We start from the raw sequence: 54,599 nt of genomic DNA, 5'->3' as shown, positions 1-54,599 counted from the left end.
TGAAGTCGATCGCGAGTTCCGCACGAGCCGGAGAGCACTTAATGTGCTCTCCGTGCGAGTCAGGACTGTCCGAGCAGGCGACTTCATATGCCGCCGGGCGACCGGGGCGAACCCCTCCAAAGATTTTCAAAAAAGTTGTTGACGCGCGCGTAACGACTCGTCTAATATATCCCTTGCGCGATGGACCTGTAGCTCAGTTGGTTAGAGCGTCCGGCTGATAACCGGGAGGTCACAAGTTCGAATCTTGTCAGGTCCACCACTTTCTTTCGCAATAAACACCCCAGCGAGAGCCGAGTCGCCGCTGGGGTGTTTATTACTGTCTCCGTGGGGGTTTAGCTCAGCTGGGAGAGCGCGGGCTTTGCAAGCCTGAGGTCAGGGGTTCGATCCCCCTAACCTCCACCATGATGGACCTGTAGCTCAGTTGGTTAGAGCGTCCGGCTGATAACCGGGAGGTCACAAGTTCGAATCTTGTCAGGTCCACCATCAAAACTGTGAAGAGCCCTGGGGCGTTGCCTCGGGGCTTTTTTCTTACCTACTGAAAGTAGTCAAAAAAGCCCCGTCCCAAATTAACTACTTTGATTTTGTGTGCTGTGCGAAAGATTGGGTAGTATAGCTATTCAATGCGGCGGGCTGCCGCGTGTTAACCGCTACGTACCGGAGGTGTTCCATGGTTCGTGTCGACATAGAGACCATCGTCATGGCCGCCGGTCCCGTGCCATCGCTTATCGTGCTTCGTGAGCGCAGCAGCAAATCGGACTCGCCCGCGCCGCTGCGTTCCCTTTCCATTCAGACTGGTTCGTTTGAAGCTGCTGCCATCAGCCGCGGCATCGATAGCGGCCGCGCCGAGCGCCCGATCACCCATGACCTGTTGCTCGATACCGTTGACGCCCTGGGCGCCAAGCTCGAGCGCATCGAGATCGTTCGCGCCGAGCCGCCGGTGTTCTACGCGACGATCGTCGTACTGGCCGATGGCGAGGAGCGCAAGATCGACGCTCGTCCCAGTGATGCCATTGCCCTTGCCGTGCGCAGCAATGCTCCCATGTTTGTGGAGGACGACATCATGAATCGCCTGGGCACTGTTTCCACCCACGCCGAGGATGTCGACGACGAGCAGGAGTTCGAGAAGTTCGACGAGTTCGTCCATACGCTCTCCCCCGATGACTTCTAAATGCGGGGCGGCAGGGTTGCGGAGTGTTCGCTGATGGCCAGCGGTATGTCGGCTGAGGCGGCGGCCATTGCGCGCGAGGCCCAGATGCGCTCGGAGGCTTCTGAGGCGGCTCGCATTGCCTATGTGACGCAGGCCCGCACGCTTCGCGAGCGCCGCGGCTCGTTTATCAAGATGGTTGTCGTCTCCGCCCTTGTCGCGGCAATCTGCTCGCGCCTTCGTGGTACAGTTGGTGCGCTTGGGTTTTCGATTTCAACAGGCTTGGTAATCTGGGGCGTGGTCGATGCGGTCATGCTGACCAACCAGATCAAGGTACTCGACAAGCGCGCGATGGATATGATGCGCGCCCGTGACGCTGCCGCCAAGATCGCTGCCGAGGCACAGGAACTGTAACGACGCCAGACTCGATGGGAAGGTCTAAAGATGGCACAGGATATGCAGGACGCCGGTAACGTCTCCGCCGAGCTCGACGCCATGGTGTGCGATCTGATCGGCGCGTTCTTGGACGACCTTGCCGCCGGCGAGAATCCGGGCGTAGTTGTGGCGATCGAGGACGCTGCTTCCAACCGATATCTGGCGGCGCTCGACGAAGATGGCGAGGAGGCATGCCTCGAGGCTGCCACCAACTTTATCTCCGAGCACAAGATGGGTCTTAAGGACGAGGGGCTGGGCCGCATCGCCCGCTATGCCATCGGCTACACCGGTTGTGTCGAAATTGACGGCGGCTATCACGACGCCCTGCTCGTGAGTTTCTTCGAAACCACGCTCGAGAGCGGTTTTTCGGCATACGTGCTGTATGAGGGCATGGGTGCCGGCGATGGTTTTATGTGGAGCGACCCTGAACCTGCAGGTGAGGAAACCCCTCTCATCTAAAATCGCTAAAATAAACGAGTTTTCGGTAAAAGGCTCAATATTCCCGCCGAGCGTTGCATTGCTGGGTGGGTCGCATACGCGTGCCGCTTGTATATGGATAGAAGATAGGGGAACTACATGCGCGTAGACAATCTGAGGAACATCGCCATCATCGCCCACGTCGACCACGGCAAGACGACGATGGTTGACAAACTCCTGCGTGCCACGGACGCCTTCCGTGCCAACCAGCAGGTCGAGGATCGCGTCCTGGACTCTAACGACCAGGAGCGCGAGCGCGGCATCACGATTCTCGCCAAGAACATCTCTATCGAGTACAAGGACGTCAAGATCAACGTCATCGACACCCCGGGCCACGCCGACTTTGGCGGCGAGGTCGAGCGCGTGCTGCGTATGGCCGACGGCGCCCTGCTGCTGGTCGACGCCTTTGAGGGCCCCATGCCCCAGACCCGTTTCGTGCTGCGTCACGCTATCGACACCGGCCTCAAGATCATGATCGTCATCAACAAGATCGATCGTCCGGGCGCCAACCCCGAGAAGGCCTACAACGACTGCCTGGACCTCATGGCCGACTTGGGTGCCACCGACGACCAGCTCGAGTTCGCCATGGAGCACGTGGTCTACGCCAGCGCCATGAATGGCTTTGCCCGCCTTGACCCCAACAACGGCAACATGGACATGTACCCGCTGCTCGACATGATCATCGACGACATGCCCGCACCCGAGGTTGACGAGAACGCCCCGCTCGCCATGCAGTGCGTGACCATCGACCACTCCAACTTCGTCGGCCGTATCGGCATCGGCCGCGTGTACTCCGGCACCATCCACCAGGGCGACCAGATCCTGGTTGTCAAGAACGACGGCTCCAGCGCCACCGCTACCGTCAAACAGCTCTTTACCTTCGACTACCTGGGCCGCACCGAGTGCCAGGAAGTCGGCGCCGGCGACATCGCTGCCGTCGTGGGCATCGACCGCACCGATATCGGCGATGTCTACACCGATCCCGAGAACCCCGTCGAGCTCGAGCCCATCGAGATCGACCCGCCGACCCTGTCCATCGTCTTTGAGGCTTCGACCTCCCCGCTCGTCGGTCGCGACGGCGACATCGTGGGCGCCCGTCAGCTCAAGGAGCGCCTGTTCAACGAGGCCGAGAACAACGTAACCATGAAGATCGAGGAGCTCGAGGACAAGAGCGGCGTCGAGGTCTCGGGTCGCGGCATCCTGCACCTGTCCGTTCTGATGGAGTCCATGCGTCGCGAGGGCTTTGAGTTCCAGGTTGGCCGTCCTCGCGTTCTGTTTAAGAAGGACGAGAACGGCAACAAGATGGAGCCCGTCGAGCAGGCCGTCGTCGAGTGCCCGGACGAGTACTCGGGCAAGGTCGTTGAGGTCTTCGGTACCTCCGGCGGCATCATGACGAGCATGGATACCTCGGGCATCGTGACGCACCTTGAGTTTAAGATCCCGACCCGCGGCATCATGGGTCTTAAGAACCGCATCATGAACGTCACCCACGGCGAGGGCGTGTTCTACCACACCTTCCTGGAGTATGGTCCCTACGCCGGCGAGATCGGCAACCGTCAGAACGGCGCCATGATCTCCATGACCACCGAGAAGGCCGTTGCCTACGCCCTGGGCACGCTGCAGGAGCGCGGCCAGCTGTTTGTTGAGCCGGGCACCGAGTGCTACGAGGGCATGATCGTGGGCGAGCGCAGCAAGGCCGGCGACATGGTCGTCAACATCGCCCGTACCAAGAACCTGGGCAACCAGCGTTCCTCGACCTCCGATATCTCCGTTCAGCTGGTGCCGCCCCGCACCTTCTCGCTGGAGGAGGCGCTGGAGTACATCGCCGACGACGAGCTGGTCGAGATCACTCCTAAGAACATTCGCCTGCGCAAGCGTCTGCTCAACGCCACCGACCGCAAGAAGGCTGCCGTCCGCGCCGGTCAGGTCAACAAATAAGTGCTGGGTTTTATAGCTTTAATGAGAAAGGGCGTCGACCGCAATGGTCGGCGCCCTTTTTGGTGCATGGGGATTGAGGCGGCCTACGCCACCACAAAGGTGCCTGTCCCCTTTGTGGTGGTTGGTGGTTAGGCGGTGGGAAGGCCTGGCGTGTTAGCCGGCTGCTGCGGCTTGAGGTGGGCGTTGTGCCAAATGATTTGGATGACGTAGCCGAGCGTGAAGACGAAGGCTACGCCGCTGACAAAGCTGCCCATAAGAGGAAGTGCCGTGAGCGCGCCCGCGACGATACCGCCCGCGGCGGCCATGGCGAAGCGGTTTTGGTTGTGTCCGACCATGCGTGCGATCGCGGTACCCGTAAATGCCGCCGAGACCAAAGCGATGCCGATGATGCTGCACATGAGGGCTCCGGCGAGCGACAGGCCTGCAATCGAGATGATAAGCAGCAGGACGGCGGGAGCGATGGCGACCGTGCCCAGAAGGCCACTTACCCACAGTGGCATGGGATGCTGATGGAGCATGCCGGCGGCGCTGGCGGTTGCGCGCGGAAAGACAAGCTCAAGCAGGATAGCGACAAAGCAGGTGGAAAGCGCTGCGGCAACGATGCCGCCGATCATGTCGTTGACCGTAGAGGTGTTCTCGTTCTCGGTCCGGTCGATCTTGAGGGCTCCAACCTGGGCGCCCTCGGCCCGCTCGGGGTCCTGTGAGACGTGGGCGTTCACCGTGCCGGTGATGCGGGCGTTTTTACCCAGGATGAGCTTGTCGGCCCAGACTTCAACATTGCCATCGACGGTGCCGTCGATGGTAACGGTGTCGCCGGCAAGCGCCGCCGATTTGGCGGAGCCGCGCAGGGCGACCGTTTCGCCCGCCGCGTAAAAACAGTTGGCGGTGCTGCCGGTGTTGAGCACGACGTGCTGGCCGGCCACCGTGACGCTGCCATCGATTGCGGTTTTGGCGATATCGATGGTGCGTGCCGCCAGACGAACGGCGCCGCCTACGGTGCAATCGCGAATCGACAGGTTCTCACCAGCCGCGATAATATCGCGGCCGATGGAGGCGTCGTCTAGGTTGAGACTTTGGCCGGCCCAGTACAGGTCGCCTTCGATACCGGACGGAGTTGAGTCAACTTCGGTTGCGAGCATGTTTCCCGCGGTGTCGGTGCCGGCGAACGACACCGTGGGAAGTGCGGTGAGCGCGAGCGCAATCAGCGCGAATAGGATGGTGATGCGGGCCTGCGCTTTGTGGCGCCGGATCGACGGTACTTGGTTGCAAGGCATAGTGAATCCTTCGTTAGATACTCGACAGGTATCTAACAGGGTACCCACCGCGCGGGCGCTCTAAAAGAATCTCTCGGTTGCATTTCGAGGGGTTGTGCTGTGCTACCTACTTTTTACGGTGCAAAAAGCGCGCGATGTCTTCCTCGGTAGGGCTTTTAATGTCAAAGCGCAGTGATAGCCAGCGCAGCCCCATGGTCACCACAACGCATACGACCAGCGCGGCAACATTGCTCATGAGGCCGCTCATGACGAGGGCTACATAGCTTGCCGATCCGGCGATGGCCGCGATGGCATAGAAGTTGGTGCGTTGGAAAATGCCCGGGACCACGCCCATAAAGCCGTCGCGCAGCATGCCGCCGCCCACGGCGGTAAAGAAGCCCATCATGATACATACGGCGGGCGCAAATCCGTACACCAACGCCTTGTCCGCGCCGGTTGCTGCATAGATGCCGACCGAGATGATGTCGAGCAGGGGAATGAGTTTTTCGGGCTTATCGACGATTGCCGGGAAGATATAGATGATGGCGGCTGTGGCGATGGAAAGCGGTAGTGCCATGGGCTGGTTGAGGATGTAGACGTTGCCGACCTGGAGCGTCATATCGCGCAAAAGACCGCCGCCCAGACCGCAGACCACCGCGAGCGCGACCGCGCCCACCAGGTCGAGCTTGTGCTCGCGCGCAACCAGCACACCCGAGATCGATGCAGCGACAACAGCGAACATCTCGAGCCAAAATGGGATAGCGACCATGGCATCCGAGGCATGTGAGGTAACGGTTAAAGCGGCGACGACGGGCAAGATGGGGTCCTTTGAGTTGTAGGTTTGAACAATGCCCGTACATAGTACATGGTTGACGGGTCTGGCGACCCTATTGCTCGGCAAACGGTAGGGACTGGGCGCGGGCGTGGCGTTGCTGGAATGCCAGGGGTCCAAAACATGTACGTCAGCCTCCAAAGATGTTGAAAAATGTCGGTTTTGGAGGGTGATGTACATGTTTTGGCGCGGGGTGTGCGGGTCGACGTTACTCGGAGGGCGTCTCAATGTCCTTCATGCCCTTCCAGTTGCGGATAAGCGTCTTGCGCAGTTCGTTTTGCTTTCGCTGATACTCGGCATCAGTGCAGCGAGGCATACCGAGGGCTTCGCGAATGCTATTCATGGCACGGTGAAAGGCGAGCTGGTTCGCAAACTGTGCCGAGGTGAGCGTAACGATTCGATATCCCATTTGGGCGAGCGCGGCCTCTCGTTCCGCGTCCGCTCCCTTGCGTTCGACCTCGTCGTGGAAGCCGCCCTTATATTCGATGCCGAGTTCCTTGCGCTTATAGGTAATGAGGGCATCGATTTTGAGTGTTCGGGCTTTTGTGCAATGCCAGAGACGTTGAGGGATCTCGAGTGGTTGGTTGAGCTCGATACCTCGAATGCCAACGCCGCCTTCGCTCGCTGGGAGCGAAAGGGCAATTGCCGATGCAGTCTCCATGGGCGAGGCCGAGTGGTCGTAGATGTGTCTGAGCGCGAGACGTGCGCGCGTGGCGCCGGGTTTGCCAGGGTGCCGATCGAGTAGCTCGACAATTTCGTCCTTGGAGGTGGTTGCTGGTTGCTCGGTATAAGGGTCAGAGGGATTGGGGCCCATGCGATAGTTGCCGCAAACTTCGTAGCCATACTCGAGGTATTCGATCCTATCCATCCACTCGGCAGCGAGCACGAAGGTGAAGGCTTCATCGATGATAAAGATGCCGGGCGTAAGCTCGTCAATGTGGTTGTAGGGTAGGTTTTGGCCGAGAACATGGCAAGTGACACCGTTGGTGCGAATTCGCTCGAAAGCAAATACTACGGAGATGTCGATAGTCTTGAGCATATCGGGCGGAATGCCGCAGTCGGTGAGGGCCTGTCGTATGCGAGCGATGCGTTGCTGGGTGGAGAGGCCCCGCGCACCTATCTGGTAGTCGCGTTGTGCGACGGCTTGCACCAAGTCCCACGGAGCATGATGGACAAGCCACGCAGTTTTATGCGAAACGAGAACAGGGGTATCCATTGGGGGCCTCTCACTCTGAGTCGATACCCAACTCTTATGTCCGTTGAAGTGGGAAAATATACCGGATGCGAGTAAGTCGACTCGTGCACAGTGTGGGTCATATGCAAACGTGTACATCACCCTCCAAAAACGACATTTTTTGACATCTTTGGAGGGTGGTGTACACGTTTGAGATTTGGGCTGGAATCGACCGCGATGGGGACGTGGCTGAATAGGAGGGATGTCCAAATTTTGAGCTTTGCTCAAAATTTATCCGGTCGGCTTGCGCCGACCGCGCTGCGCTAAAAACGCGCCACTGGCGCGTTTTCTTTACGCTCCGCGCCCTGCCGGGTTCGAATCCCTCCTCCTGCGCGTAATTGAAATGTGCCCAAAAAGAAAAAAGCCCCATTGCTGGGGCTCATACCATCTAATGGCGGAGGAGGAGGGATTCGAACCCTCGTGACCTTATACAGGCCAAACGGTTTTCGAGACCGCCGCATTCAACCACTCTGCCACCCCTCCGCGTGGGGTAAAAACAAAGCAGGCTCGAAGGCCTGCTTTGGAATTAACTGGCGGAGAGTCAGGGATTTGAACCCTGGAGACGCTTTTGACGCCTACACGATTTCCAATCGTGCTCCTTCGGCCACTCGGACAACTCTCCGTTAAATGCGAAAGTCAGTATACACGAGGAATCGCAAAGTGCAAACAGAAAAGTTGGCATTTTTTAAAACGCCTTGGCCGCACTTGGCGCTGCAGCGGGGTTTGAGGTGCCGAAAACCGGCTCCCGACCAGCGTGGTTGATCAACTCAATTGTTCAAAAGGGGTATTCATGAGCGACTTGGCAATGAATTTAAAAATCTTTGGGTGGCGCTGTGGACCACTGGTATGCATTTCGCGACCGCAACCATGCGCCCACTGACCTGCGGCTTAACCTAGTTTGTCCCCACGGCACCGTATCTTGTCCACAGGTCCGTCAAGCATTTGGTCAGCATTTGGTTGGAAGACGCATGAAATGCCGTGTGAGTATGGGCATATGTGGAGGTCATGAGGTTGTAGCTGCATATTCTTGCGGCCTGGGAGGTTGAAAGATATTATTACCAAGTCTTTTCCTGCTTCAGGCGCACCTTCACGACCTGAAGCCACATTTGCCCAGAGGAGGTGACAATATGAAGGCTTATGAACTGCTGTTCTTTGTTGACCCGTCGCTCGACCCCGAGACTCGTCTCGCTGTTATGAAGCGTATCGATACCACGATCGCTGAGGGCGCTGGCAAGGTCGACTCCGTTGACGAGTGGGGCAAGCGCAAGCTCGCCTACGAGATCAACGACCTCACCGATGGTGACTACACCCTCATCAACTTCCACGCAGATCCTACCCAGATCGCCGAGCTTGATCGCGTCCTGCGCATCACCGACGCTGTGGTCCGCCACATGATCGTCCGTCGCGACGACCAGGAGTAAGACTGTCGTTTTGGACTGGGCTTGTGCCCCAAGAGGAAGTAGTGAGTTATGAGCATCAATCGAGTGAACATCACCGGTAACCTCACCCGCGATCCCGAGCTGCGCGCCACCGCCGGCGGAACCCAGGTTCTGTCCTTTGGCGTCGCCGTGAACGATCGTCGCCGCAACGCGCAGACTGGCGAGTGGGAGGACTATCCCAACTTTGTCGACTGCACCATGTTCGGCACCCGCGCCGAGGCCGTGAGCCGTTTCCTGGCAAAGGGAAACAAGGTCGCGATCGAGGGCAAGCTGCGCTACAGCTCTTGGGAGCGCGACGGCCAGCGCCGGAGCAAGCTTGAGGTCATCGTCGATGAGATCGAGTTTATGAGCTCCCGTGGTGGCCAGGGTGGCTACGACCAGGGCGGTTACGCCCCCGCAGCTCCCGCGCCCGCAGCACGTCCTGCCGCACCGGTGGCTACGCCGCCCGCGGTCGACGTCTACGATGAGGACATCCCGTTCTAAGGGTTGTTCACCTATTTTTGAGTGAGAGGCGGCTTCGGTTCGCCGAAGTTGCCAAACGAAAGGTATTTTGACATGGCTAATGATTTTTCTGCACGTCAGCCGCGTCGTAAGTACTGCCAGTTCTGCAAGGAGAACACTGAGTTCATCGACTATAAGGACACTCAGCTTCTCCGTAAGTACATGACCGACCGTGGCAAGATTAAGCCCCGTCGCGTCACTGGCGCTTGCACGCAGCATCAGCATGACATCGCCAACGCCATCAAGCGCGCCCGCGAGATGGCTCTCCTGCCGTACACCGTCCCCGTGGTTTCCTCTCGTGGCAACCGCGACCGCGGCTAAGAAGGGAGACGCATCATGAAGGTTATTCTTCTCGATGAGATCAAGGGCAAGGGCGGCGAGGGTGACGTCGTAGAGGTCGCTCAGGGTTACGCTGAGAACTTCCTGTTCCCCAAGAAGCTCGCTGTTGCCGCCACCAAGGGCAACCTCAAGCAGCTTGACGAGCGTCGCAACAACATCGCCAAGCGCGAGGCCGTCCGTCTGGCTACCGCCAACGAGACCAAGGCTGCCTTCGAGGGCAAGACGGTCACCGTTGACGTCAAGGTCGGCGACGAGGGCATCCTCTTTGGCTCCGTTACCGCCGCTATGATCGCTGACGCCATCAAGGCTCAGCTCGGTATGGACATCGATCGCAAGCGCGTCGAGCTCGGTAAGCCCATCAAGGTTGCCGGTGCCCACACCGTTGCCATCTCGCTGTACCGCGAGATCAAGGCCGAGGTTGTCGTTCTCGTCGGCGTTACCGCCGAGGAGCTCGCTGCCGAGGCTGAGGTCGAGGAGGCCGCTGAGGTCGCCGAGGCCGAGACCGCCGAGGTCGAGACTGAGGCTGCTGCCGAGTAGCATTTGCTGCAACGCAACAATCTTGTTCTAAGAAGGGCGCTCTGGGAAACCAGGGCGCCCTTTTGTTTTTTGCGCTGAGTGAGTGTCATGGTGAACGTTGCGTCGAAGTCCTATATACAGGACCGTTCATCCGTTTGGTTCGGTGATGATTGGCGGCGCGCGGCGCGTTTTGGGACCGTGGCTGATACTATGGATGCTCGCAAGCGATATGAATGAGGATGCTCATGGCATATGACGATAGGGAGACCGGGCTGACGGTTGAGGACCGCGGCTCCAAGTTGGGTCTTCCCCAAAACCAAGATGCAGAGGCCAATGTACTGGCCGCTATGCTGCTATCGCCCGAGGTGGTCGAAGAGGCCCAGGTCGAGCTGCAGCCCGATGACTTCTACCGGCCCATTCATAAGACCATCTATACCGCGATGGTCGATATGTACAACAGCCGCATTCCCATCGACTCCATCTCGCTGATCGATTACCTGCGAAGCATCAACAAGCTTGATGCCGTGGGCGGCGAGGCCTACATTTTGGAGTTGATGGGTCAGACCCTGTCGCTCGTCAACTGGCAGCACCATGCCGCTATCGTTCGCCGCGATTCGATGCTGCGTGAGCTGATCGGCGCCACCAACGAGATCAACGCGCTGGCCTATAACGCTCCCACCGATACCAAAGAGGTCGTGGAGCTGGCCGAGAGCAAGTTGCTCAAGGTCACGGCGCGCGAGGTCAAGTCGAGCTACAAGACGCTGACCGAGTTTATGGTCGAGGCCTATAACGAGGCCGAGGAAGTGTGCCAGGCAGGCGGCCAGGCTGCGGGCGTGCCCACGGGCTTCCCGTCGCTCGACCGCATGCTCATGGGTTTTCGCGAGGGCCAGCTCATCATCATCGGCGCCCGCCCTGCTGTGGGTAAGACGTCGTTCGCCCTGAATCTGGCGCTCAACGCTGCCGCGGCCGGTTATACCGTCGGCTTCTTCTCGCTGGAGATGTCGGGCAAGGAAATTGCCCAGCGTCTGATTTGCGCCTACGCCATGATTTCGATCAGTGACTTCCGCATGGGCCGCATTAGCCCCGAGCAGTGGGCCAATATCAACGAGGCCACGCAGACCTTGTCCAAGCTCGATATTCTGATTGACGATACGCCCGGCACCACAGTGACCGAGATTCGCGCCAAGAGCCGCCGCATGCTCCACAACAAGGAGAAGGCCATCATCATCCTGGACTACCTGCAGCTGGTGAGTCCTCCGCCGGGACGCCGCTCCGAGAGCCGTACCGTCGAGGTCTCCGAGATGTCGCGTGGTCTGAAGATCATGGCCAAGGAACTCAAGATCCCGCTCATCGCGCTGTCGCAGCTCTCGCGTCAGGTCGAATCCCGTACCGGCAAGCGCCCGCAGCTTTCCGACCTTCGTGAATCGGGCTCCATCGAGCAGGACGCCGATATCGTTATGTTCTTGGACCGCTCCGCCGACGAGGCCGAAGCCTCGCGCGACGATCGACCCGACGAGGGCGTTACGCGTATCGTCGTGGCCAAGAACCGTTCGGGCCCGATCGGCGACGTCGACCTGATGTTCCTGCCGGCATCCACCAAGTTCTATGAGCTTGATGGGGCACATGCCGAGGAGTAGGACAGGCGCCCGTTGCACGGGTATACTGGGAATGTTTTGTGCTTCTGCGTGCCGGCGTGGCGCGTAGACAGTCCATGAATGTAAGGAGTAAACATGCCGTCAACCGTTTTGGTCGGTGCCCAGTGGGGCGATGAGGGCAAGGGTAAGATCTGCGACCTGGTCGCCGGCGACTTCGATGCCGTCGTGCGCTACTCGGGCGGCAACAACGCCGGCCACACCATCGTCGTCAACGGCAAGAAGTACGGCCTGCACCAGGTGCCCTCCGGCATCATGTATTCCGACCATGTGTCGGTGATCGGTAACGGCTGCGTCGTCAACCCCAAGGTTGTCCTTGAGGAGATCGACATGTTCGAGGCCGACGGCATCACCACCAAGAACCTCAAGATTAGCGGCAACGCGCATGTCATCATGCCGTACCACATCGACCTGGATGGCGCCTTTGAGCAGAAGCTCGGCAAGAAGAACATCGGTACCACCAAGCGCGGTATCGGTCCGTGCTATCAGGACAAGATGGCCCGCATTGGCCTGCGCATGCAGGATATGCTGGACGAGGCGCTGTTCCGCGACAAGCTGGAGACCGCTCTCGCCCGCGTGAACCCCGAGCTTGAGCTCATCTACAACCTGCCCACCTACACCGTGGACCAGATTTGCGACGAGTACCTGCCCATGGCCGAGCGCCTGCGTCCCTACATCACCGAGACGAGCCTGCTGCTCAACAACATGATCGATGAGGGCAAGGACCTGCTGTTTGAGGGCGCCCAAGCGACGTTGCTCGACATCGACCACGGCACCTATCCGTACGTGACGTCTTCCAACTGCACCGCCGGCGGCGCCATCACCGGCTCCGGCGTGGGCATGAAGAACGTCGACCGCGTGCTGGGCGTCATGAAGGCCTATATCACCCGCGTCGGTTCGGGCCCCATGCCCACCGAGCTTTCCTATGAGTCCGAGGCCGGTCACACGCTGACCGAGGAGGGCTATGAGTACGGTGTGACCACCGGTCGCCGTCGTCGCTGCGGCTGGTTCGACGGCCCCATCGCCAACTACGCCTCACGCGTCAACGGCCTCACCGATATCGCCCTGACTAAGCTCGACGTGCTTTCGGCCTTCGACACCATCAAGGTGTGCGTGGCCTACGACGTCGATGGCGAGCGCTACACCAGCGTGCCCGAGCATCAGGTGCGCTTTGAGCATGCCAAGCCCATCTACGAGGAGCTCCCCGGCTGGAAGTGCGACATCACCGGTTGCCGCAGCTTTGATGAGCTGCCGCAGGAGGCTCAGGACTACGTGGCGTTTATCGAGGATCTGGCACACACCCGCGTGACGTTCATTGGCGTCGGCGCCGGTCGCGAGCAGATCATCAACCGATTCTGGAAGTAATCGGGACTATTTGGTTATTGCGATATACCCCTTTGCAGCCCAAGCGGGCGGCCGAGGGGTATATTTGCTTGCAAAGGGCTCGCGCGGAGCGGGCCATTCATCCATAGAGGAGGCACCCTTGAAGGCGGACACTCAAACCATCGACATCCTGTTGTTGGGCAGCGGCGGCCGTGAGCATGCTTTGGCAGCTAAGCTCGCAGCATCACCGCGCGCCGGCAAGCTCTACATCGCGCCGGGCAACGGCGGCACCGCGAGCTGCGGCGAGAACGTTGTTCTCGACGACTGCGATCCTGCGGCCGTGGCGGCGTTTGCGCAGAGCCACGGATGCGGACTCGTGGTAATTGGCCCCGAGGCTCCGCTCGTGGCGGGTGTGGCCGACGCCGTGCGCGCGGCGGGTATTCTCTGCTTTGGCCCGGGTGCCGAGGGCGCCCAGATGGAGGGCTCCAAGCTGTTCTCCAAGCAGCTCATGGAGCGCGCGGGCATTCCGACGGCAGCCTACGGCTCGTTTACCGACGAGGCTTCGGCTCTCGCCTACGTGCGCGAGCAGGGCGCCCCGCTGGTCGTCAAGGCCGACGGCCTTGCCGCGGGCAAGGGCGTCATCGTGGCGATCGAACTTGAGCAGGCCGAGGAGGCCGTGCGCGAGTGCTTTGGCGGCACCTTTGGCGATGCCGGCAATACCGTGGTTATCGAGGAGATGCTGACCGGCCCCGAGTGCTCGCTTTTGGCCTTTACCGACGGCAAGACCGTGCGCCCCATGGCCACCTCGCAGGACCACAAGCGCGCGCTCGAGGGCGACAAGGGTCCCAACACCGGCGGCATGGGCGTCTACAGCCCGGTGCCCATCGTGACCGACGAGGAGCACGCCACCATGGTGGCGGTCATGGAGCAGACCGTTGCCGAGCTTGCTGCCGAGGGCATCGACTACCGCGGCTGCCTGTATGGCGGCTTTATGCTCACCCCCGCCGGCCCCAAGGTGCTGGAGTTCAACGCCCGCTTTGGCGACCCCGAGACGCAGGTCGTGCTCCCGCGCCTTAAGAACGACCTGGTCGAGGTCATGCTGGCCTGCGCCAACTGCGAGCTCGATCAGATTGAGCTCGACTGGCGTGACGAGTGGGCCGTGGCCGTTGTCCTGACGAGTGCGGGTTATCCCGGCAGCTACGAGAAGGGCAAGGTCATCACCGGTATTGCCGATGCCGAGGCCATGGAGAACGTGACCGTGTACCACGCGGGCACTGCCGTGGTGGACGGCCAGCTCGTGACCAATGGTGGCCGCGTGCTTGCCGTGACCGCTCTGGGCGACACGTTCGAGAACGCTCGCAACCTTGCCTACGAGGCCTGCGAGAAGATTGATTTTGAGGGTAAGACCCTGCGCCACGACATCGGCCTGCGTGCGCTGCGCGGCCGCGACGCCTGGGATGCCTAAAATCCGAGAGGAATGAGACGGATGGACGAGAAGAACGAAGAGCTCGTGGACGCACAGATCGTCGAGGAGGACAGCCGCATGTATGGGCACGCCGAGGGCGAACCTGGTGGCGAGGTCGCTGACGAGCCGGCGCTGGTGCTGGGCGACGACGACCCGCACGATGCCGAGCTGCACGAGAAGATTCTTTCGGAGGAGTGCGCCTGGAAGGGCAAGATCCTCGACGTCCACCGTCTTGAGGTTGAGCTGCCTAACGGTCGCCGCAGCGCCCGCGATATCGTTCGCCATCCGGGTGCGGCGGCCGTTGTGGCGCTGACCGAGAGCGGCAAGATTGTGCTGGTGCGTCAGTACCGCACCGCCATCGACCGTGTGACGGTCGAGATTCCCGCCGGCAAGCTCGATCCAGGCGAGGACCCGCTCGATTGCGCCAAACGCGAGCTGCATGAGGAGACGGGCTTTAGGGCTGGTCGCATTCGCTTTTTGACGTCGATTGTCACGTCCTGTGGTTTTTGCGACGAGATCATTCACATCTACTTGGCTACCAAGCTGGAGTTTGATGCGCCCAACCCCGATGATGACGAGTTTGTCAACGTGGACCTGGTGCCACTGCACGAGTTGATCGACGCCGTACTCGACGGCAAGATCGAAGACGCCAAGACCGTCGTGGGCGCCTTGGCCTGCGATAGCATCGCGCATCGCCTTGGGGGCGCGGAGCTCTAGGTTACGCGGTTTTACCAAACCGCGTAACGAGTCGACGCTGCAAACGCCCCTAAGCGGCAATCTGCCTTTCAATCGTCGCTCGCGTACCGAAGTACGCGTCGCTCCTCTTTCAAGGCACCTTGCTCGCTTAGGGACGTTTTCGCTGACGCTGCCAGAACATCGGCGTTATGCTTGTTGGGACGCTTTGTTTTCAGCCTGACCGGTTCAACCGGATTTCTCACGCTATTTATTTCTCTTCGAGGATTGCATGTTTAAAAGGTTTCTCTCGTATTACGAGCCCCAGATGGGGCTTTTTGTTGCCGATACTGTTTGCGCTCTGGTGCTTGCTGCCATTGACCTTGCGTTTCCTATTATTCTGCGCAATCTGACCGGCGGGTTGTTTACCCAGGGTCAGGCTGCCATTATGCAGGCGCTCGGTATGATCGCGGTGGGTTTGGTGCTGATGTATATCATCCGTTGCGCCTGCCGCTATTTTGTGAGCTATTGGGGTCACGTGATGGGCGCGCGTATGGAGTCCAAGATGCGCGAGGACCTGTTTGACCAGTATGAGCGCTTTAGCTTTGCGTACTTTGACCGCAACAGCTCGGGCGACATGATGAGCCGCGTGGTCAACGACCTGTTCGATATCTGCGAGGCGGCGCACCACGTGCCCGAGTGGATCATCATCTGCGGCATCGAGATTATCGGCTCGTTTGTGATCCTCTTTACCATCGCCCCGGTGCTGGCGCTCGCCATGGCCGTGGTGACGGCGGCGTTTGCGGTCATCATGTTTTGGCAGAACATGCGCATGCGCGAGGTCTTTAGCGACAACCGCAAAAAGATCAGCGGCATCAATGCGCAGCTGCAGGATTCGCTGGCGGGCATGCGCGTGGTCAAGAGTTTTGCCAATGAGGAGACCGAACGCTTCAAGTTCCGCGCCTCCAACAATCGCTATCTTTCGTCCAAGGAGAACATGTATCACGCCATGGGCGTCTATACCGCGACGTATGGCCTGCTCTCGGGTGTGCTCTATGTGATCGTGGTGCTGCTGGGCGGCTGGCTGGTCGCCCAGGGACAGCTGCAGGCGGTCGATATGGCGACCTTTGCACTCTATATTTCGCTGTTCTGCACGCCGCTCGAGACACTCGTCAATTCGGCCGAAACGTATCAGAAGGCCATCGCCGGCTTTAAGCGCATGGACGAGGTGCTCTCGACCGCGCCGGATATCCAGGACAAGCCGGGCGCTACGGATCTGCAGGTGACTGCCGGCGCCGTGGAGTATCACGACGTGTGCTTTAACTACGAGGACGTTGAGCTGGGCGAGGGCGATGCCGAAGAGCGTCCCGTTATCGACCATATGAATCTGTCCATCAAGCCCGGGCAGACCATCGCTTTGGTTGGCCCTTCGGGCGGCGGCAAGTCCACGACCTGTTCGCTGCTGCCGCGCTTTTATGACGTGGCTGCCGGATCCATTAGCATCGACGGCCAGGACGTGCGTGATGTGACGCAGCAGAGCCTGCGTCGCGCCATCGGCCTGGTGCAGCAGGATGTCTATCTGTTTGACGGCACGATTGGCGAGAACATCGCCTACGGCAAGCCGGGCGCTACGGCAGGAGAGATCGCCGAGGCCGCCCGTCGCGCCAACATCGATGCCTTTATCGAGTCGCTTCCACAGGGTTATGACACGGTCGTGGGCGAGCGTGGCAGCCGTCTTTCGGGCGGACAGAAGCAACGCGTTGCCATTGCGCGCGTGTTTCTCAAGAACCCCAAGATCCTGATTTTGGACGAGGCGACGAGTGCTTTGGATAACGAGAGCGAGGAGGCGGTGCAGGAGTCACTCGAGGAGCTGGCACGCGGCCGTACCACAATCATCATCGCCCACCGTCTTTCGACCATTAAGCACGCCGATGAGATTGCGACCGTTGAGCATGGTCGCGTTGTGGAGCGTGGCACGCACGAGGAGCTTCTCGCCCGTGGCGGCACTTATGCCCGTTACTATCGAATGCAGTTCGAAGGTGCGCGTGCGCACGAGCTCGACTGATTGATATGACAGGAAGTTTATGGCTGACAAGAACCCTTTGACTCCGGAAGAAGTGACGGAGTTATTCTCCGAAATCGATGCATCCGGCGTCTTGGATCCTACGCTCGCCAAAAAGCGAACCGAGCGCATGCGTGAGAAGGAGGCTGCGGCCAAGCGCGGTGACAAAGCGGCGCTAGCGCAGCTGCGCAGCGAGGACCGCGCGAGCCAGGCAAAACATATCGACCCGCTGTCCGAGGACGATCCTTCGGGCTCGCAGGTGAGCCATACCATTACGAAGACCGCGATGGCCGTGGTCATCGGTATTCTGGTGCTGATCGTGGGCATGCAGATCGGCTACGGCGTGATGCGCCGTCTGAATACCGCCAACCTGTCCGAGAGCGTTTCGGTGGATACCGTCTCGACCGCGCTCAAGGGTGGACTCGAATGGGGCAACGGCTTTACGCAGTTCCCGCTCGATTTTTCTGTCGACGAGGCCGATGAGCGCACGGGCACGGTTGAGGTGACGGTGTTGGACACGTCGTCTGCCAATGAGCTCGAGCTGCTGTCCAACGGGCAGATCCAGGCCGCGGCGCTTGCGACCAACGCCCTGCTCAACGACAAAATTGACCGCGTGGTGTATAACGTTCACGCCTATATCGACGAGGATAGCAACATTCAGCACGATTCCTTCTTTGGCATGTTTCCCGCCCAGGGCCACCAGAGCGCCATCCTGACGTTCGTGTGGACCAAGAGCTCATCCAACGCTACGAGTATCGACTGGAAGATGCGCATCGTGAGTATGGATGACACTATCGCCGAGCGCATTCAGAAGCAGGTGAACTCGGTGTCGTCGTTGATTGAGGACCCGGTGGTGAGCCAGACCAAGATTGACGAGGAAAAGGCCGAACGTGACCTGGAGCATCGTCTGCATGGCCGCGAGATTTTCCGCGGCGGCAAGCCCGACCGAACGCCGTCCGAACTGCTGGAGTAGGACAAGAAAAAATAAGAGGCCATTATCCCGCGTGAGCCACAAGCCCACGCGGGATAATTTTTCTGGGACGGGGATTAAATAATCATTATGCATAGAAAGTCATAATTATCATTTCGTAAACATTTCGATGAAATTAACGCCATGAGGCATGCTTGCGGTTACAATACCGCGAGGCCTAACTACACACCTTTAAGCCGGTCCTGTGAGACCGGGAAGGAGAATTATGGCGAACAACCATACCGCGGGCGCTGCCGCCCGCACCTTCGCGCCCAGCGAGCTTTGCCAGCGTATGCTGGCCAAAACCAGCAAGGGCACCTGCGGTCCCTGCATCCTGTATCTCGAGGATGGGACCATTTTTTATGGACGTGCATGCGGCGCCAAGGGCACCGCGACCGGCGAAGTCTGCTTCAACACCTCGCTCGAGGGCTACTTTGAGGTCATGACCGACCCGAGTTATGCCGGCCAAATCGTAACCATGACCTATCCGCAGATCGGCAATTACGGTATCGACGAGACCGATGTCCAGTCGGCCTTCCCCGGCGACGCCGTGCGCCCTGCGAGCGCTCCGGCTATGCGCGGCATGATCGTTCGCGACATGTGCGCCACGCCTTCTAACTGGCGCTCGGCCGTCAGCGTGCCGGAGTACCTGCGCGCTCACGGCATCGTCGCTATCGAGGGTGTCGACACCCGCGCTCTGGTGCGCCATCTGCGCGACAATGGTTCCAAGATGGGCATTATCTCGACCGAGATCTTCGACGTCGACGAGCTTGCCGAGCGTCTGGCCGCAGCGCCCACGCTGGTAGGCGAGAACCTGGTCAAGACCGTAAGTTGCCCCGCGCCTCACGAGTTTGCGGCCGCCGACCTGCCTGCCACGCATGACTTTGCGCTTGCGGCTGCCGCTCCTGCCCGTCACAAAGTGGTCGCCTACGACTGCGGTGTGAAGCGCGGCATTCTGGAGGGGCTGGTCCGCGCCGGCTGCGACCTTACCGTCGTGCCGTGGGATACGCTCGCGAGTGAGGTGCTCGACATGAATCCCGATGGCGTCTTTTTATCCAACGGCCCCGGCGACCCCGATGCCGTGGTGGAGACCTACGAGCAGGTGCAGCAGCTGATCGGCAAGGTGCCGGTCTTTGGCATTTGCCTTGGTCACCAGATGATCAGCCTGGCCTGCGGCGCCCAAATGGAAAAGCTTAAATTCGGTCACCGTGGCGGTAACCAGCCGGTCATGAACCTGGTGAGCCGTCGCGTGGAGATCACCGCGCAAAACCACGGCTTTGGCCTGCTGTTCCCCAGTCTGGGCAAACTGATTCCGGAGCTTTCCGGCGGCGAAACCGAGCATGCGGCCGATGGCGACCTGCGCGCCTGGGTGCGTCGCGGCATCGCGCCGGTCGTGATGAACGAGCGCTTTGGTCGCATTCGCCTGACACATGTGAACCTCAACGACGGCACCGCCGAGGGCATCCAGCTGCTCGACGCCCCGTGTTTCTCGGTCCAGTACCACCCCGAGGCCTCGCCCGGCCCCACCGATGCCCACTATCTCTTTACCGCCTTTACGCGACTCATGGACGGCGAGGAGAACTACCTGGACATCGACACCGCGAAGGACCGCCTCGCCGGCTGGAATTTCGCCGAGTCCGAGAACGCTGCGACCGAGGAGAACTAACATGCCGAAACGTACTGACATCAAGCGCATCCTCGTTATTGGTTCGGGCCCCATCGTTATCGGTCAGGCCTGCGAGTTCGACTACTCCGGCGCCCAGGCCTGCAAGGTGCTCAAGGAGGATGGCTTTGAGGTTATCCTGGTCAACTCCAATCCGGCGACCATCATGACCGACCCGGGCTTGGCCGACCGCACCTATGTTGAGCCTATCACCGCCGAGTTTATCGAGCGCGTGATCAAAAAGGAGCGCCCGGACGCGCTGCTGCCCACGCTGGGCGGCCAGACCGGTCTGAACGCCGCCGTCGAGCTGGCAAAGGACGGCACGCTCGACAAGTACGGCGTCGAGATGATCGGCTGCGACCTGGCCGCTATCGAGCGCGGCGAGGACCGCAAACTCTTTAACGAGGCCATGGCCGAGATCGGCCTGGAGGTCGCGCGCTCGGGCTATGCCTACAGCGTGGCCGACGCCGAGGCTATCGCCGAGCGCGTGGGATATCCCTGCGTACTGCGCCCGAGCTTTACCCTCGGTGGCGCCGGCGGCGGCATCGCGCATACCCACGAGGAGCTCGTCTCCATCGTGAGCCAGGGCCTTGAGCTCTCGCCTGCCCATGAGGTGCTGGTCGAGGAGTCCATCGAGGGTTGGAAAGAGTATGAGATGGAGGTCATGCGTGACCACGCCGGCAACGGCATCATCGTGTGCTCCATCGAGAATCTCGACCCCATGGGCGTGCACACCGGCGACTCCATCACCGTGGCGCCGGCGCAGACACTAAGTGACCTTGAGTACCAGCGCATGCGTGTCGCGTCGCTCGCCATTCTGGAGAAGATTGGCGTCGAGACCGGCGGCTCCAACGTGCAGTTTGCCGTGAACCCCCAGACCGGCCGCCTAATCGTCATCGAGATGAACCCGCGCGTGAGCCGTTCGTCCGCACTGGCCTCCAAGGCCACGGGCTTCCCCATCGCCAAGGCCGCCGCTCGCCTGGCCGTGGGCTACACGCTCGACGAGATCGTCAACGACATCACCAAGGCAACGCCCGCCTGCTTTGAGCCCACGATCGACTACTGCGTGGTCAAGGTGCCGCGCTTTGCCTTCGAGAAGTTTAAGGGTACCGACCCCACGCTCACCACGCGCATGAAGGCCGTGGGCGAGATTATGGCGATCGGCCGCACCTTTGAGGAGGCCTTCGGCAAGGCCATGCGCTCACTGGAGGACGGTCACCAGGGCATCTGCGCCGGTGGCAAGGAGGGTGCCGACAAGCTGAGCGACGATGAGCTCGCTCAGGCCGTGGCAACCCCGACCGAGCACCGCATCTTCTTTGTGGTCGAGGCCCTGCGCCGTGGCTGGGACATCGCCCGCATCCATGCCATCTGCGGTATCGATCCGTGGTACCTCAACCGTATCAACGACATGGTGCAGGTCCAGGAGAGCATCCGCGGCCTGCGCGTGGAGGATATCGACGCCGACGCGATGCGCCTGCTCAAGCAGTACGGCACGAGCGACGCCGAGATTGCCGCGCTGACCGGCTCGGACGAGCGCTTTGTGCGCGCCTACCGCAAGGGCCTGGGCGTGGTTCCCAGCATGAAGACGGTCGATACCTGCGCGGCCGAGTTCTCGAGCGCCACGGAGTACCACTACAAGACGTACGAGAACATCTACCGCACGAGCCCGGATGCCAAGAAGTGCGTGGCTCCCGACGAGACCACGCCGGCGGACAAGCCCAAGGCGATGATCCTGGGCGCCGGCCCCAACCGCATTGGCCAGGGTATCGAGTTCGATTACTGCTGCGTGCACGCGAGCTACGCGCTGGCGGCCCGCGGCTTCGAGACCATCATGGTCAACTGCAATCCCGAGACCGTCTCGACCGACTATGACACGTCCGACCGTCTGTACTTTGAGCCGCTCACCTACGAGGACGTCATGGACGTTATCGATGTCGAGCGCCCCGACGGCGTCGTGGTGACGCTCGGCGGCCAGACTCCGCTTAAGCTGGCGCGCATGCTCGAGGAGAGCGGCGTGAACATTATGGGCACCAAGCCCGACGCCATCGATTTTGCCGAGGACCGCGAGCGCTTTGCCGCCCTGCTCGACAAGCTGGGCATCATGTATCCGCCGGCGGGCCAGGCAACCTCGTTTGAGGAGGCCGAGGCCGTGGCCGCGCACATCGGCTACCCGCTGCTGGTGCGTCCGAGCTACGTGCTGGGCGGCCGCGGCATGATGATCGCCTACGATGCCGAGCATCTGCGCGATTACATGGCCGAGGCTGCGCGCATCAGCCCCGACTACCCGGTATACCTGGACCGCTTCCTGGAGGGCGCGATCGAGTCCGATGTCGACGCCCTGTGCGACGGCGAGGAGGTCTACATCGGCGGTATCCTGGAGCATATCGAGGAGGCCGGTATTCACTCCGGCGACTCCGCGACGTGCATTCCGCCGTTTAGCTTTAGCGAGAGCCTGCAGGCGAAGCTCCGCGAGACCACGCGCCGCATCGCGATGGCGCTGGGAGTCCGCGGTCTGGTCAACGTGCAATATGCCATCAAGGGCGAGACCGTCTACGTGATCGAGGCCAACCCGCGCGCCAGCCGTACCGTGCCGTTTATCTCCAAGGCCACCGGCGTGCCGCTGGCCAAATGCGCGGCGCGCATCATGGCAGGCGATTCCATCGCGAGCTTGGGCCTGCCGAGCGACGAACGTCAGCTGGACTGGTTCTGCATGAAGGAAGCCGTCATGCCCTGGGGACGTTTCCCGGGCGCCGACGTCATCCTGGGGCCCGAGATGAAGTCGACGGGCGAGGTCATGGGTATCGCTAAGAGCTATCCCGAGGCATACGCCAAGACGCAGCTGGCGATCGACTACAAGCTGCCCGACCCGAGCGCCGGCAAGGTATTCATCAGCGTGTGCGACCGCGACAAGCGCCACATCCTTTCGGTCGCGCGTATCCTGCGTTACCTGGGCTTTGACATCTGCTCCACCGAGGGTACGGCGCGCGTGCTGCGTGGAGGCAACGTGACGTGCGAGATCGTGGAGAAGATTAGCGGCCCGCACGACGGCGAGCGCCCCAACATCGGCGACCTCATCGCCGATGGCAAGATCGCGGTGATCATCAACACGCCGTACGGTCCGGGCTCGCGCGGCGACGGCTATCTGTTGCGTACCGAGGCGGTGCGCCGCGGCGTGACTTGCGTGACGGCGATGTCTGCGGCCAACACGTACGTGAGCGCCATCGAGGCCGTGCGCGAGGACCAGCAGGGTCACGGCAGCGCCAACGACATGGGCATGGACGTCATCGCCCTGCAGGACCTGCCGCAGCACACGGTGTAGTGTGACCTGTCCGGCCGGGGCGGGAGGGGGACACTTTCTCTCGGAAACTGGGCTTCGCGAAGTTTTCCGAGAGAAAGGACCCCCTCCCGCCCCGGCATGCGGTGACTCGGTAGCACCGTGTGCTGCCGAAGGGGCTTTGCGCGATGACTAGGGCTGAAAAGAAAATGAGTGTGGGCGCCGTCGTTCGTTTGAACGACGGCGCCCACGTTTTGGATTTATTGGGCTGTGGCGGTGAAGGTTGTTTTGTCGGCGGCGATGTGCACGTGCAGCTTTGCCTGACCGTCGCAGCTGATGAGCACGCCTACCTCGAACGGGGTTCCCGTCTTGTCGTAGGTCGAACGCACGATGCGCATCGCCGCCTTACCGGTGTTCTGTCCCAAAAGGCGCGCCTCATGCTTGTCGAGGTTGACCGTCTCGTAGACGGCATCGACGCTTGCGGGCAGGATGCCGGTCTTTTCCGCGATGTAGGCGTAGAGCGAGCCATCCACGTCTTTGCGTGTAAGCTCGGGGCAAAGTGACACGGGGATATAGACGTAGTTGAGCTCCATGGGTTTGTCGTTGGCGAGACGCAGGCGGCGAATCTCCCAGACGGGTGTCCCCTCGGACACTTTGAGCCCAGAGGCGATGCCGCGGACGGCCGGTATGCTTGAAAAGGCGAGAATCTGCGAGCTCGGAACCCGTCCCGCTTCGCGCATCCGCGCGCTGAAATTCAGGGCCAGGTCGATGCCGGGTGCTGAGGTTTGGGGTTTGATGAACGTGCCCTGCCCACGTTTGCGCACCACGCGCCCCTCGATGACGAGATCTTGGAAGCAACGGCGCACGGTCGCGCGCGATAACTCTAGCCGCTCACAGATTTCGAGCTCGCGTGGCAGCGGCGTCTTGGTGTCGAACGCCTGGCTGGCGATAAGCAGGGCGATTCGATGTTTAAGTTGGACATAGAGCGGCGTATCACCGCTGCGGTCGAAGGGTTCGGAGGCGAGAAACGAGATCATATCCATGGGGTACCTCCATGTCGTGGGCGTACGTGACATGGTCTGACACTGCGGAGCAAACCGGAGATGCCAGGCCCGATTCTTGCTGGTATGTATGGTGCATAAGGAACATAAAACATTTATCAGGCAATCTACCTGCTATTTTAAAAATAATTAGAAGAAAAAATAATTTAGGCACAAAAATAGTTGCTACCGTTAACCGATGAATAGTTGCCGTTCGCAACTATTTTCTTGTACCGAACATGCCCCGGCGCAACAATAATCTCAGCAAAAAGCAAAGCCGTGCGACACACGGCAGGTCGAGAGGAGACCGCATGCGGTATCTGGTAATGGTCAGTCACGGAACGCTCGCTCCCGGACTGCACAGTGTCCTCAAGATGCTCGGCAATGACGCCCCGAACATCTTGTCGACGAGTCTCGTGGACGGCATGGGCGCTGACGAATATGTCGAGAACGTCAAGGCGATGCTCGCTCCTGTTACCGCCGATGACGAGGTTGTCCTGCTTGGTGACATCCTGGGCGGATCGCCGCTCACCAATGCCATGAACACGCTGGCCGAGAAGGGCTTGCTCGCCCACACCATTGCCTTCGGCGGTATGAATCTGCCCATGGCTATGACCGCCATGATGGGGCTTGCCACCATGGACCTGGATTCCCTCAAGCAGATGATGCTGCAGGAGGGCAAGAACGGTATGTCCGAGCTCGTTGTCCCGACCGATGACGCCGACGACGAGGACGACGACATCTAGGCCGCACCAAGGTTTCATCTAGCTGCAAACGTTAGGAAGAAGAGGCCGCGACCGCAGGCCTCATGAAGGAAAGGGGAGAACGTATGATTTCGTTCATCCGTATTGACGACCGTATGATCCATGGACAGACCGTTACCCGTTGGGCCCTCGAGTATCCCTGCGACGGTCTTATCGCCGTCAACGACGCCGCGGCGTCCAACCCCGTGCTCAAGGAGGCCTACAAGAGTGCCTCGGGCAAGAAGACGTTCGTGTGGACCAAGGAGCACTTCAAGGAGGTCTCCGAGAAGGTTCTCAAGTCCAACACCAAGTACTTCCTGATCACCAAGAACCCGCTCGACATGAAGGAACTTCTCGTCGATTTTGGCTTTAAGCCCGGCATGGACCGCATCATCGTCGGTCCCTGCAACGATCGTCCCGGCACCACCAAGCTCGGCAACAACCAGTCGATCACGCAGGAAGAGGCCCAGGCGCTCGAGGATCTCACCAACGCCGGCTACACGGTCGAGTTCGCCCTTATCAAGGAGAAATCCATTGGTGAGTGGCCAAAGTTCCGCGGTCAGTTTGGCTTCTAGTTAGGCGCCAGCCGCATTTTGGTACCTACAGCCCTGGGGGAAAGGGGCTGAGGAATAAAGAAAGGGGAAAGCATGGCAATCAATGCATTCCAAGCCGCGCTGTTCGGCCTGTTCGCCTGCCTGGCATCACTGCCTGGCATGGGTGGCACGACGATCGGCAACTACACTCTGGGTCGTCCTCTGGTCGCCGGCCTCATCGTCGGCATCATCATGGGCGATATGCAGACGGGCATCCTCGTCGGCGCTGCCATCCAGGTTGTCTACATCGCTCTCGTGACCCCCGGCGGAACCGTCTCCGCCGACGTCCGCGCCGTGTCCTATATCGGCATCCCGCTGGCGATTCTCGCCATCAAGAACTCGGGCATCGATCCCGCCTCCGCTGAGGCTGCCGGCATGGCCGCATCCCTCGGTGCCGCCGTCGGCACGCTCGGCACTGTGCTCTTCTATGGCACCGCCACCATTAACCTGGTATGGCAGGGCATGGGCTGGAAGTGGCTCGAGAAGGGCGACCTCCACAAGCTCTACCTGGTCAACAACGTTCTGCCTTGGATCGGTCACATCGTCTGCTCGTTCCTCCCGACGTTCATCATCACCATGGGCGGCACCGCCATGGTCGACCTCATGAAGACCTACATGCCCATGGACGGCATCGCGATGAAGACGCTGTTCACCGTCGGCTCGCTGCTGCCTACCGTCGGTATCGCCATCCTGCTCAAGCAGGTCATCTCTAAGCCCACGGACTTCCTCACGTTCTTCTTCGGCTTCACCCTGTCCGCTGTTATGGGGTGCAACCTGATTGCCGCTGCCGGCATCGGCTGCTTCTTCGCCCTGATCAACTATGAGATCGCTTCGCTCAAGATCGACCTCGCAAACGCTCCCAAGGCAGCTATCGCCTCGGGCTCCGATGATGAGGAAGAGGAGGACATCTAATGGCAGAGAAGAAGAAACTCTCTAAGAAAACGCTTGCCAAGTCGTTCCGCAACTGGTCCTATGGCAACCTGACTTGCTTCTCGCAGGAGCACATGCAGACCTTCGGTTACCTGTGCGCCATGCTTCCGATCGTCGAGGAGCTCTACGACACGCCCGAGGAGCAGAAGCAGGCCCTCCAGACCTACTCCGCGTTCTTCAACACCGAGCCGCAGATCGGCACCATGATCGTCGGCGTCACCGCCGGCCTCGAGGAGGCTCGCGCAAACGGCGAGGCCATCGATGACGACGCTATCAACGGCATCCGCGCCGGCCTCATGGGCCCGCTCGCCGGCCTTGGCGACTCGCTGATCGTCGGTACCCTGATCCCAATCCTGCTCGGTATCGCCCTCGGTCTCTCGACCGGCGGCTCCCCGCTCGGCGCTATCTTCTATATCGTCGTGTGGAACCTGCTCATGTTCCTCGGCATGCGCTTTGCCTACAACCAGGGCTATGAGCTCGGCGGCAAGGCAGTCGAGGCACTGGTCGGCCCCAAGGCCAAGGCTCTGCGTGATTCCATCGTGATGGTCGGTACCATGGTCATCGGTGCAGTCGGTGCTACCTGGGTCTCCATCACCTGCAGCCCCAACCTGGTGCTGCCCGGTGGCGGCAAGTTCCAGGACACGCTCGACGGAATCTATCCGCACCTGCTGCCCATGATCTTCATCATCTTCTGCTGGTACATGATGACCAAGAAGAAGGTCAACCCCATCGTCATGATGCTGATCCTCGTTGTGATCGCATTTGTGGGCGTTCTCATTGGCTTCTTCGATCCGGCGCTGAGCTACTAGTCATCATCCTTTGACCCCCTGCAAGGCCGTGCGGCCTCAACCGCACGGCCTTCTGATTTTACGCCGCCCTTCAAGGGCAATATGGCCAGCGACCTCCATCGCCTACACGACACCCGCTATATTGCTCTTGAAAGATGACGTATTCGATAAACGATGGACTTGCGCATGATGCACACTTTGCACGAGGAGGACCATATGCACGAGAAACACGGACACGACCTTTCGCGCGACGACTTGATCCGCGAGGCAAAGATGCAGACCGATGCTATTCAGCGGCTCAACGTTTGGCTGCGCCTGGGCTATTCGCTCGTGGCGATTGGCTTTTTGATGGGGATGTGGGGTATGCAGGGAGGCCCCGGCTGGGGTGTCCCCGTGGGCATCGTGTGCCTGGTGGTGGGCACTCCGCTTTCGATCGTGCTTAAGGTTGGCACGACCAACGCCAAAAAGAATGTCGAGCGCATGCTCGAGGCCGCGGGTATCGACGTTGAGGAGCTTATGCGACGCAAGAAGGACGAGCAATAGACTTCCGCGTTGGGGTACCATAAATAATTGTTGCGAATGTTAACTAATGTACGGCAAATGACGGTTTTATGGCCCTTCTAGAGTTGCAAAGGACAATATCCCCAGTGGATTACGATGACGTCGCTCGAAAACTGATTGTGTACTCACGTTCCCTTGCCAAGGGATCCTTGAGTGCTGCCGGCGGCGCCAGTGTGGGCGAGGCACCGGTTTTACAGTATCTATCGGGTATTGACGGTGATGTCATTCCCTCCGAGATTGCCAAGAAGCTGAAATTCTCCCGTGCGCGCATGTCGCATATCTTGGATTCACTCGAGAGTAAGGGTTACGTTCAGCGCAGGACTGATCCAAACGATCGTCGGCGTGTGCTGGTGAGCATTACCGAGGAAGGCCGTGATTTCGCGGCGAAAAAAAATGCCGAGAGTGTGGCATCGCTCTCGAAACAACTCTCAGCGCTCGGCGAGCACGATGCCCAGGAGCTCGTGCGCATCCTGAATAAAGCTTACAGCCTTACCTATGATGCCGACGACTACCTGGACAATCTATAAGGATAAAGACAGACATTTAGGTGCATCTTGAAATGCACCCGGGACAGTTGTGCCCATCAGCCACCGTCAACATCTCATTCCAAACCAAATCAGCCAACGTACGTCATGGCAATCCCCGGTAGGTTGCAGGATGGCGGCTGAGCCTTTCCCTCGGGAAACTTCGCGAAGCCCAGTTCCCGAGGGAAAGGTATGGTCTGTGTAATACCAGATAAACAGTACATTTTTGCTAGATTGGTATTTGACTGAAGAACCAATTGGTATGGCTTATTAAGCCCACCTTGCCGTTGACGCTTATTTTGCTGCCGCTGGGAGAATTCCGAACTTGGGTGCGCAAGTGCTCCTATATGTTGATATGACCTAGTAGGTGGCTATCTGGTTACTACCAGTTGGCCCCTTGGTAACGGGTGGCCCCCATTGTGCGGAATGTACCGAACATCTCCGTTTGATACGTTTTCCCATGCTGCCGGGGGGGGGGCGTCCTCGGCACCTCAGCATGTCGGAAGAAAGGAGACCAGATGCGCAGGAATTCCATTTTTACGAAACGGTGGGTGAAGGGAAGCGCGGTCCTCGTTGCCACTGCAGCGACGCTCGTGTTTGCCAATCCCCAGCAGGCGATTGCCACGCCACTCAAGGGCGTCGACTCGGCGACCGTGTCCCAGTCTGCCTCGAATGTCGTCGACATCGATTTCGCTGACGGCATCAAGGGCCGTATTACGTTCCTCGAGGACGGTATTTTCCGTTATAACGTCGACCCCAAGGGTGAGTTTTCCGAGTACGCCACGCCGCGCAGTAAGTCCCACACGGCTAAGATCCAGGCTCAGCCCGATACCTCGGACACCTACAGCAAGCCGAGTGCGACGGTTGCCGACAAGGGCGACACTATCGAGATCACCGGCGGAAAGGCGACCGTGATCCTGGACAAGGCGACTGGCAAGATGAGTATCAAGTCAGGCGACCGTGTCGTGGTTTCCGAGTCCGCGTCCCTCGACCTTGATAAGAAGGGTACCGTCCAGACGCTCGCCAAGGAGAAGTCCGAGAACTTCTTTGGCGGCGGCACCCAGAACGGACGCTTCCTGCACACCAACCAGACCATCGCCATCTCCAACACGAACAACTGGACCGATGGCGGCGTTGCCTCGCCCAACCCGTTTTATTGGACGAGTGACGGCTACGGCGTGCTCCGAAACACGTTTGCAGAGGGTTCCTACGACTTCGGTTCCACGGACTCATCGACGGTCACGACTTTGCACAGCGAGAATGAGTTTGATGCCTACTACTTCGTGGCGACCAACGAGGGAGCTTCGAACGTGGCAACTGAGATGCTGCAGGACTACTACAAGGTGACCGGTAACCCGGTACTGCTGCCCGAGTACGGGTTCTACCTTGGTCATCTTAATGCCTATAACCGTGATGGCTGGTCAACGACCTCGGGTCAAAAGAAGTGGGAGACCAAGGGCAGCAAGTCCTCGAGCGAGAAGGGCGACGTTAAGTACGAGTCTGGCATGTCGACGGGCTACAAGCTCGACGGCACACTTGCGGCCGAGACGCTCAACGGTGAGGGCCCTACGGTTGATACCGAGAACATGAAAGCGACCGATTTCGACCGCCAGTTCTCTGCTCGGCAGGTTATCGATGACTACGAGGACAGCGACATGCCGCTCGGCTGGTTCCTGCCGAACGACGGCTACGGCGCCGGCTATGGCCAGAACGGTTACTACAAGACCGGCGGCGTCAACTCCGACGGAGCGAGCTCGGCCGGCCGTCTTAACGCTGTGCGTGCCAACGTCGACAACCTTAAGAAGTTCACCGAGTATGCCAACTCAAAGGGTGTGAGCACGGGCTTGTGGACCCAGTCCAACCTTGAGCCCGACAGCAACCCTGAGACCCCGTGGCATCTGCTTCGCGACTTCGACGCCGAGGTCAAGACGGGAGGCATCACTACCCTTAAGACCGACGTTGCCTGGGTTGGATCTGGCTACTCCTTTGGTCTTAATGGCATCAAGACAGCTTATGACACGGTGACGACCGGCGCTAACAAGCGCCCCAACATCATCACGCTCGATGGTTGGGCCGGCACGCAGCGCTTTGGTGGCATTTGGACCGGCGACCAGTATGGCGGTAACTGGGAGTACATTCGCTTCCATATCCCCACGTATATCGGTCAGAGTCTTTCGGGCAACCCCAACATCGGCTCCGACATGGATGGCATTTTTGGCGGCGACCCCATCATCTCTGCGCGTGACTACCAGTGGAAGACGTTCACGCCCTCTATGCTCGACATGGACGGTTGGGGCACCTACCGTAAATCGCCCATGACGCACGGCGATCCCTACACAGGCATCTCGCGCTTCTACCTCAAGCTCAAGGCGCAGCTCATGCCCTATATCTACACGAGCGCGGCCTCGGCGGCCAACATCGACACGGGTAACGGCGATGCCGGCCTGCCCATGATCCGCGCCATGCTGCTTTCCGATAACTCCGAGTACGCCGCAAGCACCTCGACGCAGTACCAGTATATGTTCGGTGAGAACTTCCTAGTGGCACCGGTGTATCAGGATACCCAGGCAGACGAGAACGGCAACGACATTCGCAATGGGATTTACCTCCCCAACTACGGCACCGACGAGAATCCCACCATCTGGATCGATTACTTCTCGGGTAAGCAGTATCGCGGCGGCCAGGTTCTCAACAACTACGAGGCTCCGCTTTGGAAGCTGCCGCTGTTTGTGAAGGCCAACGCTATCGTGCCGATGTACGCCGAGAACAACAACCCCGAGGCCGTGAGCGACACCAACACCAAGGGTACCGACCGCAGCCAGCGTATCGTCGAGTTCTTCGCCACCGAGGGCGACGGCACCTTTACGCAGTACGAGGACGACGGCTCCTCCATCGAGAACAACACGACTGAGGACGATTCCTACGGTACGATCGACAATATCTCCTACGGTGAGCATGTGAGCACCGTCTACAGATCCAAGGCCGCAGGCGGCACCGCGACCTTTACCGCCGAAGCCTCGCAGGGTGGCTACAACGGCTACGACTCCAATCGCACCACGACCTTCGTGGCCAACGTGTCCGCCAAGCCCATGAGCGTCGTCGCCAAGAACGGCGGATCCGCGCTCAACGTGGTTGAGGTCGACTCGCAGGAGACCTTTGACACCGCGACCCCCGAGGCCGGCCAGGCGGTCTACTTCTACAGCGAGACCCCTAACCTCAACCACTACGGCAGCGATGTGGACGGCACCGAGGCCGAGCGGGGCGAGAGCTTTAACAACACCAAGATCACCACGAACCCCAAGGTCTACGTCAAGTTCGCGAAGACCGATGTTGCTGCGGCGGCGCAGACGCTCGAGCTGGGCGGTTTCGTGAACGCCGACGCCACGCTCACAGCCGATCGCCTCAACGAGAGCCTCTCCGCACCCACGAACCTTGCTGCCCCCGAGGACGTCACGACCCCAACGAGCATCAAGCTCACCTGGGGAAAGGTCGATGGTGCTACCTCCTACGACCTTAAGGTCGACGGCACCGTGTTCGCCGTGGGTGATGCGGCCGAGTTCACGCACACCGACCTCGCCTACAATAGCAAGCACACCTACCAGATTCGTTCGCGCAACGCCGAGGGCTACTCCGCCTGGAGCGATGTGCTCGAGGCGAACTCCGCACTCGATCCGTGGCGGAACGTCCCCGACGCCGAGCAAATCACCTGGGAGGGCTCACTTTACGGCAGCCATAAGGCCGAGCTCGCCTTCGACCATGAGTTCCAGTCGGGCGACGGCGGTTTCCACTCCGGTGGCAACGATCTGGGCAAGGCGCTTACCGTTGACTATGGACGCGCTTACAAGCTCGATAAGCTCGAGTACTATCCGCGCGATGACGCCGGCAACGGCACTGTGACCAAGATGCGTGTTGAGACGAGTCTCGATGGCGTCCACTGGACGAGCCAGGAGGTCGATTGGGCACGTTCCGCTGATTGTAAGACGGTAGCGTTTGACGGCACCGTGGCCGCCCGTTACGTGCGCATGACACCGCTCGCCTCGGTCGGCAATTTCTTCTCCGCGTCCGAGATTGCCATCTACAAGACCGACGGCACGGATGGCTTCGCCGTGGGCTCCAACCTCAACAAGGCCACGATCTCCGACGGAGACTACTCCAACATGAAGAACTATCTGGGCCTCGAGAATCGCGAGCCCGATACCCCGACGTTCGGTTCGCAGATCCGCGACCACTTCGCCGACCTCAACGATAACGGCGTTTACGACGTCTACGATTACTCGTTCACCATGGCGGGTCTTGACGGCGGCACTAAACAAAAGGGCAAGGTCGCAGGTTCGCTCGCGGTGATTCCGAGCAAGACCGAGGTCGAGGCCGGTGATGAGATCACCGTTGATGTCTATGCGGCCGACGCCAAGAACGTCAACGCCCTGGGCGCTCTCGTCAACTTCAAGAGCGACCAGTTCGAGTTTGTGTCCGAGAGCATCGCGCAGGACGGCTCGACTGCCGGCATGGAGAACCTGTCTCGCGAGAAGGTCCAGTTCGCGGACAGAACGCAGACTATCAATCTCGCCTTTGCCAACCGCGGCGATGGCAAGCTCTACAACGGTACCGGCGCGGTGGCGAGTTTCAAGCTCAAGGCCAAGACCGCCGGCAAGGTCGAACTGCCCTCGACATCTTGGCTCATCGGTCCGGCATGCGACGCACTTGAGTTTGCGAGCGACGGCACGGTGACGATGCCGGATGTTCCTCAGCCAACGGTCGCCGAGTACGGTCAGGACGCCTTCAACATCACGATGACCAACGATGAGCTCACGACCGACGACGGGACCAACGTCGAGAAACTTATCCAGCAGAAGAGCTATAACGCGCTGTTCGATAATAACGAGGGCGACAACGGCTTTGAGTTCCTATGGAACTGGAGCGGCAACTGGGACAGCGAGGGTAAGCTTCCGAGTTACGTGAAGCTTCCCACCACGATGACATTCGCATTTAAGACGCCGTCGAAACTCGATAGTGTCGAGGTCGTTAACCGCAACGGTGGCAACGGAACCGTGCAGAAGATCAAGGCTGTCGTGACGTTCGAGGATGGCTCGACCCAAGAGTTCGCGGGCGGGGAGTACGATTCCTTCCTGGCTCGCTACGCCTTTGACCTCTCTGCCGAGAACAAGGGCAAGAAGGCGACCAAGGTCGAGGTCACGCCGCTTGAGGCATCGGGTGACCAGATGCTCACACTGCGTGAGGTCAACTTCAACTACACGCAGGGTGTCGAGGCCATCGAGGGTGTCGAGCTAGGCAAGAACCAGACCGAGTTCTTTGAAGGCGACATTACGCCCGTCGACGCCAAGGCTACGCCTGAGAGCGCTGGCTACCCCTATGTGACGGTCGAGAGCTCCGACCCCTCTGTGGTAAGCGTCTCCGCTGTTCAGGCTGGCGATAGCGTGAGCTACTACCTGCGTGCCAACAAGGCCGGCAAGGCAAAGATCACGGTGGCGTCGGTACTCGACCCCTCCAAGACCGCATCCTATGAGGTCGAGGTCAAGGCTGGTGTCGATACCTCTGCGCTCGTAGCAGCGCTTTCCAAGGCCGCGGGCTACAGCGAGTCCGTCTACACCAAGGATTCCTATGCAGCTCTCACCACTGCGGTCGAGGCGGCTCAGAAGCTCCTCGACAGCGGCCAGGGCAGCTATAGCAAGAAGGATGTCGCAGACGCCACAGCCAAGATCGAGAAGGCAATCGACGGCCTCAAGATGCGCCCTGTTGATGAGAAGATTCTCATCAACACGCCCGAGAACCGCAAGAACGTCAAGGTGGCCGGCTTCTCGAGTGAGGCCGACTACGAGGGCAGCAACGCCGTCAACGCTCTCGACGGCGACGAGCGGACGCTTTGGCACAGCGACTGGGCCCATGGGACCGGTATGCCCCAGTATCTGAGTGTCGACCTGGGCCGCGACTACGATCTCACCGACGTTACATTCCTGCCGCGCCAGGACGGCGGCACTAACGGCGATATCTTCGAGGCCGAGATACTGGTCTCCGACACTGCCGACGGTTATGAGAAGGGCACCGCCGCGTCGATGGGTACGTTCGCCTTCGACAACGATGGCCGCGTGCTCACCGACCGTGGCGACTGGAAACAGATGAGCTTTGGCGCCGCGCGCGGTCGCTACGTGACCGTCAAGGTGATTCACGCCGGCGGGGGCGACGTTGATGCCTACTGCAGCATGGCGGAGCTCAAGTTCTACGGTACGGCCGTCCCCGATCCGGTGGCGAAGGATGATCTCACTGCCGCGATCGAAAAGGTTGATGCCGAGCTTGCCGCCGGCGACCTCAAGGCCGGCGACTACACCGAGGCCTCCTGGACGGCGCTCGAGAACGCCCTGGCGAGCGCCCGCGCCATCTTGAGCGACGAGGATGCCACGCAGGACGAGGTCGACCAGGCGCTCAGGGCGCTCGAGAGCGCCCGCGACGCGCTCGAGAAGACCCCGGTGGTCCCGGTCGAGAATCCGACTAAGAAGCAGCTCAAGGCCCTGGTCAAGCAGGCGAAGGAGACTGACACCAGGGGCAAGACGGCCGAGTCTGTCAAGGCCCTGACGGATGCCATTACCTACGCCGAGGACGTCTTGGGTGATGAGAATGCTTCCGACACCCAGATCCAGGCGGCCTATAGCCAGCTCAAGCTGGCCATTGAGAGCCTCAAGGATGCCGATTCCGGCAACCAGGGCGGCTCGGGCAACCAGGGTTCCGGCAATGGCTCGAACGGCGGCAACCAGGCGGGCAAGCCCGCAGGCGACAAGGCCCAGGGCAGCAAGAAGAACGGTTCGGCGATTCCCAATACCGGAGACCAGACGGCGGCGACCGTCGCGACCGTCGGTGGTCTTGGCGCCATCATCGCCGCGATCGGCGCTTTCTTCCATCGTCGCAGCAAGGCTAAGTAGCCCCAGCAACAGCTAAGCAAGCGTGCCCGCCGTCCCACCCAAGGACGGTGGGCACGCTTTTTGAATGTAGGCAGAAAGCTCCGACCCTTCGGCCTTAATCTCGCAAAGCGTTCCGTCTCCCGCCGAACACATCAGCATCGGCGGCTATACTTGAATTATTTGCAGTTAAGGGTCGCGGATTGGCCGCGTCACCGCTCTCAACAGGAGGTCTTTGTTTATGGCAGATCAAAAGCCGGTTGTCGGGATCATCATGGGCTCCAAGTCCGATCTGGGTGTTATGGAAGGCTGCACCGCCGAGCTCGAGGCGCTCGGTGTGCCCTATGAGCTCGTCATTGCGAGCGCACACCGCACACCGGCGAAGGTCCACGAGTGGGCTTCGACTGCTGCCGATCGCGGTATCAAAGTGATTATCGCCGCCGCCGGCAAGGCCGCTCACCTGGGTGGTGTCGTGGCCGCCTTTACGCCGCTGCCGGTTATCGGCGTACCTATGAAGACGAGTGACCTGGGCGGTATGGATTCGCTGCTGTCGATGGTGCAGATGCCTTCGGGCGTGCCCGTGGCCTGCGTTGCCATCAACGGCGCCAAGAACGCCGCCATTTACGCCACGCAGATTCTGGGCGCATGCGACCCCGAGTACCGCAAGGTTATCGAGAAGATGAAGCAGGAGATGGCCGACGCCTAGGCGTTCCGCCGTTTCACCGCAGTATAAGGAGAGCCATGTCCGATTATCAGGGAAAACGATTCAAGGCTTCTCAGATTCCCGATCCGTCGAAGCCGGGTGCTGCCCATGCGGCACAGCAGGGTCGGACATCCTCTCCTCAGCAGCCGCGCGCGCCGCGCCCCGTGACACCGGCGACGCATCGTCGACAGGACGCGCCGGCCGCATATCGACCTTCATCTTATAGCACCGCTAAGAAGCCGCCCCGGTCTTCATCGCATGCCACGCCGTCGGATTACACCGAGTCGCCGCGTAAAAAGCGCCGCTCCATCATTCCTATTCTGCTCATCATCGTGGGCATCGGTCTGATTGTTGCCGCCGCTGCCATCTTTATCAATGCCCAGATTGGCTATAAGCAGGCGAGCGATTCGTATCAGAAAATCGAGAAGCAATATGTAAGCGATAAGGACGCCAGCGGCGTGCCGATTATCGACTTTGATGCACTTGCTCAGACGAACCCCGAGATTGTGGGTTGGATTTACGTGCCGGGAACCAACATCAACTATCCCGTGGTGCAGACCAACAACAACTCCAAATACCTCAACACGCTGTTCGATGGCACGTCTAACGCCTCGGGTGCCATCTTCTTGGATAGCGATGACACCGCGCCGGGAATGGTCGACCAGCAGACCACGATCTACGGCCACCATATGAACGATGGGTCGATGTTCAACGTGATTTCGGATACGACTGACCAGGCAACGTTCGATAGCGTTGAATATGTGTACTACATCACGCGCGATGCGACGTATAAGTTGCGTCCGCTGGCGACCAAGGTGGTCGAGGACACGTATGCCAAGGCGCGCACGACCAATTTTGAGGGCGACGACGGACTCAAGAACTACCTGTCCGAGATGCTCGACGGCGCTTCTGCCGTGGCGAGTGATGCCACCGATCGTGCCGCTTCGGCAACTAAGGTTGTAACGCTTGTGACCTGTCGTTCGCTGTCGCTGAGCAACACACGCGCCGTCATGGTACTCACGCCGGTCGAGGAATAAGTTGTTCGAGAGTAGCTAAAAAGGCCCCGTCCCAAATTGGCTACTCGACGACGGTAAGGGAGAAATGATGCTCGAGAGTGGCAAATTGATGCCTTCGATTGATGCTTGGCTGCGCGAGGCCAAGGCCGATGCTTCGGCGGCAGGCTGTGGGATGTATCTGACGCATAACGGTGTGGTGCGCGCGACGCCCAAGGCTGAGGTGCGCGGAGTCGAGACCGATGGCGTGGCGCCTGGGCATAAGGTGGGCGGCATGGTGTTTGGCTTCGATGCTCAGAAGGTGCAGGCTGCTATCGAGGCGACGCGTGCGATGCCGGGTATCGGCTATGTGCGTGTGTGGCTGGCAAGCGGCGAGCTTGCCGTAGGTGACGACATCATGCTCGTGCTCATCGGCGGGGACATTCGCCCGCACGTGGTCGATGCGCTGCAGGCGCTCGTTGGCACCATTAAGAACGAATGCGTGAGTGAGGTCGAGCGCGAGGCGTAGAGGCTTGCGTCGATAGAAGGATCGTTTATAAAAATGCCCACCGGTACGTGTGATACCGGCGGGCATTTTGCGTTTTGGGCGCGGTGGGCGCTACACGCGCGTCGCATCCTTGGGGCTCATGGTCATGCTCTGGAAGCGGTTTTCCATGTACTCGTTATCGAAGTGCTCTCCGTAGAACTGTGCGACGGGAATGTCCGGCTCCGTGCCGTTAACGCGCTGGTACCAGTAGTCGAGCGACTGCAGCGTCATGACGCCGTCGACCAGCATGATAACGGTAAAGATGACGGTGGCCGAGTAGCGGCTCTTCCAGGGGATCTTGTTGATAAGCTTAAGCAGCCTCGGCAGCAGCAGCTTGATCCAGATGAGGCCGCCCAGGCCCCACAGGCAGGCGAAGCCCGTGCAGGTGCGTCCGCCCGTGAGGACCACGAGCGGATCGGGCAAACCGAACAGCGTTATGTGCGAGTAGCTCCACGAGACCACGCCAAACGCGGTCTGCATAAACCAGCCCACGAACACCTCAAAGCTGGCGCCGAGCAGGGCGCTCACCAGGAAAATGATGATGGGGTTCTTTTTGTAGAAGCGGTTAAGCACCATGGTCATGAGCACGGCGCCAAATCCGTAGATGGGGCTGAAGGGGCCAAACAGCATGCCGGCGCGGTTCTGATAGACGCCCGGGTCGTCGACCGTCATGTGCCAGATGTCCTCGGCGATCAGGCCGAGTATGCAGCAGACAAAGAACACCCAGAACAGGTTGAAGTAGTTGAGCTTGATGTAGCCCTCGCCGGTTTCATCGCGGCCGAGCATGCCCTCGGCGGCGGCGTCGCGGTCGAGCATCTCCTGCAGGCGGCGCTGCAGTTCGCGCTCCTGACGCAGCGTGGGGTCGACGGTTGCCGAAAGTGCAACAAGGATGCCGAGCTGGATCGCGGGACGCAGTAGGAAGGGCCCGATGCCCTGGAGCATCACGTCGACCAAAAGCTCGACGACGGTGAATGCAATAAGGATGTAGGACAGGCGGGCGGCGTTACGGCGCTGGTTTTTGATAAGGTCCAGGCCAAAGATGATTAGGATGACGGCACTTGCCGCAGAGAGCATGATGCCGGCGACGATAAGGCCGACTGCGACGAGCGTGTTATCGCCGAGCTTTTCGGTGGCGTTGCCGTTAACAAGTGCCGTGATGACCTGCCACATAAAGGCAGCGACTGACGGGAGCGTGCCCACGCCGGAAAGGATGCACAGGACGGCGTACACCTTAATGATGAGGGGGATCTTCTTGACCTCCGTGGCGCTGGGGACGCTGGGGTCGAGTTCGTTTCGATCCATACAGAACCTTTCTCGCTTTGTTGTAGGTTATAAGGATACGCCGCCGACCTGCCAAAAGACAGGACGAACGTCCCAATTGCAACTTTGTAATCCCCAACGGCGGACGCGGCGGCCATCTGGGGGCGCGGGCACTTACACTGGACAGACCGATAAAATGTTTGGCAACAAAACTGATTATTAGCTCGGTGGGCTTTTAAAAAGCGCTGTTCACGCGCGGGAGTGCTTGTCTTGCCGTGCGTATAATAAGGCGGGTAACGCCAAAAATACGAGGCTCTGAGGGGATACCATGTCTCAAGAAACCATCCGCGCGGCCGAGCGTGCCGCGGGACAGGTGAACACCATGTCGACGTATGATCCGGACTCCGACCAGCTGCATGAGGAATGTGGCATTTTCGGCGTATGGGCACCCGATCGCGACGTGGCTCGACTGACGTACTTTGGCCTGCGTGCGCTGCAGCACCGTGGCCAGGAATCGGCTGGAATCGCCGTGGGTGACGGCGGCACGGTTATGGTCCGCAAAGATCTGGGCCTGCTCGACCGCGTGTTCTCCAACGCCGACCTGTCGACGCTCTCCGGCCAGCTGGCCGTGGGTCATGTGCGCTACGGCACTGCCGGCGCCAAGAGCTGGGAAGCCTCTCAGCCGCACCTCTCTACCATCAATAGCGTCATTATCGCGCTCGCGCACAACGGCACCCTCGTCAACACCGACGAGCTGCGCCGTCAGCTGATCGAGCTGGGCGTGCCGTTCCTCTCCAATTCGGATTCCGAGGTCGCGACCAAGCTTATCGGCTACTTTACCCAGCGTACGGGCCACCTACGCGAGGGTATTCGCAAGACCATGGAGCTCGTGCGCGGCGGCTACGCCATGACGCTCATCAACGAGCAGGCGCTCTACGCATTCCGCGATCCACACGGCATTCGCCCGCTCGTGCTGGGCAAGCTGGTGGACGAGGGTCTGGACCAGGCCGATGCCGCAGCCGTTTCGCAGCTGCCGTCGCAGGACGGCGCCGCGACGGTCGACTCCGCCGTCCGTGTCACGCGCGCCGGCGGCTGGGTCGTTGCTTCCGAGACCTGCGCACTCGACATCGTGGGTGCCGAGTACGTCCGTGACGTCCGTCCCGGCGAGATCTTGCGCATCAGCGCCGAGGGCCTGGTATCCGAGCAGGGCGTGCCTGCAGCCGAAGAGCCCGCCAACTGCATCTTTGAGCAGGTCTACTTTGCCCGCCCCGACTCCATCATGAACGGCAAGAGCGTCTATGCCTGCCGTTACGACATGGGTCGTCAGCTGGCACATGAGGAGCCTGTCGAGGCCGACCTGGTCATCGGCGTGCCCGACTCCGGCCTGCCGCCTGCGGAGGGGTATTCGCACGAGAGCGGTATTCCCTTTGGCGAGGGCCTTATCAAGAACCGCTACGTGGGCCGTACGTTTATCGAGCCTACGCAGGAGTTGCGCGCCATGGGCGTGCGTATGAAACTCAACCCGCTGCGCGACAACATCGAGGGCAAGCGCCTGGTCGTCATCGACGACTCCATCGTGCGCGGCACCACCATGGTGCAGCTCGTCAAGATGCTGCGCAACGCCGGCGCCAAGGAGATTCATATCCGCATCAACTCGCCCGAGGTCATCTGGCCGTGCTTCTACGGTATCGATACCGACGTGCAGTCGCAGCTTATCAGCGCCAACAAGACGGTCGACGAGATTTGCGAGTATATCGGCGCCGATTCGCTGGCCTTCCTTTCGGTCGAGGGCCTGCTGAAGGTCATGCCCAAGGGCGGTTACTGCGATGCGTGCTTTACCGGCCGCTACCCCGTGGCGATTCCCGAGAGCTTTGGCCGCGACAAGTTTATGGAGGGCTTTAAGCCCCGCAACCTGGACAAGCCGCTGCACTTTGACGACGACGCCGTGATCGAGAAATACGACGACCGCAGCTGGGAAGAGGAGCACGGCGAGGCATAAAACCTGCCATATGGGGACAGGTTTATTTTGGTAGGTTTTACCTGCTGTTTTGTTGATATGACGGCGCGTGCTGTTATGGCGCGCGCCGAAATGAACGCAACTATGAGCACCGTTTGGCGCCCGTGCGGCGCCACTGTAGTGGGAGAGGAAGGCTCAGATGAGCGACAGCAAGCATGTGACGTACGAGGACGCCGGCGTCGACACCGCCGAGGGCGGCCGCGCCGTCGACGCGATTAAGCAGATGGTCAAGGACACTAACCGTTCCGAGGTTATCGGTGGCATCGGCGGCTTTGGCGGCCTGTTCTCGGCCGCCGCGCTCAAGGATATGGAAGACCCGATCCTGATTAGCGGTACCGACGGCGTGGGCACCAAGCTCGTGCTCGCCCAGATCATGGACCGTCACGAGACGGTTGGCCAGGACCTGGTCGCTATGTGCGTCAACGATATTCTGGCTTCGGGCGCCGAGCCGCTGTTCTTCCTGGACTACGTTGCCATCGGTCACATCGAGGCCGAGCACATGGCAAAGATTATCAAGGGTGTGGCCGACGGCTGCAAGCTTGCGGGCTGCGCGCTCGTGGGCGGTGAGATGGCCGAGCACCCGGGCGTCATGGCTCCTGCCGACTACGACCTTGCCGGATTTACCGTGGGCGTCGTCGACCGTCCCAAGATGCTCGACCCCGCAAACGTCCGCCCGGGCGATGTGATCCTGGGCCTGCCTTCCACCGGCGTGCACTCCAACGGCTACTCGCTCGTGCGTAAAGTCATTGGCGTCGACGGCGTTAAGCCGGGCACGCCCGAGGCCGTCGCTAAGGCCGAGGAGCTGAGCCGTCCGCTCGAGGAGCTCGGCGGTGCATCGCTGGCAGACGCTCTGTTGGCCCCCACGCGCATCTACGTCAAGCCGATCCTGGAGCTGCTGCGCGGCGGCGCCAACGTGCACGCCATCGCCCACATCACTGGCGGCGGTATTACCGAGAACCTCAACCGTGCGCTCGCCGATGACGTCGACGCCGTGGTCACCCGCAACGGTGCCGAGATGGGCTGGGACGTTCCGCCCGTCATCACCTACGTGTCGCGCCAGGCCGAGCTTGCGCCCAGCGAGGCATGCAAGACCTTCAACATGGGCGTCGGCCTGTGTCTGATCGTCGCCCCCGAGGACGAGGCCGCGGTTACCGAGGCACTGGTCGCGCTGGGCGAGAAGCCGTTCCGCGTGGGCGAGTGCGTCGAGGGTTCCGGTAAGGTCGTGTACTCCGATGAGCGTTAACGAGCAGATGACTGCCGCCGAGGGCCTGGGCTTTGTGCCCTACACCCGTCCGACCGGCACCGATACGGCCGAGCCGCTCAAGATCGGTGTGCTCATCAGCGGTTCGGGTACCAACCTGCAGGCGCTGATCGATCTGATTGTCGCCGGCAAGCTCAACGCTTCTATTGAGCTTGTGGTGTCGAGCCGTCCTTCGGCTAAGGGTTTGCAGCGCGCTGAGCGCGCGGGAATCCAGACGCTTACGCTGTCCAAGGATGTCTATGCCGACCCTATTGCCGCCGACGAGATCATCGCGCACGAGCTGCTCGAGCGCGGCTGCGAGTATGTGGTCATGGCCGGCTACATGCGCATGGTGCGCACGCCTCTGCTGGCGGCGTTTCCCAACCGCGTGGTAAACCTGCATCCGGCGCTGCTGCCGAGCTTTACCGGCGCGCACGCGATTGACGATGCCTTCGCGCGTGGCGTCAAGGTAACTGGCGTGACCGTGCATTTTGCCAACGAGGTCTACGACAACGGTCCCATCATCGCCCAGCGTGCGCTGGCTGTTGAGGAGGGCTGGGATGTCGACACGCTCGAGGAGCACATCCATGCGATTGAGCACGTGCTGTATCCCGAGGTCGTGCAAATGCTCGCCGACGGCCGCGTTCACGTGCTGGAGAGCGGCAAGGTGGCAGTTGACCCGGCGCGCTAGTCGCTTGAAAAAGGGTCTCCTTGGTTTCCTTGAGATGTGAAAGCTTCATCAGAACCAAGAAATCTGATAGGGCCTCGTCCGTGTGCGGGCGGGGCCCTTTTGCGTGGCCTTTCATGTTTGCTATACTGCTAGCAGATAGAGAGGAGCCGCTATGGGTACAGCAACGGTGCAGCTCAACACGCGAATCGATCCTATGCTCAAGGCTGGTGGCGACGCGGTCCTAACTCGCAATGGATTGGGGGCGAGCGATGCTATTCGTGCGCTTTGGGTCTATCTTGTCGAGCATCAAACGTTGCCGGGATTTATGGTAGCGGATAAGCGCGAGGCGCCCCGTGCGGAGAGCCTGGCCGAGCAGGGGTGTGGCCTAGCTTTTTCCTCGTTGGGGCTAAGCGCTTCGGATTTTGCGCCAGGTGGATCATCTGCGGAAGACTGGGATGCCGTACGAGATGATATGTATGACGCGATGATTGCCGACATCGAGGCGAATTGCCGATGATCGAGGCAAAACGCCTGCTTGTAGATACGAACGTTTGGCTCGATTATTACCTGCAAGAGGGGGCATTCGATGAAGCGAAGAGATTGGTTGAACTGGCCGAGGCGGGAAAGGTCGACCTTCTTTATGCGCCCACGACGGCAAAGGATGTGTTCTACATTTTGCCTCGGCGTCTAGCCCGGCGGAATGCGAACGGGATTAGCGTGTCGTTTGCCTCGGCGTCATGGGCCTGCATCGAGCATATGATGCAGGTAGCAACGGCCTCTCCACTTTCGTTGGCAGAGTGCGAGATGGCACGCATGCTTGGCAAGCGTATGCCGGATCTTGAAGACAACCTCATCATTGCTTCGGGCGAGACGGCAGATGTTGACTACGTGGTCACGAGCGACCGGCGCATGTTGGAGGCGATGCCCGAGGTTTGCCTGACGCCCGCGCGTGCACTCGAGATGATTGGGATCCTCGACTAACCTTGTCTGTCTGGTTTCGCTATCATATGGGGCAATGTGAACCCCATGCAACTTTGGAGGACGGTATGGCGGATAACGCCGAGGCGCTTTTCTCGCCTGAGCTGGTGTTTTTTGATTGGGAGTGTGCGACGCCGGATGAGGTGTTCGCGCGGCTTGAGGGCGAGCTTGCCCCGCGCGGCTACATTGCGTCCGGCTGGCTCGACGCCGTTCGCTCGCGCGAGGATGCCTATCCCACGGGTCTTGCCATGCCGGCGGCAAACATTGCCATTCCGCATACCGATCCGGGGTTTGTGGCCAAGCCCTATATCGCGGTGGTGAAGCCCGCCGCGCCCGTGATATTTAACGCTATGGCTGGCATGGGCGCTCCGGTGCCGGCGCAGATCGTCATCAACCTGGGCATTGCCGAGCCGGGCGGCCAGGTCGAGGCCCTGCAGGCGCTCATGAATATCTTTATGGACGCCGATGCCGCAGCCGACGTGCTCGGCCAGACCACGCCCCAGGGCATGGTCGACGCCATCCGCCGTCACTTCTAAGGTGGGGCTAAACCGGCACCTAGGGACGTTCCTTATGTGCCGGCACTTGGGGACTGTCCCTAACTGTCGGCAGAAAAGGAACGTCCCTAACTGCCGGCTGCCAGAGCTGTCCCCTTTGCACCAAAATGGTGCAGATTAACCTGTCCCCAATGCACCAAGCGTGCCGCGGGGGCTGCGTTGTGACACAATGGCGTTTGTTCGATTCGTTATGCGAAAGGCCAACTATGGCAAATAAGAAAAAGAACCTCGCACCCGAGCCGACGCCCGAGCAGCAGGCTCGCGCCGCCTCCAGCTCTCGCAAGAAGCAGCGCAAGACCCGCGTGTCCAAGACCGTCAAGATCGTTCTGGTGGTCATCGGCGTGCTGGCAATGCTGCTTTCCGTCTCGGCCATGGCGTGCTCCGGCCTGATGTCGCAGGCAGAGGATACCTCGGGCTACAAGCTTACCGGCGGTGTAGCTGCCACTATCAACGGCACCAACCTCACCGAGGACACCGTGACCAAGCAGATCATGAGCATGCGCACGTCCTACGGCTACACCAAGGACAAGGACTGGGCACAGTATCTGGTCGACAACGACCTCACGCCCAAGAAGTACCGCAAGCAACTCATCGACTCCTACACGCAGCAGATTCTGCTTCAACAGGCACAGAAGGAGAACGGCGTGACGGTGTCGGACGAGGAGGTCGAGAAGGCTTGGAAGGACGCGTGCAAGAGCGCGGGCGGTGCCAAGGCCTTTAAGAAGACCCTTAAGACCTACGGCTACACCGAGGACACCTACAAGGACTCGCTCAAGGAGAGCCTGGCGCAGCAAAAGCTTAAGGATGCGGTAGCGCCCACAAGCAAGCCCAAGGACAGCGAGATTGTCGATTACATCAACGAGAACCTGTCCAACTACAATGACGCCCGTCGCTCGTCGAACATCCTGATCAAGGTTGATTCCGACGCTTCCGACGAGGACAAGGCTGCCGCCAAGGCCAAGGCGCAGGAGTGCCTGGACAAGATCAACTCCGGTGAGCTGAGCTTTGAGGATGCCGTTGAACAGTACTCCGAGGACACCGGTTCCAAGGAGAAGAAGGGCGATGTGGGCTGGGATAAGCTCACCACCTTTGTCGACAGCTACCAGACGGCGCTCGAGGGGCTCAACAAGGGCGACGTGAGCGAAGTCGTCGAGTCGACCTATGGCTACCACATCATCAAGTGCACCGACTACTTCCATGTCGATAATCAGGTTGATGACATCAACCAGGTGCCCAAGGACATCAAGAAGTACGTTTCCAACGTGGTGAAGACGCAGGCGGCCAGTACTGCATACAGCGAGTGGCTGGAGCAGTACAAGAAAGACGCCGACATTACCGTCAACCCCATGCCCAAGGATGTGCCCTACAACGTGAGCCTGAAGGGCGTCACCAAGAGCTCGACCGACGATTCGTCGACGACTGAGTAATCATGGGGCGGTGCTCGCGCGAGTGCCGCCCACGCTATTAGAGAGGATTTGCAGATGACCAACGAAGAGCTGCAGAAGGAAATGATCGCGGCCATGAAGGCTAAGGACAAGGTTCGCCTGTCCATCATTCGCCAGGTCAAGGCCGAGGTGAAGAATATCGAGGTCAATGAGCGCCGCGATGTGACCGAGGAAGACGTCAACAGCATGATCAAGCGTCTGATTAAGCAGACGAGCGAGACGCTGGAGATGTCCATCAAGGCCGGCACCGACCAAGAGCGTACCGACAACCTGACCGAGCAGGTCAAGATTCTGGAGAGCCTTCTGCCCGCGCAGGTTTCGGGCGAGGAGCTCGAGGCCCTGATCGAGCAGGTCATCGCCGAGCTGGGCGCCACGTCCAAGAAGCAGATGGGCCAGGTCATGGGCGCTCTGGGTAAGGCCACTGGCGGCAACTTCGACAAGCCTGCCGCGGCCAAGATCGTCGGAGCCAAACTCGCGTAATTTGTTACGCGGTTTTACCAAACCGCGTAACGGCTCGACGCTGCAAACCCGTACACGCGGCAATCTGACGTTCAATTTCAAGGGCGCGACCATAAGGTCTGCGCCCTTTCATTTCACGTCACCTTGCTCGCGTGTACGGGTTTTCGCTGACTTATGCTCAACAAGGGCGGTTGAGCGCTCATTGGGGACAGACTTAAATGAGTGCCCAATGAGCAGGTACTCATTTAAGTCTGTCCCCAATGAGTGCCAACGAGCAGGTGGAAGATTGCGGGTTCTTTACGGGAATGTAGTGTGGGCTGCGGAAACGTGGTTCTTTCCGTACAATAGTTCAACTCGTGTAAACGCAGGGAAGGGACATTCATGGCAGACATGATCGAGATTAAGCATCTCAACAAGTACTTTGGCGACCTGCATGTGCTCAAAGATATCAACCTCACCGTCAAGCGCGGCGAGAAGCTCGTAATGATCGGGCCCTCTGGTTCGGGTAAGTCGACGCTCATCCGCTGCGTCGATTATCTTGAGGAGCCCACGTCGGGCGAGGTCATTATCGACGGCACGCCGCTTACCAAGAAGAATCACCTGGAGATGGCTCGCAAGTACAGCTCCATGGTGTTTCAACAGTTCAACCTGTATCCCAACATGACGGTGCTTGGCAACCTGACGCTCGCGCCCATCAAGCTGCAAAAGAAGAGCAAGGAGGAGGCGACCGAGATCGCCATCGCAGCGCTCAAGCGCGTCGGCATGGCGCATAAGGCCGGCGAGTATCCGCAGAATCTCTCGGGCGGCCAGCAGCAGCGCATCGCCATCGCCCGTGCCCTGTGCACTAAGCAGCCCATCATCCTGTTTGACGAGCCGACCTCGGCACTCGACCCCGAGATGGTGCAGGAAGTCCTGGACGTTATGATTGAGCTCGCGCAGGAGGACATCACCATGATCTGCGTGACGCACGAGATGGGCTTTGCGCGCCAGGTGGCCGACCGCGTCATCTTTATGGAGGACGGCCGCATCCTTGAGGAGGGCACGCCCGAGCACTTCTTCGATAGCCCCGAGAACCCGCGCTGCCGCGAGTTCCTGTCCAAGATTCTGCACTAGGCGCGGTGATGGACATGACGGATATGACGAGGGCGGCCGTGTCGCGCCGTCACTTTTTGCAGCTGGCGGGCGCTGGCATGCTCGCGCTGACGGGGACTGCGCTCACCGGTTGCGGCAACTCCACCAGCGGCGAGGCCTCCGACAAGGGGTCCAAGCTTGCGGCCATCAAGTCGCGTGGCCACCTGAACGCCGGCGTCAAGAAAGACGTTCCCGGCTACGGTTATTACGACACCGCCAAGGGTCGCTTTGAGGGCATGGAAGTCGATTTGTGCTACCAAATCGCCGCTGCCGTCTTTGGCGTGAGCTACAAGGAGGCCCGCGCCCAGGAGCTGGTCGAGTTTACCGATGTAACGCCCAAGACGCGCGGCCCGCTGATCGATAACGGCCAGCTCGACGTGGTCGCGGCAACCTACACCATCACCGACGAGCGCAAGAAGAGCTGGGATTTCTCGACGCCGTATCGCACCGACTACGTGGGACTCATGGTCAAGAAGCGTTCGGGTTTTACCTCGATTGAGGACCTGGACGGCAAGGTCATCGGCGTGAGCCAGGGTGCCACCACGCAGGGCCTGATCGAGCAGATGATCAAGGACAACGGCTTTACCTGTAAGCCCGAGTTTAGGGCCTTTAGCGGCTACCCCATCATCAAGAGTTCGCTCGACGCCGGCAATATCGACGTCTTTGCCATGGACCGCTCCACGCTGGCCGGCTATATGAACGAGACCGTCGAGCTGCTGCAGCCCGAGGTCAAGTTTGGCGAGCAGGGCTACGGCGTGGCGACCAAGAAGGACTGCGACCTTTCGGCCGTGGTCGATCAGGTGATTTGCGATCGCCTGGCCGATGGCTGGCTCGACCAAGAGGTCAAGACCTGGGGTCTTGTATAGGCGCATCGTCCAAGGAAGGAATCAAATGCTCGAAGGATTATTTGACGCCGACCGTTGGTCGACGACATTTCAAAACATGGGGCCCTTCTGGGAGGGCTTTGGCGTGACGCTGCAAGTGGTCGTTGCCGGCCTGCTGCTGTCGCTGGTGCTGGGCACGCTGCTGGGCGTGTTCTCTACCACTCGCTCGCGCGTGCTGCGCGCCATAAGCCGCGTGTACGTGGAGTTTTACCAGAACACCCCGTTGCCCGTGCAGGTGCTCTTTATGTACATGGCCGGTCCGCAGTTTTTGCAGGCCATAACCGGTGCCGACCAGCCGGTGCGCATTGCGCCGTTCGTGCTGGGCTTCTTGGGTGTGGGCCTGTATCACGCGGCCTACATTTCCGAGGTCATCCGCACCGGTATCGAGGCGGTTCCGCGCGGTCAGATGGAGGCGGCCCAGAGCCAGGGCTTCACCCGTGCGCAGGCCTACTGGTACATCGTGCTGCCCCAGACGTTCAAGATCATTCTGCCGCCGCTGTGTAACCAGGCACTCAACCTAGTCAAGAACACGTCGGTGCTGGCGCTTGTGGCCGGCGGCGACCTTATGTACCGTTCCGACAACTTTGTGAGTCTGTACGGGTACCTGCAGGGATACATCGTCTGCTGCCTTATGTATTTCATCATCTGCTTTCCGCTCGCCATGCTGGTGCAGTGGCTCGAGCGCCGCTCCAAGGAGCGTCCGCGCGGCGTGAGCCTGGCCGAGCTGGGACTCGACAACGTAGAGGAGGCCTAGCGCATGGAAATCTTCAACGCGACCAACCTGCTCTACATTTGGGGCGGCTTTGTTAAGACCATTGAGATCTCGGTACTGTCGATCTTTTTCTCGCTCATCTTTGGCACGGTGCTGGCGCTCGTTAAGAGCTATGCGCCCCGTCCGTTCCGTATTTTGGTGAGCGCCTATATCGAGCTGTTCCGCTGCACGCCGAACCTGCTGTGGATCCTGTTTATCTACTTTACGGTGCAGGGTTTGGACATTGTGATTTCGACCATCGCCTTTACGCTGTTTACCAGCGCTGTTATGGCCGAGATTGTGCGCGGCGGCCTCAACTCGATTCCGCGCGGCCAGTTTGAGGCAGCGCAGAGCCAGGGCTTTGGCTTCTTTGCCACCATGCGCTACATCATTCTGCCGCAGACGTTTAAGACAATCATCCCGGCGCTGTTTAGCCAGTGCACGACCGTCATCAAGGACAGCTCGTATCTTTCGGGCATTAACGTGGCCGAGCTCATGTACACGGCAAATGTTGTGATGGCCCACGCGATCGATCTGTCGCAGGTGCTTATGCTCTACGGCCTGGTGTTTGCGATGTACTTTGTGCTCAACTTTGGTATCTCGCTGCTGGTGAGGGCATATCAGAGGCGAATGGTGGCAGCGTAGAATGTGGCAAAGGGACAGCCCCTTTGTCACATAGAGAAAGGAATCGCGATGAGCGATCTGGAGAATAAGAAGAATCCTGTGGTCATTTCCATCGCGCGCGACTTTGGCGCCGAGGGCCACGAGATTGGTCGCATGCTTGCCGACGAGTTGGGGATTCCGCTGTATGACAACGAGCTGCTGGTGCGTGCGTCGCTGCGCGCGGGCGAGTCGCTCGATAAGATGGCCGCCTACGACGAGCGTCTGGCTGTGGAGAACATGGCGTTTCTGCCCGACCGCTACGATGCGCGTTCGTACTCGGATAAGTTGTTCCAAAAGATGAGCCAGGTGATCTTGGACCTGGGCGAGACCGAGAGCTGCATTATCGAGGGTCGTCTGTCCGATTATCTGCTGCGTAACAACCCCAACCACATTGCTGTGTTGGTGACCGCACCCTTTGAGGATCGCGTCGAGATTGTGCGCAAGAAGCGTGGCCTTAACAAAAAGAAGGGCGCCAAGCTGGTCAAGCAGCAGCAGAAGGCGCGCGAGGCGTTCTATAAGCGCTATAGCGCCGGCAAGTGGAAGATGACGAGCGGTAAGGACATCGTCGTCAACCGCGCCAAGCTGGGCCGCGAGGGCTGCAAAGACGTTATCGCCGCTGCCTACCGCTACAAAGTAGCGCAGCTCGAAGACTAACCGACCAAACCACCACAAGGGGGACACGGGCACCTTTGTGGTGGTTTTTGTTTTAGGCCGAGGGAAAGGCCTTGGTGAGACCGGCGCGCGTCTGCGTGTCGGTCTTTTGATAAATGGAGCTCAGGTGGCGCTGTACCATGCGCATCGAGATGCCGAGCTCCTCGGCGATCTGCTTGAGCGGGCGTTCATCCTGGGTCACGGCTATGAGCACGTCGACTTCGCGCGGGGTGAGAGCGTGGTTGACGATGAAGACCTGACGCTGCTCCTCGATACTCGGTGCTGCCAGTGCCTCCTCGGCAAGCTGTTGATGTTCGCGCTCCTGCTCGGTTTGGGGCAGGCGGAACAAGCCGGCTGCCACGAATGCTGCGCAGGCGGCGACGAGAAGCACGACCGCGCCAATCATGATGAGGGCGACGTTGCCAGAGGTCACAAGCGCAAGCGAGACGCCCGACGTGGTGAACGCGCACACGTTATTGGCCGCACGGCCCATGCCGGCCCAGAAGGCGGGCACGTGCATGCGCGGTGCCAGCTGAGTAAACGTGGCGGTAAAGAACGTGACGAAAAAGCCCGAGCTCAGGTAAAAGACGACAAGGCCCAGGTTGGGATCGGCGCCGGCTTCCACGGCCAGGATGGAAATGGTCGAGAGCACGGCGATGCCGAGCATGACAAGTCCCATGTATCGGCGCTCGGCAAGATCAAAGATAATGCCGGCGGCAAGGCCGCTCGCCGCCAAAAAGAGGCGCGGCCATGTTTGCACGGCAATGGTGCCGTGGGCGTTGGGGAGCGTGACCACGTTGTCGAGGGTCGAGAACAAGCAGGCAAGAATCAGGACGAGCGCGATGCTCCAACACGCCTGCTTGGCAAGGGCGTGCGATGGCTCAACAAAGGGATTGATGGCGGGGCTGGAGCTCTCGGCAGCCTTTTGGGGAACGACGCTGAGGGCAGAGATGGCGATCGTTGCCGCGCCAAGAATGATGAGCTCGACGATGCCACCGCAATTGAGCAGGTTGATGGCGAACTGCATCAGGATGCCCGCGGCATAGGCTGCTCCCGCACCGGTGGCGAGCTTGGGATCGTCTTGGAATGTCGTTGCGAAGGCATGGTGTGCCGCGCCGCCCAGTAGGCCGAGTCCGAGGAATGCGAGGCATCCCAGGATCTCGAGCGCAAGCGGGCTCGTGGGGGACTGAATCTGAGTCAACCCCAAGATGGCGATGGGGACGGCGGCGCTGACAACTGCCTGAGGCCGGCCTTTGCGCTGTGCGAGCCCGAGCAGCGGCGCATATCCGATAAAGCCGATCACGCTGGCGTCCAGGATAAAGCCCTGTGCGAGCACAACGCGTTCGGCACCGGTGAGTAGCCCGACATTGATGTCGAATCGAAACTCGGCGGCAAGAAAGACAAAGGTAAAGAGCGCAAGTGCCAGAAGCGCGTTGATTTTAGGCTTACTCAGGTTCAAGGACGGTCCTTTGGGTGGACGGAACAATCGTGCCCTCGATTGTAGACCATGACGGTAGGGGGCAGGCCTTTCGTGGGGGGCGGGGTGCGCTTGCCAATTGCATGCTCGTTGCCTTTTGCGCTGGCAGGTGCGCCACATGAGAATTTGTGTCCCAGGATCCGGATATCTTCCCGTAACATGGTGTTATAGAAGCACCCCTTACGACAAGGAGGCTCACATGCGAAAGCAAATCCATGACAACCCAATCGACCACGGCTGCTCGTGCGCGCTCTCTCATGGAACGTGGCGTCGCGTGGGCGCCAAGCTTGCCTGCGCGGGGGCTTGCGCGCTCATGGCCGGCCAGCTGCTGCTGCCGAGCGTGGCGCTCGCCGCCGACTGGGTCAACGTGGGCGGCACGCAGTACGACGCGGGCACTGCCGCCGGCGACGATGCGGGAACCTGGTCCTGGGATGGCGCTAACGACATGAAGCTCAACGGCTACGACGGTACCGGCATCAGCGCTCAGGGCAACCTCACCATCGATGTGGCGGGCACCAACACCATCACGGCCGATGCCGGTCAGAGCGCTATTGCTGCCAAGAACGGCAACCTTGCCATTACCGGCGACGGCACCCTTAATGCGACGGCCCAGACCGATGTGATTGCGGCGGAAGGCGACGGCAATGCGGGTGGCGATGTGACCATCAGCGGCGCCAACGTCAACGTGACGGCTTCGGGCGCAGTGAACAGTGCGACGGGCATTCGCGCGACGGCCGGCAGCGTGACGATCGATAAGGGCGCCGATGTCAAAATCGAGGCAAAATCGGCGGAAGGATCTTGGCGTCCAACGGTGGGCACCTACGGTATCTTTGCCGATAACCTTCCCAGTAGACACGCTGCTCAGGAAGGCGAGCAGGAAGAACCGGATTATGTCTCCGTGCACGGGGGCGACGTCACGATCGATGCCGCCAACCTGTCGATCAAGACAGCCGATGCCTGGCAGGTTTCCGTGTGCATCAATACGGTCGGTATCAAAAAGAATACCCTCATGAAAATCGTCAACAGAGCCGATGTCGCGCTTTCCGCCGGCAGTGCGGCTTCGCTCTCGGCGGGCATCAGCGCGCGTTCGCAAAGCGGTGCGGTGTGGATGCTTGTCGAGGAGTCGAATCTTACGTCTCGAAGCCTGTCTGCTGCAAACGGCATCGATGCCGTCCGCAATCAAAGTTTTGGAATCATGGCAGAGGCAAACACCGGGTCGGAAACGCCTCGTATCAAGATTCGCAAATCGAAGATTGAGGCCTCGGGCGCGACTGCGGGAATCTATGCGATCAACTGCAACGACGCGACTGCGACGCTGTTCCGTGCCGCGATGATCGATTTACGAGGAAACGCGATGATTACGACTCCGACGGACGGTGCCGTGCGCGATGTGAAAAAGGTTGTCGATACGGGGAAATGGCCGAGCTCCCAGAACGGGCAGGTCGTCGGTGTTGCCGGTTCGTCTGCCATTACGGATATCGTCGGTTCTGCTGAGGTCGCCCATGATGTAGTGATTGATTTTGGAGACGGACAGGAGCCGGAGCCGACGCCCGATCCAGAGCCGACGCCGGAGCCCGATCCCGACCCCATACCCAATCCCGAGCAGAAGCCTGGCCTCAAGTCCGTAGACAAGGACGTAAAGACCGCCACGGCGGTCACCAAGACCGTTACGACCAAGACTGCCGCCGGCGCCAAAAACGCTTCCGGTGTTCTGGCTGCCACAGGCGACAACGCTGCGATGGCGGCGGCAGCCCTCGGCATTGCCGGTGCGTCCGTCATCGGCGCCGGCTTCGTCGCGTCCAAGCGCCGCAGCAGCTAGCATTAGCTTTCACAGCCATTTTTATCCGCTGTGTGGGCATAAGTGTCTTCGCGGCAGCTTTTTGTATTTTCGTAGGTAACAGCCTGGGCTCGCATGTACGAACCTAGGCGTACGGGGCCATTTGGCGCATCTTGGTTGTACAGGACCACCGCAAAGGGACAGGCGCCTTTGTAGTGGCGTTAATCCTTCGATTAGGGAGGCCGTTATGAACGGAAGCCACTTTGATAAGCAAACCCAGCGCGAGCGCGCTTGCTCGCTCGTTCACGGTACTTGGCGTTGCGTGGGCGTGAAGATTGCCAGCGTCGGTGCGTGCGCACTCATGATCGTCCAGCTACTGCTGCCGAGCGTGGCGCTCGCGACCGAGTGCGCGGATTCCGCCGCCGCGACGGGCGAGGTTGCCGCAGCTCTGGTGACGCCGGCAGTTGCGGAGGATGCGGCTCCGGCGACCACGCCTGCAACCGACGCTGCTCTGGCGGCACAAACTGTCGCCGAACCTCAGCAGACGACTCCGGCTGACGCCGCCGATGAGTCTAACAATGCGGCACCCGCTGAACAAAACAATCCCAGCGACAACGCCGCCGCGCCGGCAAACGACGCCATTACGTCGCATGGTGTGACCGACGTGACAGATAAGACCGTCGATGGCGTGTTTGCGCCCAATGCGGCCAATATGCTGTGCGAGCAGCCGGTTGATGATTGGCAAACTATCGACGTTATCGAGATTGACGACGCCACCACCATCTTTAGGGCGGGCGATAAACCGGACTTTACGGCAGACACTCCGGCGGGCTCGAACTCCATTCTTCAGTGTGAGTTCTGGACGGGCAGCGATGGCAGTGAAGTGAACTCCGATATATTCTGGGACCGGAAAATCACCAACCACATCGACGCTTTTAAATCTGGTGTGACCTATCGCTATGGCCTGTACTTTAAGCCGGCGTGGGATTTCTTCTTTACGTCTAACATTAAACTGATGGTCAATGGCGTGGAGTGCAGTTATCGGGTGGATAAGGCAAGCGAGCATGCGCCTGTTCCCGGCTTGTTCCGTACGCTATGGCTAATCACCGACCTGACGTTTACGC

The 54,599-nt window shown here is 60.0% G+C and carries 47 protein-coding genes and 5 tRNA genes (1 of these 52 cut by a window edge); 44 read left to right on the top strand and 8 right to left on the bottom strand.

Going from position 1 to position 54,599, the window contains the following annotated elements:
• The first annotated feature begins 182 nt into the window (after positions 1-182).
• The 7 genes from DW892_RS05960 to typA all read left to right on the top strand — a co-directional run bounded on the left by DW892_RS05960 (position 183) and on the right by typA (position 3,994).
• Positions 183-259: transfer RNA gene (locus DW892_RS05960), tRNA-Ile, on the top strand.
• Positions 260-326: 67 nt separating this feature from the next.
• Positions 327-402, top strand: a tRNA-Ala gene (locus tag DW892_RS05955).
• Positions 403-406: 4 nt separating this feature from the next.
• A tRNA-Ile gene (locus DW892_RS05950) sits at positions 407-483 on the top strand.
• A 184-nt stretch (positions 484-667) separates the two neighbouring features.
• Positions 668-1,168, top strand: coding sequence for a bifunctional nuclease family protein (locus DW892_RS05945; protein WP_117756926.1), 501 nt, complete (start codon positions 668-670; stop codon positions 1,166-1,168).
• Between the two features lie 33 nt (positions 1,169-1,201).
• Entirely contained in the window at positions 1,202-1,558 is a 357-nt protein-coding gene (locus DW892_RS05940; protein ID WP_117756927.1) for a hypothetical protein, read from the top strand.
• A 30-nt stretch (positions 1,559-1,588) separates the two neighbouring features.
• Entirely contained in the window at positions 1,589-2,038 is a 450-nt protein-coding gene (locus tag DW892_RS05935) for a hypothetical protein (protein WP_089572580.1), read from the top strand.
• A gap of 117 nt (positions 2,039-2,155) precedes the next feature.
• Complete coding sequence (gene typA, locus DW892_RS05930; protein WP_117766349.1) at positions 2,156-3,994, top strand: translational GTPase TypA; 1,839 nt, start codon at positions 2,156-2,158, stop codon at positions 3,992-3,994.
• Between the two features lie 128 nt (positions 3,995-4,122).
• On the opposite strand, the gene DW892_RS05925 is transcribed toward typA, so the two are convergent.
• From DW892_RS05925 to DW892_RS05905, 5 genes are all read right to left on the bottom strand, one after another.
• Positions 4,123-5,268: a polymer-forming cytoskeletal protein gene (locus DW892_RS05925; protein ID WP_117766347.1), complete on the bottom strand. Its 1,146-nt coding sequence runs from the start codon at positions 5,266-5,268 to the stop codon at positions 4,123-4,125.
• A 106-nt stretch (positions 5,269-5,374) separates the two neighbouring features.
• The gene (locus tag DW892_RS05920) at positions 5,375-6,064 is read right to left on the bottom strand and encodes a trimeric intracellular cation channel family protein (protein ID WP_233546847.1); all 690 of its coding nucleotides are present in this window, start codon (positions 6,062-6,064) and stop codon (positions 5,375-5,377) included.
• Between the two features lie 223 nt (positions 6,065-6,287).
• Positions 6,288-7,295, bottom strand: coding sequence for a hypothetical protein (locus tag DW892_RS05915; protein WP_117766343.1), 1,008 nt, complete (start codon positions 7,293-7,295; stop codon positions 6,288-6,290).
• A gap of 410 nt (positions 7,296-7,705) precedes the next feature.
• Positions 7,706-7,796 (bottom strand) — tRNA-Ser (locus DW892_RS05910).
• A gap of 48 nt (positions 7,797-7,844) precedes the next feature.
• Positions 7,845-7,935: transfer RNA gene (locus DW892_RS05905), tRNA-Ser, on the bottom strand.
• Between the two features lie 505 nt (positions 7,936-8,440).
• Here DW892_RS05905 and rpsF point away from each other — a divergent pair.
• The 12 genes from rpsF (at position 8,441) to carB (ending at position 23,234) form a co-directional block, all read left to right on the top strand.
• Positions 8,441-8,734: a 30S ribosomal protein S6 gene (rpsF, locus tag DW892_RS05900; RefSeq protein WP_006235831.1), complete on the top strand. Its 294-nt coding sequence runs from the start codon at positions 8,441-8,443 to the stop codon at positions 8,732-8,734.
• 48 nt (positions 8,735-8,782) lie between these two features.
• The gene (locus tag DW892_RS05895; RefSeq protein ID WP_006235830.1) at positions 8,783-9,235 is read left to right on the top strand and encodes a single-stranded DNA-binding protein; all 453 of its coding nucleotides are present in this window, start codon (positions 8,783-8,785) and stop codon (positions 9,233-9,235) included.
• Positions 9,236-9,307: 72 nt separating this feature from the next.
• On the top strand, positions 9,308-9,574 hold the full coding sequence (rpsR, locus tag DW892_RS05890) for a 30S ribosomal protein S18 (protein ID WP_006235829.1): 267 nt from the start codon (positions 9,308-9,310) through the stop codon (positions 9,572-9,574).
• Positions 9,575-9,589: 15 nt separating this feature from the next.
• Positions 9,590-10,129 carry a 50S ribosomal protein L9 gene (gene rplI, locus DW892_RS05885; protein ID WP_022094073.1) on the top strand — a complete coding sequence of 180 codons (540 nt, stop codon included), beginning with the start codon at positions 9,590-9,592 and terminating at the stop codon, positions 10,127-10,129.
• A gap of 218 nt (positions 10,130-10,347) precedes the next feature.
• Positions 10,348-11,745 carry a replicative DNA helicase gene (gene dnaB, locus DW892_RS05880; protein ID WP_006235827.1) on the top strand — a complete coding sequence of 466 codons (1,398 nt, stop codon included), beginning with the start codon at positions 10,348-10,350 and terminating at the stop codon, positions 11,743-11,745.
• Between the two features lie 93 nt (positions 11,746-11,838).
• Positions 11,839-13,125 carry an adenylosuccinate synthase gene (locus tag DW892_RS05875; protein WP_055251352.1) on the top strand — a complete coding sequence of 429 codons (1,287 nt, stop codon included), beginning with the start codon at positions 11,839-11,841 and terminating at the stop codon, positions 13,123-13,125.
• 118 nt (positions 13,126-13,243) lie between these two features.
• Positions 13,244-14,548: a phosphoribosylamine--glycine ligase gene (gene purD, locus DW892_RS05870; RefSeq protein ID WP_117756931.1), complete on the top strand. Its 1,305-nt coding sequence runs from the start codon at positions 13,244-13,246 to the stop codon at positions 14,546-14,548.
• 21 nt (positions 14,549-14,569) lie between these two features.
• Positions 14,570-15,265, top strand: coding sequence for an NUDIX domain-containing protein (locus DW892_RS05865; protein WP_172622467.1), 696 nt, complete (start codon positions 14,570-14,572; stop codon positions 15,263-15,265).
• Between the two features lie 247 nt (positions 15,266-15,512).
• Positions 15,513-17,285 carry an ABC transporter ATP-binding protein gene (locus DW892_RS05860; protein ID WP_117766341.1) on the top strand — a complete coding sequence of 591 codons (1,773 nt, stop codon included), beginning with the start codon at positions 15,513-15,515 and terminating at the stop codon, positions 17,283-17,285.
• Positions 17,286-17,304: 19 nt separating this feature from the next.
• Positions 17,305-18,255, top strand: coding sequence for a hypothetical protein (locus tag DW892_RS05855; RefSeq protein WP_117766339.1), 951 nt, complete (start codon positions 17,305-17,307; stop codon positions 18,253-18,255).
• 223 nt (positions 18,256-18,478) lie between these two features.
• Positions 18,479-19,918 (top strand): glutamine-hydrolyzing carbamoyl-phosphate synthase small subunit, encoded by a 1,440-nt coding sequence (carA, locus tag DW892_RS05850; protein ID WP_117766337.1) that lies wholly within the window; start codon positions 18,479-18,481, stop codon positions 19,916-19,918.
• A gap of 1 nt (position 19,919) precedes the next feature.
• On the top strand, positions 19,920-23,234 hold the full coding sequence (gene carB / locus DW892_RS05845; protein ID WP_117766335.1) for a carbamoyl-phosphate synthase large subunit: 3,315 nt from the start codon (positions 19,920-19,922) through the stop codon (positions 23,232-23,234).
• Between the two features lie 215 nt (positions 23,235-23,449).
• On the opposite strand, the gene DW892_RS05840 is transcribed toward carB, so the two are convergent.
• Positions 23,450-24,232, bottom strand: a complete 783-nt coding sequence (locus DW892_RS05840) for a GntR family transcriptional regulator (protein ID WP_158567032.1) — start codon at positions 24,230-24,232, stop codon at positions 23,450-23,452.
• 308 nt (positions 24,233-24,540) lie between these two features.
• Here DW892_RS05840 and DW892_RS05835 point away from each other — a divergent pair, with 308 nt between their 5' ends.
• The 10 genes from DW892_RS05835 (at position 24,541) to DW892_RS05790 (ending at position 37,500) form a co-directional block, all read left to right on the top strand.
• On the top strand, positions 24,541-24,975 hold the full coding sequence (locus DW892_RS05835) for a PTS sugar transporter subunit IIA (protein ID WP_089572603.1): 435 nt from the start codon (positions 24,541-24,543) through the stop codon (positions 24,973-24,975).
• A gap of 83 nt (positions 24,976-25,058) precedes the next feature.
• Complete coding sequence (locus tag DW892_RS05830; protein WP_117716198.1) at positions 25,059-25,547, top strand: PTS sugar transporter subunit IIB; 489 nt, start codon at positions 25,059-25,061, stop codon at positions 25,545-25,547.
• Between the two features lie 72 nt (positions 25,548-25,619).
• Positions 25,620-26,477 (top strand): PTS sugar transporter subunit IIC, encoded by an 858-nt coding sequence (locus tag DW892_RS05825; protein ID WP_089572605.1) that lies wholly within the window; start codon positions 25,620-25,622, stop codon positions 26,475-26,477.
• Entirely contained in the window at positions 26,477-27,304 is an 828-nt protein-coding gene (locus DW892_RS05820) for a PTS system mannose/fructose/sorbose family transporter subunit IID (protein WP_117646152.1), read from the top strand. The genes DW892_RS05825 and DW892_RS05820 overlap by 1 nt, the downstream gene beginning before the upstream one ends.
• A 195-nt stretch (positions 27,305-27,499) precedes the next feature.
• Positions 27,500-27,826, top strand: a complete 327-nt coding sequence (locus tag DW892_RS05815) for a hypothetical protein (protein ID WP_089572607.1) — start codon at positions 27,500-27,502, stop codon at positions 27,824-27,826.
• Between the two features lie 104 nt (positions 27,827-27,930).
• A complete protein-coding gene (locus DW892_RS05810; RefSeq protein WP_158550938.1) occupies positions 27,931-28,371 on the top strand; it encodes a MarR family winged helix-turn-helix transcriptional regulator in 441 nt (146 codons plus the stop codon).
• A gap of 548 nt (positions 28,372-28,919) precedes the next feature.
• Positions 28,920-35,300: a discoidin domain-containing protein gene (locus DW892_RS05805; protein ID WP_187364990.1), complete on the top strand. Its 6,381-nt coding sequence runs from the start codon at positions 28,920-28,922 to the stop codon at positions 35,298-35,300.
• Positions 35,301-35,517: 217 nt separating this feature from the next.
• Positions 35,518-35,982: a 5-(carboxyamino)imidazole ribonucleotide mutase gene (gene purE / locus DW892_RS05800; protein WP_006235810.1), complete on the top strand. Its 465-nt coding sequence runs from the start codon at positions 35,518-35,520 to the stop codon at positions 35,980-35,982.
• Between the two features lie 35 nt (positions 35,983-36,017).
• Entirely contained in the window at positions 36,018-37,016 is a 999-nt protein-coding gene (locus tag DW892_RS05795; RefSeq protein ID WP_117766329.1) for a class B sortase, read from the top strand.
• Between the two features lie 64 nt (positions 37,017-37,080).
• Positions 37,081-37,500: a molybdenum cofactor biosynthesis protein MoaE gene (locus DW892_RS05790; RefSeq protein WP_233504102.1), complete on the top strand. Its 420-nt coding sequence runs from the start codon at positions 37,081-37,083 to the stop codon at positions 37,498-37,500.
• 90 nt (positions 37,501-37,590) lie between these two features.
• Here the strand turns inward: DW892_RS05790 and DW892_RS05785 are convergent, their stop codons facing one another.
• The gene (locus DW892_RS05785; protein WP_117564037.1) at positions 37,591-38,820 is read right to left on the bottom strand and encodes a putative ABC transporter permease; all 1,230 of its coding nucleotides are present in this window, start codon (positions 38,818-38,820) and stop codon (positions 37,591-37,593) included.
• A gap of 286 nt (positions 38,821-39,106) precedes the next feature.
• Here DW892_RS05785 and purF point away from each other — a divergent pair, with 286 nt between their 5' ends.
• From purF to DW892_RS05720, 13 genes are all read left to right on the top strand, one after another.
• The gene (gene purF / locus DW892_RS05780; RefSeq protein WP_117564038.1) at positions 39,107-40,777 is read left to right on the top strand and encodes an amidophosphoribosyltransferase; all 1,671 of its coding nucleotides are present in this window, start codon (positions 39,107-39,109) and stop codon (positions 40,775-40,777) included.
• A 157-nt stretch (positions 40,778-40,934) separates the two neighbouring features.
• A complete protein-coding gene (gene purM, locus DW892_RS05775) occupies positions 40,935-42,038 on the top strand; it encodes a phosphoribosylformylglycinamidine cyclo-ligase (protein ID WP_117766327.1) in 1,104 nt (367 codons plus the stop codon).
• A complete protein-coding gene (purN, locus tag DW892_RS05770; protein ID WP_117766325.1) occupies positions 42,028-42,726 on the top strand; it encodes a phosphoribosylglycinamide formyltransferase in 699 nt (232 codons plus the stop codon). The genes purM and purN overlap by 11 nt, the downstream gene beginning before the upstream one ends.
• A 151-nt stretch (positions 42,727-42,877) precedes the next feature.
• Complete coding sequence (locus tag DW892_RS05765) at positions 42,878-43,222, top strand: type II toxin-antitoxin system RelB/DinJ family antitoxin (RefSeq protein WP_117629795.1); 345 nt, start codon at positions 42,878-42,880, stop codon at positions 43,220-43,222.
• Positions 43,219-43,686 (top strand): PIN domain-containing protein, encoded by a 468-nt coding sequence (locus tag DW892_RS05760; protein WP_199577687.1) that lies wholly within the window; start codon positions 43,219-43,221, stop codon positions 43,684-43,686. The genes DW892_RS05765 and DW892_RS05760 overlap by 4 nt, the downstream gene beginning before the upstream one ends.
• Before the next feature lie 65 nt (positions 43,687-43,751).
• Positions 43,752-44,219, top strand: a complete 468-nt coding sequence (locus tag DW892_RS05755; protein ID WP_117766323.1) for a PTS sugar transporter subunit IIA — start codon at positions 43,752-43,754, stop codon at positions 44,217-44,219.
• 224 nt (positions 44,220-44,443) lie between these two features.
• A complete protein-coding gene (locus tag DW892_RS05750; protein WP_117766321.1) occupies positions 44,444-45,664 on the top strand; it encodes a peptidylprolyl isomerase in 1,221 nt (406 codons plus the stop codon).
• 54 nt (positions 45,665-45,718) lie between these two features.
• Positions 45,719-46,162 carry a GatB/YqeY domain-containing protein gene (locus DW892_RS05745; RefSeq protein WP_006235801.1) on the top strand — a complete coding sequence of 148 codons (444 nt, stop codon included), beginning with the start codon at positions 45,719-45,721 and terminating at the stop codon, positions 46,160-46,162.
• Between the two features lie 360 nt (positions 46,163-46,522).
• Positions 46,523-47,254: an amino acid ABC transporter ATP-binding protein gene (locus tag DW892_RS05740; RefSeq protein ID WP_117766319.1), complete on the top strand. Its 732-nt coding sequence runs from the start codon at positions 46,523-46,525 to the stop codon at positions 47,252-47,254.
• A gap of 8 nt (positions 47,255-47,262) precedes the next feature.
• Positions 47,263-48,138, top strand: coding sequence for a transporter substrate-binding domain-containing protein (locus DW892_RS05735; RefSeq protein ID WP_117766317.1), 876 nt, complete (start codon positions 47,263-47,265; stop codon positions 48,136-48,138).
• Positions 48,139-48,163: 25 nt separating this feature from the next.
• The gene (locus DW892_RS05730) at positions 48,164-48,910 is read left to right on the top strand and encodes an amino acid ABC transporter permease (RefSeq protein ID WP_035136546.1); all 747 of its coding nucleotides are present in this window, start codon (positions 48,164-48,166) and stop codon (positions 48,908-48,910) included.
• A gap of 3 nt (positions 48,911-48,913) precedes the next feature.
• Positions 48,914-49,552, top strand: a complete 639-nt coding sequence (locus tag DW892_RS05725) for an amino acid ABC transporter permease (RefSeq protein WP_035136551.1) — start codon at positions 48,914-48,916, stop codon at positions 49,550-49,552.
• Between the two features lie 48 nt (positions 49,553-49,600).
• Positions 49,601-50,224, top strand: coding sequence for an AAA family ATPase (locus DW892_RS05720; protein WP_117766315.1), 624 nt, complete (start codon positions 49,601-49,603; stop codon positions 50,222-50,224).
• 52 nt (positions 50,225-50,276) lie between these two features.
• Here DW892_RS05720 and DW892_RS10495 read toward each other — a convergent pair whose 3' ends face one another.
• Positions 50,277-51,680, bottom strand: coding sequence for a helix-turn-helix transcriptional regulator (locus DW892_RS10495; RefSeq protein ID WP_199577685.1), 1,404 nt, complete (start codon positions 51,678-51,680; stop codon positions 50,277-50,279).
• Positions 51,681-51,897: 217 nt separating this feature from the next.
• Between DW892_RS10495 and DW892_RS05710 the strand changes: the two genes are divergently transcribed.
• Together DW892_RS05710 and DW892_RS05705 are read left to right on the top strand one after the other, a co-directional pair.
• Positions 51,898-53,517, top strand: coding sequence for an LPXTG cell wall anchor domain-containing protein (locus DW892_RS05710; protein ID WP_117766313.1), 1,620 nt, complete (start codon positions 51,898-51,900; stop codon positions 53,515-53,517).
• Between the two features lie 205 nt (positions 53,518-53,722).
• Positions 53,723-54,599: the 5' portion of a hypothetical protein gene (locus tag DW892_RS05705; protein WP_117766311.1), read on the top strand. 308 nt of this gene lie beyond the right edge of the window; only the first 877 of its 1,185 coding nucleotides appear in the window; the start codon lies at positions 53,723-53,725; the stop codon falls past the right edge of the window.

Source organism: Collinsella sp. AM40-7AC (assembly GCF_003468125.1).
GTDB classification, from domain to species: Bacteria; Actinomycetota; Coriobacteriia; order Coriobacteriales; family Coriobacteriaceae; genus Collinsella; species Collinsella aerofaciens_O.
The sequence above is the reverse complement of the archived record's forward strand: the minus strand, read 5'-3'. Positions and strand labels throughout refer to the sequence as shown.

Coding starts and splice junctions, on each gene's coding strand:
- DW892_RS05945 (WP_117756926.1), top strand. CDS start 668: ATGGTTCGTGTCGACATAGAGACCATCGTCATGGCCGCCGGTCCCGTG.
- DW892_RS05940 (WP_117756927.1), top strand. CDS start 1,202: ATGGCCAGCGGTATGTCGGCTGAGGCGGCGGCCATTGCGCGCGAGGCC.
- DW892_RS05935 (WP_089572580.1), top strand. CDS start 1,589: ATGGCACAGGATATGCAGGACGCCGGTAACGTCTCCGCCGAGCTCGAC.
- typA (WP_117766349.1), top strand. CDS start 2,156: ATGCGCGTAGACAATCTGAGGAACATCGCCATCATCGCCCACGTCGAC.
- DW892_RS05925 (WP_117766347.1), bottom strand. CDS start 5,268: ATGCCTTGCAACCAAGTACCGTCGATCCGGCGCCACAAAGCGCAGGCC.
- DW892_RS05915 (WP_117766343.1), bottom strand. CDS start 7,295: ATGGATACCCCTGTTCTCGTTTCGCATAAAACTGCGTGGCTTGTCCAT.
- rpsF (WP_006235831.1), top strand. CDS start 8,441: ATGAAGGCTTATGAACTGCTGTTCTTTGTTGACCCGTCGCTCGACCCC.
- DW892_RS05895 (WP_006235830.1), top strand. CDS start 8,783: ATGAGCATCAATCGAGTGAACATCACCGGTAACCTCACCCGCGATCCC.
- rpsR (WP_006235829.1), top strand. CDS start 9,308: ATGGCTAATGATTTTTCTGCACGTCAGCCGCGTCGTAAGTACTGCCAG.
- rplI (WP_022094073.1), top strand. CDS start 9,590: ATGAAGGTTATTCTTCTCGATGAGATCAAGGGCAAGGGCGGCGAGGGT.
- dnaB (WP_006235827.1), top strand. CDS start 10,348: ATGCTCATGGCATATGACGATAGGGAGACCGGGCTGACGGTTGAGGAC.
- DW892_RS05875 (WP_055251352.1), top strand. CDS start 11,839: ATGCCGTCAACCGTTTTGGTCGGTGCCCAGTGGGGCGATGAGGGCAAG.
- DW892_RS05865 (WP_172622467.1), top strand. CDS start 14,570: ATGGACGAGAAGAACGAAGAGCTCGTGGACGCACAGATCGTCGAGGAG.
- DW892_RS05860 (WP_117766341.1), top strand. CDS start 15,513: ATGTTTAAAAGGTTTCTCTCGTATTACGAGCCCCAGATGGGGCTTTTT.
- DW892_RS05855 (WP_117766339.1), top strand. CDS start 17,305: ATGGCTGACAAGAACCCTTTGACTCCGGAAGAAGTGACGGAGTTATTC.
- carA (WP_117766337.1), top strand. CDS start 18,479: ATGGCGAACAACCATACCGCGGGCGCTGCCGCCCGCACCTTCGCGCCC.
- carB (WP_117766335.1), top strand. CDS start 19,920: ATGCCGAAACGTACTGACATCAAGCGCATCCTCGTTATTGGTTCGGGC.
- DW892_RS05840 (WP_158567032.1), bottom strand. CDS start 24,232: ATGGATATGATCTCGTTTCTCGCCTCCGAACCCTTCGACCGCAGCGGT.
- DW892_RS05835 (WP_089572603.1), top strand. CDS start 24,541: ATGCGGTATCTGGTAATGGTCAGTCACGGAACGCTCGCTCCCGGACTG.
- DW892_RS05830 (WP_117716198.1), top strand. CDS start 25,059: ATGATTTCGTTCATCCGTATTGACGACCGTATGATCCATGGACAGACC.
- DW892_RS05825 (WP_089572605.1), top strand. CDS start 25,620: ATGGCAATCAATGCATTCCAAGCCGCGCTGTTCGGCCTGTTCGCCTGC.
- DW892_RS05820 (WP_117646152.1), top strand. CDS start 26,477: ATGGCAGAGAAGAAGAAACTCTCTAAGAAAACGCTTGCCAAGTCGTTC.
- DW892_RS05815 (WP_089572607.1), top strand. CDS start 27,500: ATGCACGAGAAACACGGACACGACCTTTCGCGCGACGACTTGATCCGC.
- purE (WP_006235810.1), top strand. CDS start 35,518: ATGGCAGATCAAAAGCCGGTTGTCGGGATCATCATGGGCTCCAAGTCC.
- DW892_RS05795 (WP_117766329.1), top strand. CDS start 36,018: ATGTCCGATTATCAGGGAAAACGATTCAAGGCTTCTCAGATTCCCGAT.
- DW892_RS05790 (WP_233504102.1), top strand. CDS start 37,081: ATGATGCTCGAGAGTGGCAAATTGATGCCTTCGATTGATGCTTGGCTG.
- DW892_RS05785 (WP_117564037.1), bottom strand. CDS start 38,820: ATGGATCGAAACGAACTCGACCCCAGCGTCCCCAGCGCCACGGAGGTC.
- purF (WP_117564038.1), top strand. CDS start 39,107: ATGTCTCAAGAAACCATCCGCGCGGCCGAGCGTGCCGCGGGACAGGTG.
- purM (WP_117766327.1), top strand. CDS start 40,935: ATGAGCGACAGCAAGCATGTGACGTACGAGGACGCCGGCGTCGACACC.
- purN (WP_117766325.1), top strand. CDS start 42,028: ATGAGCGTTAACGAGCAGATGACTGCCGCCGAGGGCCTGGGCTTTGTG.
- DW892_RS05765 (WP_117629795.1), top strand. CDS start 42,878: ATGGGTACAGCAACGGTGCAGCTCAACACGCGAATCGATCCTATGCTC.
- DW892_RS05760 (WP_199577687.1), top strand. CDS start 43,219: ATGATCGAGGCAAAACGCCTGCTTGTAGATACGAACGTTTGGCTCGAT.
- DW892_RS05755 (WP_117766323.1), top strand. CDS start 43,752: ATGGCGGATAACGCCGAGGCGCTTTTCTCGCCTGAGCTGGTGTTTTTT.
- DW892_RS05750 (WP_117766321.1), top strand. CDS start 44,444: ATGGCAAATAAGAAAAAGAACCTCGCACCCGAGCCGACGCCCGAGCAG.
- DW892_RS05745 (WP_006235801.1), top strand. CDS start 45,719: ATGACCAACGAAGAGCTGCAGAAGGAAATGATCGCGGCCATGAAGGCT.
- DW892_RS05740 (WP_117766319.1), top strand. CDS start 46,523: ATGGCAGACATGATCGAGATTAAGCATCTCAACAAGTACTTTGGCGAC.
- DW892_RS05735 (WP_117766317.1), top strand. CDS start 47,263: ATGGACATGACGGATATGACGAGGGCGGCCGTGTCGCGCCGTCACTTT.
- DW892_RS05730 (WP_035136546.1), top strand. CDS start 48,164: ATGCTCGAAGGATTATTTGACGCCGACCGTTGGTCGACGACATTTCAA.
- DW892_RS05725 (WP_035136551.1), top strand. CDS start 48,914: ATGGAAATCTTCAACGCGACCAACCTGCTCTACATTTGGGGCGGCTTT.
- DW892_RS05720 (WP_117766315.1), top strand. CDS start 49,601: ATGAGCGATCTGGAGAATAAGAAGAATCCTGTGGTCATTTCCATCGCG.
- DW892_RS05710 (WP_117766313.1), top strand. CDS start 51,898: ATGCGAAAGCAAATCCATGACAACCCAATCGACCACGGCTGCTCGTGC.